We start from the raw sequence: 56,125 nt of genomic DNA on the forward strand, positions 1-56,125 counted from the left end.
TCGAGTTCAACCGCAAGGACAAGAACGACATGAAGGAAGAGGAGGAGGCGTAGCCATGGACATCGACATGAGTGCCCTGCGGGGCTTGGTGCGGGAGAAGGAGATCTCCTTCGACCTGCTGGTCGAGGCGATCGAGTCGGCCCTCCTCATCGCCTACCACCGCACCGAGGGAAGCCGCCGCCACGCGCGCGTGGAGCTCAACCGGGAGACCGGCCACGTGACCGTGTGGGCGAAGGAGGACCCCGAGGACCTGGAGGAGGGGCAGGAGGCGCGCGAGTTCGACGACACCCCGTCCGGCTTCGGCCGTATCGCCGCGACCACCGCCAAGCAGGTCATCCTGCAGCGGCTGCGCGACGCCCAGGACGACGCGACGCTCGGCGAGTACGCGGGCCGTGAGGGCGACATCGTCACCGGCGTCGTCCAGCAGGGCCGCGACCCGAAGAACGTGCTCGTCGACATCGGCAAGCTGGAGGCCATCCTGCCGGTGCAGGAGCAGGTCCCCGGTGAGACGTATCAGCACGGGATGCGCCTTCGGTCGTACGTCGTGCGGGTGGCGAAGGGGGTCCGCGGTCCGTCCGTGACCCTGTCCCGTACACATCCCAATCTGGTGAAAAAACTCTTCGCGCTGGAGGTGCCGGAGATCGCCGACGGGTCGGTCGAGATCTCCGCCATCGCCCGCGAGGCCGGTCACCGCACGAAGATCGCCGTCCGGTCCACCCGTTCGGGTCTGAACGCCAAGGGCGCCTGCATCGGCCCCATGGGCGGTCGGGTGCGCAGTGTGATGGGCGAGCTGAACGGTGAGAAGATCGACATCGTGGACTGGTCGGACGACCCGGCCGAGATGGTGGCGAACGCGCTCTCCCCGGCGCGCGTCTCCAAGGTGGAGGTCGTGGACATGGCGGCCCGGTCGGCCCGGGTGACCGTGCCGGACTACCAGCTGTCCCTGGCGATCGGCAAGGAAGGGCAGAACGCCCGCCTCGCGGCCCGCCTGACCGGCTGGCGGATCGACATCCGTCCGGACACCGAGCAGCCCGAGGAGCAGGACCGGGCCCGCGGCGGGGAATAGATCCAAGCCGCAGGTCGCTTAGATCACGACAACAACCGTTCGATTCTTGCCCCAAAGGGGTGAGGTCGGTGCGGGGAGGTAGACTTAAGAGTGTCTGGCCGGACGCGAGCCCGCGCATGCCCTGAACGCACCTGTGTGGGGTGCCGGGAGCGAGCGGCCAAGAAGGACTTGCTGCGTATCGTGGCCATCGAGGGCGAATGCGTCCCCGATGATCGCGGTACGCTGCCCGGCCGGGGTGCGTATGTGCACCCCGCCCTGGTCTGTTTCGACCTGGCGGTACGCCGTCGGGCTTTCCCACGGGCGCTGCGCGCCCCGGGACCGCTCGACACCAAGGCGTTGCGCCTGTACGTCGGGCAGGCAACACCGTAAGAAGCGTCGTGCGGAACCCCCGTGCGGCCCTGGTACCCCGCGAGTTGGAAGTAGGTCGAGATTGCGATGAGCACTCGATGAGCACGCGATGAGTACGCCCATGAAGTAGCGACGGTCCGGACACACCCCGGACCTAAAAGGAGCGAAGTGGCTAAGGTCCGGGTATACGAACTCGCCAAGGAGTTCGGGGTTGAGAGCAAGGTCGTCATGGCCAAGCTCCAAGAACTCGGTGAATTTGTCCGTTCGGCTTCCTCGACGATCGAGGCGCCCGTCGTACGCAAGCTGACTGACGCCCTCCAGCAGGGCAACGGAGGCGGCAAGCCCGCTTCCGCACGCAAGGCTGCTCCGGCCAGGCCGGCAGCCCCCTCTCCCGCGCAGGCCGCCCGTCCGGCAGCCCCGCGTCCGCCGGCTCCCAAGCCGGCCGCCGAGAAGCCCGCGGCTCCCGCCGCGCCGGCCGCTCCCGGCGCCCGTCCCACCCCGGGCCCGAAGCCCGCGCCGCGGCCCGCCCCGGCGTCTCCGGCTCCGACCACGCCCGAGTTCACGGCACCGCCGGCGGCTCCCGCCGCACCGGCTGCCTCCTCCGGCACTGGCGCTGGCGCCCCCTCCGGCACCGGCACCGGCTCCGGCCCCCGTCCGGGCGCCCCGCGTCCGGCCGGCCAGGCCCCGCGTCCGGGCTCCCGTCCGGCCGGTCCCGGCCAGGGCGGCCAGGGTCGCGGTGACCGTCCCGACCGCGGCGACCGTCCCGGCGCTCCGCGTCAGGGTGGCCAGGCCGCGCGTCCCGGAGCCCGTCCGGCCGGTCCCCGTCCGGGCAACAACCCGTTCACCTCTGGTGGTTCCACCGGCATGGCGCGCCCGCAGGCGCCCCGTCCGGGCGGTGCCCCGCGTCCCGGCGGTCCTGGTGGCCCCGGTGCCCCCGGCGGCGCTCCGCGTCCGCAGGGCCAGGGCGGTCCTCGTCCCCAGGGCGCTTCGGGCGGTCCCCGTCCGCAGTCTCCGGGCGGCGCGCGTCCCAGCCCGGGCGGCATGCCCCGTCCGCAGGGCGGCGGTCCGCGTCCCGGCGGCGGTCCCGGCGGCGCACGTCCCAACCCCGGCATGATGCCGCAGCGTCCCGCTGCCGGCCCGCGTCCCGGCGGTGGCCCCGGTGGGGGTCGCGGTCCGGGCGGCGCAGGTCGTCCCGGTGGCGGTGGCGGCGGTCGTCCCGGTGGCGGCGGCTTCGCCGGTCGTCCGGCCGGTCCCGGTGGCGGTGGCGGCGGTTTCGCCGGTCGTCCCGGTGGTCCCGGTGGCGGTGGCGGCGGTTTCGCCGGTCGTCCCGGTGGTCCCGGCGGTGGCGGCGGCGGTCGTCCCGGCTTCGGTGGTCGTCCCGGTGGTCCGGGCGGTCGTGGTGGCACGCAGGGCGCCTTCGGTCGTCCCGGCGGTCCCGCGCGTCGCGGTCGCAAGTCGAAGCGGCAGAGGCGCCAGGAGTACGAGGCCATGCAGGCCCCGTCGGTCGGCGGCGTGATGCTGCCTCGCGGCAACGGACAGTCCGTCCGCCTGTCGCGCGGTGCCTCCCTCACCGACTTCGCCGAGAAGATCGGCGCCAACCCGGCGTCGCTCGTCGGCGTGATGATGAACCTCGGCGAGATGGTCACTGCCACGCAGTCCGTCTCCGACGAGACGCTGAAGCTCCTCGCGGACGAGATGAACTTCGTCCTCGAGATCGTCAGCCCCGAGGAGGAGGACCGCGAGCTGCTCGAGTCCTTCGACATCGAGTTCGGCGAGGACGAGGGTGGCGAGGAGTTCCTCGTCGCGCGTCCGCCGGTCGTGACCGTCATGGGTCACGTCGACCACGGTAAGACCCGCCTCCTCGACACCATCCGCAAGACGAACGTCGTCGCGGGCGAGGCCGGCGGTATCACGCAGCACATCGGTGCGTACCAGGTCACGACTCAGGTCAACGACGAAGAGCGCAAGATCACCTTCATCGACACCCCGGGTCACGAGGCGTTCACCGCCATGCGTGCCCGTGGTGCCAAGTCGACCGACATCGCGATCCTCGTGGTGGCGGCCAACGACGGTGTGATGCCCCAGACGATCGAGGCGCTGAACCACGCCAAGGCGGCCGACGTGCCGATCGTGGTCGCGGTCAACAAGATCGACGTCGAGGGTGCCGATCCGACCAAGGTGCGCGGTCAGCTGACCGAGTACGGTCTGGTGGCCGAGGAGTACGGCGGCGACACCATGTTCGTCGACATCTCCGCGAAGCAGGGCCTCAACATCGAGAGCCTGCTGGAGGCCGTGGTCCTCACCGCGGACGCCTCGCTCGACCTGCGGGCCAACCCGGAGCAGGACGCGCAGGGTATTGCGATCGAGTCCCGTCTCGACCGTGGCCGCGGTGCCGTCGCGACCGTCCTGGTCCAGCGAGGCACCCTGCGGGTCGGCGACACCATGGTGGTCGGCGACGCGTACGGACGTGTCCGCGCGATGCTCGACGACAAGGGTGACCACCTGGAAGAGGCGGGTCCGTCGACCCCGGTCCTCGTCCTCGGTCTCACCAACGTCCCGGGCGCCGGCGACAACTTCCTCGTCGTCGACGAGGACCGTACGGCCCGCCAGATCGCCGAGAAGCGCGCCGCTCGTGAGCGGAACGCCAACTTCGCCCGCCGGGGTGTCCGGTTCTCCCTGGAGAACCTGGACGAGGCCCTCAAGGCCGGTCTGGTGCAGGAACTCAACCTCATCATCAAGGGCGACGCGTCCGGTTCGGTGGAGGCTCTCGAGTCCTCGCTGCTCCAGCTCGACGTCGGCGAAGAGGTCGACATCCGCGTCCTGCACCGTGGTGTCGGTGCGGTCACGGAGTCGGACATCGACCTGGCGATGGGCTCGGACGCCATCGTGATCGGCTTCAACGTGCGCGCCGCAGGGCGTGCCGCGCAGATGGCCGAACGCGAAGGCGTGGACGTCCGTTACTACTCGGTCATCTACCAGGCGATCGAGGAGATCGAGGCGGCCCTCAAGGGCATGCTCAAGCCGGAGTACGAAGAGGTCGAGCTCGGTACGGCGGAGATCCGCGAGGTCTTCAAGTCGTCCAAGCTGGGCAACATCGCCGGTGTCCTGGTCCGGTCGGGCGAGGTCAAGCGCAACACCAAGGCGCGCCTCATCCGCGACGGCAAGGTGGTCGCGGAGAGCCTCACCATCTCCGGTCTGCGCCGCTTCAAGGACGATGTCACCGAGATCCGCGAAGGCTTCGAGGGCGGTATCAACCTCGGAAACTTCAACGACATCAAGGTCGACGACGTCATCGCGACGTACGAGATGCGCGAGAAGCCGCGGGCGTAACAGCCGACGGTTCCTTCGCCGGCCGGCGGGACTTGTTTCCCGTCGGCCGGCTTCGGCCGTATCCAGGCCCCTCCGGCGTTCGAGGAGCGGGGGTTCAGGGGGCAGAGCCCTCTGGCCGGGTCGAAGGGGCAGAGCCCCTGGGGACGGGCAGGGACGGGAGGGCAGGGGCGGCGGGGGCGAAACAATCCCGTCGAGCAGCCCGCCCGTTCGTTGTACCGTTCTTGATGTCCCTGTCCACTGGATGGCGGGGCCATCGATCCCGTACCGGCGGGTGAACCGGTTACACACATGTATGTGGGGACGCTGTCCTTCGACCTCCTCCTCGGCGACGTTCGGTCGCTGAAGGAGAAGCGCTCCGTCGTCCGTCCGATCGTCGCCGAACTGCAGCGGAAGTACGCGGTGAGCGCGGCCGAGGTGGACCACATGGACCTCTACCGCAGGGCCGGTATCGGCCTCGCGCTGGTGTCCGGTGACGCGGGGCACGTGACCGACGTACTGGACCGGTGCGAGCGCCTGGTCGCCGGGCGCCCCGAGGTGGAACTGCTGTCGGTGAGACGGCGCTTCCACGGCGACGACGACTAGATTTTCTGAACGTGGAACAGGAAGAACGGGAGACGACCAGTGGCCGACAACGCGCGGGCCAAGAGGCTGGCGGACCTCATCCGAGAGGTGGTGGCCCAGAAGCTGCAGCGTGGGATCAAGGACCCGCGGCTCGGCTCGCAGGTCACCATCACGGACACCCGGGTCACGGGTGACCTGCGGGAGGCGACCGTCTTCTACACGGTGTACGGGGACGACGAGGAGCGGGCGGAAGCGGCCGCCGGACTGGAGAGCGCCAAGGGCGTGCTCCGCTCCGCGGTCGGCCAGGCCGCGGGCGTGAAGTTCACGCCGACGCTGACCTTCGTGGCCGACGCCCTGCCGGACACCGCCAAGACCATCGAGGACCTCCTCGACAAGGCGCGGCAGTCCGACGAGAAGGTGCGCGAGGTCTCGGCCGGCGCCACGTACGCCGGCGGACCGGACCCGTACCGCAAGCCGGACGAGGACGAGGACGACGCCGCCGAATGACCCAGCAGAACCGGACGCCCGACGGCCTTGTCATCGTCGACAAGCCGTCGGGCTTCACTTCGCACGACGTCGTCGCCAAGATGCGCGGCATCGCCCGGACCCGACGCGTCGGCCACGCCGGCACGCTCGACCCCATGGCGACGGGCGTCCTCGTCCTCGGCGTGGAAAAGGCGACCAAACTCCTCGGGCACCTCGCGCTCACCGAGAAGGAGTACCTGGGGACGATCCGCCTCGGCCAGACGACCCTGACCGACGACGCCGAGGGCGAGATCACGGGGTCGACAGACGCCTCGAAGGTCACCCGCGACGCCGTCGACGCCGGGATCGCCAAGCTGAGCGGCGACATCATGCAGGTGCCGTCCAAGGTCAGCGCCATCAAGATCAACGGCGTGCGGTCCTACAAACGGGCGCGGGAGGGCGAGGAGTTCGAGATCCCCGCCCGGCCCGTCACCGTCTCGTCCTTCGCGGTGTACGACGTCCGGGAAGCCGTCGCCGAGAACGGCACCCCGGTCCTGGACCTGGTCGTCTCGGTGGTCTGCTCGTCCGGCACCTACATCCGGGCTCTGGCCCGCGATCTGGGCGCCGGCCTGGGCGTCGGCGGTCACCTCACGGCGCTGCGCCGGACGCGCGTCGGACCGTACAGGCTGGACTCCGCTCGCACCCTCGACCAGCTCCAGCAGGAGCTGACGGTGATGCCGATCGCCGAGGCCGCCACGGCCGCGTTCCCGCGCTGGGACGTGGACGACAAGCGGGCCCGGCTGCTCACCAACGGCGTACGGCTCGACATGCCCGGCGAGTACGGGGACGCCGGTGCCGTGGCCGTCTTCGACCCCGAGGGCCGCTTTCTCGCCCTCGTCGAGGAGCACAAGGGCAAGGCCAAGAGCCTCGCCGTCTTCGGCTGAGGCCGACGACCCACGCACGGTGCAAAATCCGCCCGTGGAGCGGCGATCACGGGGTCGTCGCTGCCGCCGCTCCACGGTTCCCCCCTCGGTTCCCCCACCCCTAGGGTGTATCCAACCGCCCCCGTCCATTCACCCGACCGGGCAGGCGCTCGGAGTGAAGCGGGGGAGCGGAAGGGGGCGCGTTCGTCGCGCGATCTGTCCGGCTGATCACCTCGCGCCCACCGTCGAATCAGGCACGTGCGTACGGCAGACAGGCACGTGTGTACGGCGGGGAGGTTCGACCATGGCGGGACAGGGCCCGCGGCCCGGTCCTCGACGCGCGACCGGAGCCGTGATCGGTGTCCTCGGCACCGTGCTGCGGAGCGACCACCGGGACGCGGCTTTCGCGGTGCCGCTGCGACCGGCGACGAGCGGTCCCTCGCGGACCTGCTCGCCGCGAACCCGGCCACTGTCCCTGCGTACGGCGCCGACCTCAACGGGCCGGGGTGCCGGAACTCACGGCGACCTCGGTGAGGCAGGACGGGCCGGTGGGAGTGCCGGCCGGACCGGGGGGCGCGGGGGTGGGGTGCGCGGGGCGGAGTTGGGCGGGGCCGCCGGGAGTGGGCGTGCGAGGGCCGGTGGGAAGCAGGCAGGCGCGGACGAGTCCGGTGTGGGCGAGCCGGGTGCGGGTGTCTGCGGGCCGGGGATGGCGGAGCCGGTTGAACGGGCTGCCGTGACGGCGGAGTTCGCCGCGTTCATCGCGGGACCGGCCGCCGTCCTCGGGCTCGTCGGGGCGCCCGGCAGCGGCCGTACAACCGAACTCGCGGCCCTTGCCGCCTGCCGTCACCGTAGTGCGGAACAGGCGCCCACCCTGTGGCTGCGCGGTGCCGATCTGCGGGACGACGACGTCTCGGTTCGGGGAGGCGGCCCGCCGGGCACTGGCTCGGGCGGCGCGGATCGTCGGGGCGCCGACGCCGACGCCGACGCCGACGCCGACGCCGACGCCGACGCGCGGTCGCGCGGATACGTTGTCGTGCGCGGCCTGGTCCACCGCACCGGCCTTCTCCTCGTCCGCACCCGGAGGGCGCGACCCGCTTCGACTGCGGCCTCGTGGACCTCGGGCGGCACGTCTCCGGCTTCGCCTTGCTGGTGGCCGGCCGGCTGACCAACCTCAGGAATGTGCGGCCGTGGTGGGGCCGAGCGCCGCCGGATGATCGAGAACCCGGCGGGCGTACGGGTACCCGCCTGACGGGTCGTACGTGCGCCGGGTCACAGCCCCCATGCCGATGCGAGCCCCGGACCCCCGGCATGGCACCCTTAGACCTGCGTATGAGACAAGCACGGACACGGGTTCGACGAGTTTGCGACGAGGAGCAGTCACAGTGCAGCGCTGGCGTGGCTTGGAGGACATCCCCGAGGACTGGGGGCGCAGCGTCGTCACCATCGGTTCCTACGACGGGGTGCACCGCGGGCACCAGCTGATCATCCGGCACGCCGTGGACCGCGCGCGTGAGCTGGGCGTCCCCGCCGTCGTCGTCACCTTCGACCCGCACCCCAGCGAGGTCGTCCGCCCCGGCAGCCATCCGCCGCTGCTGGCCCCGCACCATCGCCGTGCCGAACTGATGGCCGAGCTGGGCGTGGACGCGGTGCTGATCCTCCCCTTCACGAAGGAGTTCTCGAAGCTCTCGCCCGCCCATTTCGTCGTCAAGGTCCTCGTCGACAAGCTGCACGCCAAGGCCGCCGTCGAGGGCCCCAACTTCCGCTTCGGCCACAAGGCCGCCGGGAACGTGGAGTTCCTCGCCGAGCAGGGCAAGGTCTACGACTTCGAGGTCGAGGTCGTCGACCTGTACGTGTCCGGCGCGGCGGGCGGAGGCGAGCCCTTCTCCTCGACGCTGACCCGGCGCCTGGTCGCCGAGGGCGACGTCGAGGGCGCCGCCGAGATCCTGGGCCGCCCGCACCGCGTGGAGGGCGTGGTCGTACGAGGCGCGCAGCGGGGGCGCGAGATGGGCTTCCCGACCGCCAACGTCGAGACGTTGCCCCACACCGCGATCCCGGCCGACGGCGTCTACGCGGGCTGGCTGCACGTGAACGGCGAGGCGATGCCGGCCGCGATCTCGGTCGGCACGAACCCGCAGTTCGACGGGACGGAACGGACGGTGGAGGCGTACGCCATCGATCGAGTGGGGCTGGATCTGTACGGCCTGCACGTCGCCGTCGACTTCCTCGCCTTCGTGCGCGGGCAGGCGAAGTTCGACTCGCTGGACGCGCTGCTGAAGGCGATCGCGGTGGACGTGCAGCGCTGCCGTGAGTTGATCGAGGGCGCCGAAGAACTCGCCTGAACGTGTGACAGAGGGCCGGCACCGTGAAGGTGCCGGCCCTCTGTCATGTTGTTGCCGAACGGTCCGTTACTGCTGCGTCCAGCCGGGCGGTACGGCGCCCTGCTGCGGATCCTGCGGAGGCGGCGCCGACTGCTGCTGCCAGCCCTGGCCCGGTGCCGGCTGCTGTTGCCAGCCCTGGCCCGGTCCCGGCTGCTGCGGGGGCTGCTGCTGCCACTCCTGGCCCTGCTGGGGGGCGCCGCCGGGCTGGGCGTAGGGCTGTTGGTGTTGCTGCGGCGGGGGTGCGTAGCCCTGCTGGGGCTGTTGCTGCGGGTACTGCTGCAGGTGCGGGTTGCCGAAGCCCTGCTGGGTACGGGCGAAGTCCTCGGCGACGATGGCGGCGAGATCGAAGTAGGCCTCGCGGGTCTTGGGCCGCATCATGTCGAGGTCCACCTCGGCGCCCGCCGCGAGGTGTTCGTCGAAGGGGATCACGACGACGGACCGGCAGCGGGTCTCGAAGTGCGCGACGATGTCCTCCACCTTGATCATCTTGCCCGTCTCGCGGACACCGGAGATCACGGTGATCGACCGCTGGACGAGATCGGCGAAGCCGTTCGACGACAGCCAGTCGAGCGTGGTCGAGGCGCTGCTCGCGCCGTCCACCGAGGGGGTCGAGATGATGATCAACTGGTCGGCGAGGTCCAGGACTCCCCGCATCGCGCTGTAGAGAAGACCGGTGCCCGAGTCCGTGAGGATGATCGGGTACTGCCTGCCCAGCACATCGAGCGCGCTGCGGTAGTCCTGGTCGTTGAAGGTGGTGGAGACCGCCGGGTCGACGTCGTTGGCGATGATCTCGAGTCCCGACGGCGCCTGCGAGGTGAAGCGGCGGATGTCCATGTAGCTGTGCAGCTGCGGGATCGCCTGGACCAGGTCGCGGATGGTGGCGCCGGTCTCGCGCCGGACCCGCCGGCCGAGGGTGCCGGCGTCCGGGTTGGCGTCGATCGCCAGGATCTTGTCCTGACGCTCGGAGGCGAGCGTGGCGCCGAGCGACATGGTCGTCGTGGTCTTGCCGACGCCGCCCTTGAGGCTGATCACCGCGATCCGGTAGCAGGACATCACCGGCGTACGGATCACACCCAGCTTCCGCTGCCGCTCCGCCTCCTCCTTCTTGGCGCCCAGCTTGAAGCGCGACGGGCCCTGGTTGTTCTTGCGGGCCTTGGGCTGATTGCGCAGCAGCCGGTCGGAGGAGAGCTCGACGGCCGCGTTGTAGCCGAGCGGGGTGCCGGGCGCGGCCTGCTGCTGAGGGGCACCGGGGCCGCCGGGCTGCGGGCCGGGCGGGGCGCTCCAGCCCTGGTCGCCGTAGCCCTGGTCGCCGTAGGCGGCGGGCGGGGCGGCGGGGTACTGCTGGGGCTGTGGCTGGGCCGGGGGCTGCTGCTGCGGGGGTTGCGCGGGCTGCTGCTGGTGCTGTGCAGGCTGCGCGGGTGCGGGCTGCTGCGGCTGGGCGTGCTGCGGGTAGCCGTAGCCCGTCTGCTGGGGCGGGTAGCCGTAACCGGGCTGTGTGGGCGGGGGCGCCTGCTGCGGGTAGCCGTAACCGGGGGCGGGCGGCTGCGGCGCGCCGTACGGCTGCTGGGGCTGGGGGTGGTGCTGTGCGGGCTGGGCTGCCTGCCTCGGGTCGGCCGATACGGGCTGCTGCGGCGGCTGGCCGGGTTGGTGGGCCGGGCCGAACGCGCCCTGCGGAGGGTCCTGGTGTGCGGGCTGTCCGGGCTGCGGCTGGGCGGGGGGCTGGGGGTAGCCGTAACCGCCGGCCTGAGCGGCGGCTGCTTGGGCGGCTGCGGCCTGGGCGGCGGCCGCGGCCTGCTGGTCCGGCTGCGGTACTCCCTGGCCGGGGTGCACGGGCGGGAAGCCCTGCGGCAGCGGGGGGAGCCCCGGGGCGGCCTGGGGCGGCATGGGCTGCCCGGTGGGCTGGGCCTGAGCCGCGGGCGGCTGCGGGGGACCGGCGGGCGCCTGCGCGGCCGGTGCCTGCGGCTCTGCTTCCGGCGTCGCCGCCGCTGTCGTCGGCTCGGCCTCGGTGTCGGTCTGTGCGGGGGAGTCCGTGTCGGCACCGGACACCGATCCGGTGGAGTCACCCGACTCCGCCTCGGCGCCCGGCTGCTCCTCCTCCGGCTCCACGTCGTCGGCACCGCCGCCGAACAGCATCGCCGCCTCGGCGTCGGCGGCGGCATGGTTGAGCTCGACCTCCGGCTGCGCGGGGGCGGGCTGTTCGGGGGCCGGGACGCCGGCCGCCGGGGTGGCGGTCTGGGACGCGCCGCCCTGGGTGTCATCGGAGACCGGGCGCAGCACGGGGAAGCCGGGCGCGGCGGCGGGCGGGGCAGCAGGCGTCGGCTGCTGGGGTGCGGCGGGCGGCTGGGCCGGAGGCTGCTGTTGGGGCGCGCCGGCACCCGCTTGCTGCGGGTAGCCGTACCCGCCGGGAGCGGGAGCGGGGGCACCCGGCGGGGGCTGCTGCTGCGGATATCCGTAGCCACCCGCGGCAGTGCCCTGAGGCGGAGTGGGCTGCGCGGGTTGCGAGGGCTGTGCCGGCTGAGCGGCCTGGGCGGGCGGCTGCGTCGGTGCGGGACGCTGCGGTGCGGGGGCAGGTGCGGGGCCAACGCCAGGCGGCCCGGTGGGCGACCCTACGGGCGTTCCGGTCGGCGGTGGCGGCGATGCCGGCGGAGTCCGCGCGGCGTCCTGCTGTCCCCCGGCGGTGGAACCACCCTGCGTGCTTTGGGCATACCAGGCGGGAGGCTCGTAGACGATTTCGAACTCACCGGTGAGATCCACCTCGTGATCGTCGCCGTCCGAGGAAGGGCTGCCGCCGTTGTACTCGGACCGATCCCTGTTCACTGCTTGCCTCCTGGTCAGCCACTTATGCTGAAGTGGTCGTCGTCGCGGCCGGCGGGCCGAGTGGCTGGTCCCACGCGACTGCGATCGTCACCGCACCACCAGAAGCCTAATCACTCACACGGCGGGACGGAAAAGCCCCCATGGGCACGGACGGAAAAGCCCCGTGGGGTCGGCTTGTTCGCCCCCCATGCCCCGCGCCTCTCTTCTCCCCGCGCCCCTCTTCTCCCCGCGCCCCTCTTCTCCGCGCTCCCCGCTCCGCGAGACGGTGACGCGTCGTCAGTCCATCCGGCGGGCAACGCCCAGCAGACCCGTCTCCGCGTCGGTGGGTGCGGTCATCACGAACTTGTGGTGCTTGCGAGTGCACCACAGTGCGACGCCGTCGTGAAGGGTCGGAAGGTGCTGGAGATGCTCGTCGGGCACGCCCAGAGTGTCACGTACGACATCGGTCTCCTGGGGCGAGATGCGCTGGATCCCGACCAGATGGGCCTGCGCCAGCCAACGCGGCGCGTGTTCGCTGACGAAGGGCAGCACCGTCACCACCGCCTGCCACGGCACTGACGTGACCCGCCCGCGCGGCGGCCGGACGCCGCAGTCCCGGATCAGCACCACCGGACTCGAGACGGACGGCCCCTGCGCGGGCACCCGTCCCACCGGATAGACCGTCACGCACTGCTGGCCGCCGCCCGCCGCTTGGGCCAACTGCTGCCAGGCCTGCGGACGGCCGGTCTCGACTCCCACGCGCGCACCCGTCGCGGCGGCGCGCAGCGCCAGCACCTGGGCGAGCCAGAGACCACCCACGAAAACGACATCGAAGGCGGTCGGCCGGGACAGTCCGAGCACGGCCGGCTGCGATTCCGGGTCGGTGCCGATGATCACGCCGTCGTCACCGATCGGCATGTCGATCGCCGCGAGCTCGTCGGCGGTGACGACATGACGGTTGCGGCGCGGCCCGCGCAGCCCGAACCCCGGGCTGAAGATGCGCCGTTGTTGCTGCTGCTCCGGTGGCTGCGGCTGCCCGATGATGGGGATCATGCCGGTGTCGGTGGGCGAGGCCACGTGGGCGGGTGTGCGTCCGGAGGCGGCGGCACGGCCCTGCTGTCCCGGAGGCATGGTCTGGGCGGGATGGGACATCAGTACGTACCTCCGAGCGGCAGAGTGGCGAGGGCGCCGGGGACCTGTTCGCGGTCGAGGCGTACCAGGCCGACCTTCGCGGCACTCGCGGCCTGCTCCAACTCGCGTCCCAGCTGGCCGAGTTCGCTGTCGCCGCGGGCGGTGACGCGGATGTGACCGGTGAGGGAGACACCCCGGTTGCCGGCCTTGCTCAGGGTCATGCTGAACGTCGTGGCGAGCACCGGCAGCGAGGTGAACCGCGTGACCAGTTCGGGCAGCGCCACGCCGCCACTTCCCAACTGCGGCCAGCGGGACACCCAGTACGTCGTGTGCCACCGGTCGTCGACCCGCCAGGTCCGCACCGCCTCGACCGTACGGCGCTGGGTGGTTCGCCCGTCCTGAGCGTGCTGCGCGTTGGCGCGCGGGTTCAGGCAGCTGGACGTCGCGAGCGCCTGCACCAGCTCGTTCTCGTCCAGGATGGTCGCCTTGAAGCCGGCTCCGGCCAGTCGGCTAGCCAGCTGGTCCGCAACTCGCAGCAGCGCGCGCTGTGTTCCGGGAACACCGTCCCCGCGCGCCTGGACCGCCTCCGGGCACAGCTCCGGGTCGAGCTTGAGGGCGACCCAGGTGAGCCGGAGCGCGGGCGAACCGGCCTGCGCCTGGAGGGGGCCGTACGACCGCGCGGCGAGCGACTGCTGGGGCAGATGCGGCGCGGGCGCCGGCTGGGTGTGCTGCACGACCTGCGCGGAGGCGAGCCGGATCCCGTCGACCTCCAGGGCGTCCTGGATCAGCCGGAGCGGGAGCTGCCGCTGGGCGGCCCCGGGACGCAGCGGCAGATCCGCCGGCTGCACGAAGAGCACGGCGGTCAGGAAGGTCCCGTCGCCGATCATGCCGATCGAACGGTTGTCGCGGGACACGAAGTTGTGCGTTCGCAGGGCGGGGTCGCACTCCAGGACGGGGGCCAGCGTCGCGTCCGACCCGGGAGGCACGGGCAGCTTGGCGTCGCGTCGGCGCTGCCGCAGGGCGCGCGTCGTGTCGTACCACTCGGGCAGCGGGCGACGGCCCCGGCGCAGGACCGCCAGGAGCAGCAGCAGCGCGGCCACGGCACCGGCCGGGGCCAGCAGCCAGGACACGTCGGTGGCCCAGGCGGTCACCATGAGGGCTGCCGCGAGTTCCACGAGGACGAGCTGCTGCAGCCGTACCGGACCCAGACCGCCGGGGCGGGGCAGCGTGCGCGGCGACGCGGCGGCGGGAGCGGGGGCGGTCGGAGCAGCTGACGTACGTCTGCGGCTCGGACCTCCCTGTTGCTGCGGTGCGCGGCGTCCGCGCCGAGTGCTCGTAGCGCTGGTCATCCCCCGGGACATCCCTTTCGCGAAGTGGTGGCCACTCACTGGGCCCACAACATGCATGTGGGCGGCTCACGGTACCCGCTGTGGAACGTGAGGCGACACAGGGGACACCGAAACCCCAGGTGGCCAGCCTGTCATGGACGGGACCCGGACGGTGGAGGGCTGTGGTGAAGCTCTGTGAAGATGCGAGGGCGGCCATACACCTGGTGAACCGTGAGCCCGGTGCGCAGGGCATAGTAGTTGCCTGCGTGGCCGAAGTGGCCCTCCGCACACGGTCGATCAGCACCAACACGGTCGAGTGGTACGGACGCGATCGTTCAGTGCGACACGGTCGAGCAGTACGAACATGATCGATCAGTGCAACATGGTCGAGCAGTAAAAAACGGGAGAAACGGGGATCATGGCCAAGCGTCAGGACGAGCTCGCCGCCTACACGTTCGCGCGCAAGCGCACCGTCGCGGCGTTCCTGGCGCCGTCGCCGGGCGGCTCCGAGGAGGGCGCTCCGCGTCCCATCCGTACGGTGATGCCCAGCCTGGCGATCGGCGTCGTGCTGGTGATCGGCTTCATCGCCTGGGGCGTGATCAAGCCGGCGGCGCCGAAGGGCTGGGACACGCCCGGTGAGTACATCATCGTCGACAGCGACTCCACGACGCGCTACGTCGTCCTCAACGACGATGCGTCGAACGGCAAGAAGGTCGCGACGCTGCACCCCGTCCTCAACTACGCCTCCGCCAAGCTCCTCCTGGACAAGGGCAAGGGCAGCGTCCTGGAGGTCCCCGGCAAGGAGATCGACAAGAGCGGCATCCCGCACGGCGCGACCCTCGGTATCCCGTACGCCCCCGACCGGCTGCCCACCAAGGACGACGCGGAGAAGACGAAGACCTGGGCGGTGTGCGAGCGCCCGGCCCCGGGATCGGAAGACGCCATCGACCGTGCCGTCTTCGTCCTGGACGCCGACGACGCGAAGTCGCTCGGCGGCGCGGGCAAGGTCGACCCCCGTGAGGCCCTGTACGTCGTCGACAGCAAGACCGGACTGCGCTACCTGATCGACGGCAAGGGCAACAAATTCCTGCTGGGCGGTACGTCGGGTCTCGACGACACCACCATGGAGCAGCTGCGCGCGGCAGTCATCGGCAACAGCACCACGGCCAAGCCGCAGCCGGTGAGCCAGGAATGGCTGAAGACCCTCAATGACGGCGGGACCATCACGTTCCCGACGGTCCCGTCCGCCGGCGAGCCGACCCAGGTCCAGGGGCTCCCCGCCCAGGCGCAGACGGTGGGGCAGGTGCTCAAGGCGCCGGATGCGCAGGGCAAGCAGCAGTACTACGTCGTCCTCCAGGACGAGGTCGCCTACATCACGCCCTTCGTCGCCAGCCTGCTCGAGGCCTCGTCCTCCGCGAACGGGACGGATGGAGTCAACGGCATGACGATCTCGCCCTCGGAGATCATCAAGGCCAACGGCGGCCCGGCGGACAGCTTCTACGCGGACAAGGGCTGGCCCGAGACCGTCCCGCGGCAGGCCAACTCCGCGGCCACGGCGACCGAGGAGGCCCGTACCACCTCGTGCAGCGTCTACGACGGCACCCTCGGCGCGGACCAGAAGCCGCGGCTCGCCGCCTGGGCCGGAACGACGTATCCCAAGAGGATCGTCGCCGATTCGCTGAGCGCCTACGTCTCGTCCGGCTCGGGACTCCTCTTCCGGGAGGTCTCCGGTGCGGCAGGGGGCGGCGGGGCGACATACCTGCTGACGGACACGGGCCTGCGGTACTCGCTGCCGGCGAACAACGACAGTGAGGCGAAGGGATCGTCCTCATCGTCATCGTCATCGTCCTCTTCCTCGTCGGAGGGTGATGCGAGCGAGACGGACAAGGCGCGCACGCGGCTGGGTTACGAGGACCTTTCGAACCCCGCGATCGTGCCGCAGACGTGGGCGACGTTCATCCCGAAGGGGCCCACTCTGGATACCGGTAGCGCATCGCAGGAACAGAGCCAGTAGAGCCATGACGGTCGGTCAACGAGCTGACCGGCAGGCGTACTTCAGGGTTCCGGCGGCGCACGGGTCACGAGATGATCGCTCAAGTGTGTGAGCCGTGTAACTGATTGGTCGTGCCTGTGGATGTGGGACAGGCTGACGATAGAGTGTTTGCAGCGCTCAACGCTGTGAAGCTTCTCCGGGCACCACTGCAGGTTTCCCGGATCAACGACAACATGGGGGAAGGCTCAACATGGCCGGACAGTTCCGGGTAACAGAGGACGAACTCACTAAGCTCTCCGGTGACATCAGTACTGTCAGCGGTCAGCTGCAGGGCGAGATCAGCCGTCTCAACGGAGTGATCGACCAGATCGCGGGCGGATGGCAGGGTCAGGCGGCCCAGTCCTACCGCCAGCTGCAGGACCGTTGGAACTCGGATGCGAAGAAGATGAACGACATCCTCAACGACATCAAGGAAGCCGTGGACTCCACGCGGAGCAACTACTCCGCGTCGGAAGAGCAGCAGAACAGCGAGATCAGCAAGATCATGTCCGACTTCGGCTGATAGGGCCGCGGACTCCGGTTAGATCTCGACGGATGTCAACGGATTCCAACGGATGTCGGCCGATCCCGGCCGATCCCGGTTGATCTCCACTGACTTCCTTCTCTGCATCCTCTCTTACGACTCTTCCTGAAAGGGAACGATGATGTCGATCCTCGTCAATTACGCAACCATCACCAACGCGTCCACGGACGTGAAGTCGACCGCGGGCCGCATCAAGCAGCAGCTCGACGACCTCGAGGCAGCGGTCAAGCGCGTCGCCAACTCCTGGGAAGGTGAAGCGCAGGAGGGTTACCAGCGCAAGCAGCGCGAGTGGGACCAGACCGCCGCTGACCTGCACCAGACCCTGCTGAAGATCTCCACCGCCCTGCAGAGCGCGGCCGAGAGCTACCAGGCCACCGAGAAGAGCAACGCCTCCACCTGGGGCTGAGCCCGTCGGCGACCCGAGGGACATGAGATGAAGAGAATCGGCCCAGCGGACGCCACGGCGACCGCTGGGCCGACCTCTGCATCGGGGTCGTACGCAACTCATGCAGGACAGCTCACAGTAAATCCCGCAAATCTTCACATTCGTCATCACGGAAGCCCTGGGGGCCTGGAAATGGGGGGCCTGAACGTGAAGGGTCTGACCGCCCGTTCGCGTAGCCGCAAGAGTGGAACCCGCGCACTGCAGCGGGTTTTTGGCGTGCTCGCGGCGACGGGGATCTGCTGCGCGTCAGTGGTGGCGTCGGCACTGCCGGCACTGGCGGACACGGCTGACCCGGCGGATACGGCGGATACGGCGGATACGGCGGTGCCCACCCGCCTCACGGACTCAGGCGGCCCGGACTTCGGCTTGGCGGCCAGCACGGAATGCGTCTTCGGCGGCGACGTCATCAAGTCCACGCCGTGGTCGCTCCAGCGGATCCTCCTGGACCAACTGTGGGCACAGGCGACGGGCAAGGGCGTCACGGTCGCGGTGATCGACACGGGCGTCGACGCCTCCAACGATCAACTGAGCAGCGCCATGGCCTCCGGAAGCAAGTCCTTCGTCGGCGGCTCCGGCACCCAGGACCTCGAAGGCCACGGCACCCGGGTCGCGGGCATCATCGCCGCGCGCCCGGTCAAGGGCACGGGCTTCGAGGGCATCGCGCCGGACGCCAAGATCCTCTCCCTCCGCTACACGGGCGGGGACGGAGAGAACGGGCAGGGCAACTCGGGGACCATGTCCGACGCGATCGGTTACGCGGTCGCCCAGGGCGCGAAGATCATCAACATCTCCTCGGACACCGCGAGCAAGAAGGACGACCCGACACTGCGAAGCGCCGTGGAGGCCGCGGTGAACCAGGGCGCCCTGATCGTGGCGGCGGCCGGCAACGACGGAGCCGACGGCAAGTCCGCGGACACATACCCGGCTTCGTATCCGGGCGTCCTGGCGGTGGCGGCCTCCGACCGCAACGACGAACGCGCCTACTTCTCACAGTCGGGCGACTTCGTCGACGTCGCGGCCCCCGGCGTCGACATGGTCTCCACCGTCCCCAAGGGCGGCCAGTGCAGCGCCGACGGCACGAGCTTCGCGGCCCCGTACGTCGCGGGCGTCGCGGCTCTCCTGAAGGAGAAGCACGAGAACTGGACCGCGGCCCAGATCGCCACCCGCATCGAGGAGACGGCCCAGCGCCCGGGGCGCGGTGCCAACCGCTACATCGGCTGGGGAGTCGTAGACCCGGTCGCCGCTCTGTCCGACGACTCGACGCCGGGCTCCTCTCCGTCGCCGGACCCGGTGGTCGCGGCCGGCGCCGGCAGGGTCATCCCGATGGCCGTGACAATGGGCGAGAGCGAGGCGGAACGGGAACGCCGGATCGCAATTTACGTGCTCGGCACGGGACTTGCTCTGGCACTCGTGGTTGCGGGGAGTGGGGTTGCTGTGCGGGACTGGCGGGGGCGGCGGGTTGGGCGCGATGGTCGGGCTGGTCGGGTTGGGCAAGCTGGTCAGTCGGGTGGCCGACTTGTGCGATGACTGGGCGAGTTGGGCAACTTGGGCACCGAGTGGGTGCTGACAACTTGAGGAACAGGGGAGAGGACAACGGGGTATGAGTAACGGTATGCGGGTTGATCTGAGCGAGCTGGATAACGTCATCCGCAAGCTCAACGGCCTTCTCTCAGACATGGACAAGGCCAATACCAAGGCCAAGTACGAGACGGACATCCCGAGCACTGCTTTCGGCAGCATGAAGTTCTTGGAGTCCAACGAGCTTCACACGGCGCACCAGGACGGGAAGGCCCGGATCGAGGCCATGATCAGGGATCTGCATAAGCTGATCAATGACTTCGGAACGAGTGCCTCGAAGGTCAGGGACAAGTACAACGACCAGGAGCAGGCGAACAAGCAGGGCGTGAGTGCTGCTCCCGACGGCGCCCCCAAGGGCGGTTCGGCCTACTAAGCGGTTCAGCGACCGGTCACTGACAGAGGGGACGTTTCGACGATGGGTTACGGCGGTTACTACAATGCTGAGTATTACGAGGCTCAGCAGCAGGCACAACAGCAGCGGATCAAGGACAAGCACGACGAAAAGCTTGAGTCGACCAAGGACGGGGGTATGGGGGGCCCGGACCGCAGCAAGCTCGACACGCCTTTCATGCAGATGGGCATCCCTGAGCTGCGGTCCATGATCCTGGACGCGGACCCTGGCCGAATCTACGAGGTCAGCCAGCACTGGAAGTCGGTCCACAACATCCTGTCTGGCGGCGATGGTGACCCCAAGGTCGGCGGCGTGGACTCGGTATCCGCGAAGGACAGCGTCGCGGGCATGATGCAGAGCGCCGTTGAAAACGTTCTCGAGCACTGGGAGGGCGACGCGGCCGAGGCATTCCGCAAGAAGGCCAACGAGATCATGCAGAACGTCAGGAACGGAGCTGCATGGGCCAACTACTACGGCGAATCTATGCACTCCGTACAGAACGACCTGCGGACGTCCATGGACAAGATGCGGGACGTCGAAGAGCCCTCCGGCTGGGACAGGGCCTGGGACAAACTTACGGACGACAACCGCAGCGATGAGCAATTGCTGGCAGACATCAACAGGGGCGTGAGTACGGACGCCGCCCGCCAGGCGAACGCCGACTCCCTTTCGGCCGGCAAGGAAAAGCAGTTGGAGGGGGTGGCGATCATGGAGCAGCTGGGGGTCAATTACAAGGCATATGCGAAGATGCAGCCACCGATTGACGACCCGGAGCCCTTTCCGGCTCCGAACCCCACAACGCCGATGCCCACTCCCATCTCCATGCCGTCTGCTGCCAGCTCGCGTCCAGGCAGCGGAAGCAGCACCATCAAGCCGTGGAGCGCCGGGTCGACGACAAGTATTAAGCCGACGCCTACGACGCCTACGACGCCCCGCGCCCCAGGCATCACGGGCGGTTCCCAGCTCCCGACAACCCGAACGAACGTGGACAGCATCTCCCCAGGCCTGACAGGGACTGGCCCCAGCACAGGCGTTGGCGGACCCAGCGTCGGTGGTGGCAACTTCGGCACCAGCGGAGCTCAGGGTTCCGGCATCGTGACTCCTGGCGGAACGTCCGGTCTCGCGGGCGGTGCTGCTGCCGCACGCGGCGGCATCGGAGCCGCAGGTAGCCGGACTGGTGGTGGCGCGGCAGCAGGTCGCGGTGCCGGAGGTCGATCGGGTATGGGCGGCATGGGTGGCGGGGGCGCCGGTGCGGCTGGTCGAGGTGGTGCCGGCGCTGGCGGTCGTGGAGCGCTCGCAAGGTCCCGCGGCGGTGTGGTCGGCGCGGCCAAGGGCGTCACGGGCAAGGGCGCCGGCGGCGGTGCAGGCCTGCACGGGAGCCGAGGCGGATCGCAACGTGGCGCCATGGCGGGCGGAGCTGGCGGTGCGAGTGGTCGCGGCCGACGGTCCGAGGAAGAGAACAGCCAGGGCGACCGTCCCGACTACTTGGTCGAGGACGAAGAGACCTGGATCTCGGAAGAGGACCGCAACCGCAACGTACCGCGGACCATCGAGTAACCACGCAAACGCGCCGGGCGGAAAGTCTTCTTCTGCCCATGTATGAAGGCTGGCACACCCAGCCACAGCTGAGTGAGGAGCAAGGAATTGGGTTTCAAGCGAGTCGGGTCCACGACAGGAGTCGTGGCGTTGACGGGAGCCTTGCTCCTCACTTCGGCCCCCATCGCCTCAGCGGACGCCGTCCGGGACGCACAGTGGCCCCTGACGGTGTACGACGCCGAAAGGGTCTGGAAGACGTCTCAAGGGGAGGGCGTCACGGTAGCCGTTGTCGATACTGGCGTGGACGCCACGCAAGTAGACCTCACAGGCCAAGTATTGCCGGGCAAGGACTTCAACGGGGACGATCCTCACAAGGACAGCGATGGGCACGGGACTGGTATGGCGAGTGTCATCGCTGGTCACGGGCATGGGGCGAATGGCTCTGAGGGAGTGATGGGCCTTGCGCCGAAGGCTAAGATCCTCCCGGTACGCGCTGACGACGGCGGGGAAATGGCAGACACTTGGCCAGACGGAGTCCGCTACGCAGTAGACCAAGGCGCCAAGGTCATCAACCTTTCATTCATTGACACCAGTGCAACCCCCGGCACAAAGGCTGCGAAGGCAATTGCCTATGCTCAGGAGCATGACGCGGTAGTCGTGGCAGGCGCGGGCAACGACAGAGGAAATGTCAACTACCCAGCTGCACTTCCAGGAGTCGTCGCTGTAACCGCAGTCGACAAGAACCTGGACTTCTGGGGTAAATCCAACGGTGGTAAAGGCGTGGTCCTTGCCGCCCCTGGTGTCGACATCCCGCGAGCCACCGGTACAGGCGATTACGCGAAAGCCTCCGGCACGTCCGATGCCACCGCCTACGTCTCAGCCATCGCCGCCCTGGTTCGCTCGAAATACCCAGACCTCACTGCAGGCCAAGTCATCAACCGCCTGATTAAGTCGGCGTCCTTCCTGCAGCACAAGGGCAAGAAGGCCCCGGACAGTGAGCTGGGCTACGGGATTGCCCGCCCCGGTTCCGCGTTGACGATGGACATCCCCAAGGGCTCCAAGGAGGGCCCCCTCGCCCAGGCGTCGCCGTCCACGTCCACCAATTCAGGCGCCGCCTCCGGTGACGACAGCACGAGCCTGGCCAAGAAAAAGAAGAAGTCCTCCTCGGGCAGCACTCTTATCATCGCCAGCATCGCAGCCGGCCTGGTCGTCATCGCCATCCTCTTCGTGGTGATCCGCAGCCGTCGCAACCGTGGAGGCGCCGGCCCCGGCCCCGGATCCGGCGGCGGGAACCCCCCGTACGGCACGGGCGGCTACCCGCCCCAGCCCCCGACGGGCTATCAGCAGTACCCCAACACAGCATCCAACCAGGGCGGTTACTCCACACCTCCAGGACAGTCCCCGCAGCAGGGGCCCAACCCCTACGCCCAACAGCCCCCTCACCAAGGGCAGTAGGAGTATTTCGCCCGTGGACAGGCTGTGAACTCAGAACTACCTGAGCTGAATTCCCAAGCTTCTGCCGATGAGATGATGACGCGTACCGCGAACCATTTCAGCGGGATTTTGCTCGGGATTGCAGTTTTCGCCCCTTGGCTACTCTTCGCCATGTCAATCATGTCTGGCAAATGGTTGTGGCTGGCAGTGCTGGACCTGATCGGTACGCACGTGGTCTCTTGGTCATGCTGCGCGGGTACCGCGATGACAATCGCGCGTTGAAGAGGTGGGGAGCAGGGTCTCACGCTATAACCCTGCTGCTTTGCCTCGTGGTACCCGCGATTATGAAGTGACCCCACGGGATCACCGCCTCTACAGGGCTCTCATCTTGGATACACGAAGCGACTCAAGGATGGTCTTCGTTCGGTCGCATCCAACTGGCCGCCGAGGCGCCCAGAAGCAACGACACCATAGAGAATCAGCCCCAGAATGAGAAGGGAATCTCCTCGATGGGCGCCATCGCCCTTATCGTCGGCGTCATCGGCATCGGAGCCGTGATTTCCGCCGTCACCGTCTTCGCCGTAACCCGTAGTCGCCGCAACTCGGGGAACGTCGGCTCCACTAGCGGAACTTCCCCGCAGAACATGGGCTACCCGTCCCGGCAAGCGACGTACCCGACCGCCCAACAGCCGTATCCGTATCCCTCCACAGCTTCCAGCCAGGGCTACGGGCACCCCGCTCCTCCGGCACAGCCTCCGCAGCCCCCCAACCCCTACGCCCAGCAACCTCCGTACCAGGGTCAGTAGCCTGGGCGTTTTCCCACACAGATCGACGCAGCATGGCCGTCCGAGAAGCCGCTGCAAGGTCTCCGCGGTAACTCTTCACAGCGATCAACACCTGGAACCGCTTTGGCGCGCCGCGCCGCGTGGGCCCCGTTCCACTGAACGCCGGGCCGGTACAAGACGCCCTACCGACGGCCTCCCGGGCGTGGGCCCATGTCACAGGCAGGCGATGATCCCGTGGCGCTCCTGTGGCGGTTCTCCGCAGAGCCACGGGGCCACAGGAACTCGGCAATGAACGTCTAAAGTCAGTGCATGTATGGTGCCAAGGAGGCCTGGGCGATCAGTTGAGTCGTCTGGGTCCAATAACGTACCGAGCCGAGCGGGGAGGAACCGGCCCATGGGGGACCACTTCAAGACGGACATCGGGCAACTCGAACAGTTCCTGACGAATCTGGAGAGATGCGTCGACGAGCTGAACGAGGCGCGGTCCGCCCTCGACCACGTGCGTGCCGACCAGATCGGCACCGCCCGGCTCGACGAGGCCTGTGACAAGTTCCAGGAGGAGTGGAAGTACGGGGCTGACAAAACCAAGGAAATGATCGACGCGATCAAAGAGGGCGTTAAATCCAACAAGAAGGGCTACCAAGAGGTCGAGGAAGCCTTGGAGAAGGCCCTCAAGCAGATCGCGGAACAGAGCACCTCGGGTGGCGTCGGGGGCGGTAAGTGATGGCCGCGAACCCGTACCCCAACATCGGCTGGAACCCCGTACCGGGCATCCCCGCCGAGGTCACGAAGCTGCAGCAGAAGGTGGCCGCTGCCGCGACGGCGCTGGAGAACACGCACCGGCAGCTGACGAAGCTCACCGGCGAGAGCAGCTACTGGGAGGGCGACGCGGCGGAGAAGTTCCGCGAGTCCCTCGAGGGCGACCTGCCGAAGTACATCAAGGACGCCGCCTCCTCCCTGCGTACCGCCGCGACCCAACTGCACAACTGGGACGGTCACTTGGCCTCCAACCGGGAGCTGGCGAAGAAGTACGACGCCGAGGCGGCCGAGAAGAAGGCCACGGCGGACAAGGCCAAGAGCGCATACGACCAGGCCGCCCAGCACCCGGACCTGAGGCTCGCCAATCAGACCTTCCCTTCGCAGGAAGAGGCCGACGCCGCGACCGCGCGGCTGCGCTCGGCCGAGCGGGAAATGAACGAGGCGAGCACGGCCCTCACCAAGGCCAATAACGAGTACGAGTCGCTCAACAGCAAGGTCAAGGAGCTCGAGGCCGAGCATACGAGCGAGGCCGAAACCGTCGCCAAGGCCCTGGAGGGCTCGGCGAAGAGGGCTCCCGACGAGCCGGGCTTCTGGGACAAGGTCGGCGACATCCTCAAGTCGGTCGGCGAGTTTCTCGTGGACCAGGCAGGAACCATCGGCGCCATCGCCGGTCTGCTCGCCCTCTTTCCGACGCCGCTTGCCCCGCTGTTCGCCGGCATCGCGATTGCCGCCAGCGCGGTGTCCATGGCCAGTAACTTCTCCGACCCGGATTTCCGGGACGCGTTCCTCCCCTGGGGCGACAAGTTCGGCTGGAACATGGACACCTTCTCCGCCTGGGCCTCCGTCGGCGGCGACGCCGTCGGCATGGTGCCCGGCGGCAGGGCGTTGAGCTCGGCGGCCCGCGGAATCCGCGGTGGGCTCACCGAGGCCGCGGAAATGGGCGTCAGCGTCACGAGCCGCGAGGTCGGCACCGAGTTCGTACGGGAAGTCGGCCACGTGTTGCGAACGGCTCCGAGAACCGCCGTGGACGAGGCGTGGCAGGCAGCCGGGGAGAGCGCCGCAGGCTCGGCCAAACTCTTGACTGACATCAGCGTGAACGGCCTCAATGTCGCCGCGAACCTCATGCCTGACGAGGGCACGGCGGGCACCGCAGCGGAGGTCACAAAGGCAGGAGCCGGAGCCTGGGCCGGGCAGGACATCGTGCGGTCCCTCCTGGCGGCGAGCTAGCCGAATCGAGAGGTGAACGAAGCATGACTACGACGGCCGCCCTCTCGGGCTCCGCCGCGAGCGGCGCTGCAAAACCCGTCTTCTGGTACGGCATTCCGCACGGCTACGCGAAGATGGACCTCGATCCCCCGCGCGAGCGCATCGAGGAACTGGTCCGGGAGCTGAACACGTTGCCCGCAGAGCAGCGGGCGCAGGCTTCGCAGGTCCTGCAGTTCTATGCGGGCATGGTCACCACACTCAATGCGCAGAACGTGCACATGTGTGCGGTCGGTTACCACCCGGACGACGACGGCACCATCGTGACGTCCACCCTCACCATCTCCACTGTCTCGACGTCCGGCCAGAATGCAAAGCTGGTGATCGCCGGCCTCGCTGGGACAGCCGCCGACGCCCCGGACTCCGGGATGCGCCCGCTTGAACTGCCGTGCGGCCTCGGCTACCTCGCGGAGGAGAAGAAGCGCACCGTCGCGCCGGGCAGGGACCCCGACAGCCCCGAAGGCCCTCTGCGCGGGGACGTGTGGCAAGGCACGGTCGCTGCCACCGGCTCGGGCACGCCCGACATCATCATGGTCCAGCTGGTGACGCCCGCTCTCCATCTCGCGGACGTGTACCGGGACATCCTTCTCGGGGTTGCCCGTACGTTGACGTTCACCGACCCGACGAAGCCGGCGCCTGCACCGGACAGCGAGCCGGGGGCAGGCTCAGTCGAGGCGGCCATGCGCAACGACTTCGGATAAGTCGGATAAGGACGGAAGCCTCTCATGAACAATCCGCCCGTGGCACCCAACGTTGCGCAGGTGGTCAAACACAACCGCACGCTGCTGTACCGGCACATCTCCACGCGCCTCGCGCTCGCCGTGGTCCTGTTCGCGGTGCCGTTCGTGGCGCACCTGCTCGGCTATGACGGGGCCCTGCCCGCGTTCTGTATCCCGGCTGCCCTGTTCGTGCTGATCTTCCTGGTGCTCCGGCTGCGCCACGGGTCGCGGCTCGGGGTGTGCGAGAAGGTGCTCCACACCTACCCCCTGGAGTACCGCACCCGGGTGTCCAAGAAGGGCTCCGAGTGGAAATACCTCGGTGATGTGCATACCGTCCGGCTGTCGGTGCGCGGGCAGCACGGCGCCCCTTCTCTGCGCGCGGTCAACGCCTCGACGGTACGCCGCTGGCCGAAGGCGGCCGAGGAGGGCGGCGCCTGGTTCGCCGGGGACCAGGCCTTCGGCGGCGTCTTGATCGTGCCGGGGAGCAACGACATGCTCTTCGTGCAGCCCGCGGACTGGAAGAAGTACGAGCAGGAGCGCGCCCAGGCCGACCCGCAGCGCAGGGCCCTAGCCGAACAGGCCGGTATCTCCAGACTGTTGGAGAAGGAGCCGCGCATCTTGGTGGGCGGGTAGTGCGCGTAGTCGACTGGGTAGGCGGCGGCATCCTCGCCCTCGTGACCTCCTTCTGGTGGGTGAACCGCGACCGCTGAACTCGCCCTGTCCGCAGGGGTCTACGGCACCCCGGGCACGTACAAGGTGTGGACCTGCATTGACACCAGCAACACCCGTAAGAACTCAGACAGGTGAGTGACGAGTGAGCATGAACCTGAATGACAAGGGCCGCTTCGGTGCCCCGGCGGCATGGGAGGGGCCCGGCACTGCCAGTGCCCCTGTCCCACTGGGCCGCAGGGCAGGTTCCTCGGCTGGGTGGCGCTGTGGTGGGGTGCGGTGTTCGTCACGGCCGGGCTGCTGCCCGTGGGGGCAGCGGTGCCCATGACGGTCGTGCTGGCCGTGCTCATGTACAACGCCCTCATGTCGCTCATCAAGCTGTGCAGATTCGGGCGGATGCGCCGGATCCTGACGGTCTACCCCTGGAGTCAGCAGCCCGGTGGCGTTCGGTACGACGCACGGGGGCGCAAGTTCTCTTTCGTCCTGCCCGATCCCGACCGGCCGGAGAAGACGGTGTCGCCGAAGATCTCCGGATTCTTCTTCCGGCCCTGGGACCGCATCGCAGGCAAGGGCTTCGACGGTGACCTGTGGTACGCGGGCGACCCCCGCTTCGCCTGCGTCATCGCCAAACCCGGCCTGGGGCGCTGACTTACGCTGCCCAGCCCACCGCGTTCAATCCCCGCACCACCCCCCGCCGCAAAGGCCTCAGCCCTGAATCCCGCCGCCGTGCCCGGGCCATCGGTGCGCGGGTCGCTGACTGACGCAGTCCGACAGTGGAGCCGCTCGGCCGTTTCGCTTTGCGCCGTTTTCCGCCGAGCCGCACTGACCATGTGGGCCTCCGCTCCGCACGATCAGCGGCTCGGCGGCGTCCAAGCGCACCGCAGGGCCGTCGTCCAGTCGCAGCACCATTACGAACCCGCCCGAGGTGGACCGCTCGCCCTGGACGCTGCTGACTTTTCGCCACGTTCCTTGCAGCTTGACCTCATCTCCGGCGTGAAGCGTTACGGCCGCGATCACTTTCTCGGTTTGAACAGCCGTGATGTTCGGGGCCTTGATCTCCGCCCAGACCGTCTTCCCGAGGCCGCCCTCGCGTTCCTGCACACCCCAGCAGTGGGTCAGCGCCTCCACCAGCAGCAGCCCGCGTCCGCCGGCCTCGTCTTCGCCGGGGCCCCGCATTTCCGGTCGGCCTTCCCCGGCGTCGCTCACCTCAAGCCGCAGCAGCCCGTCATCCTCCGAGTGCGCGATACACACGCCGACTTGACGGTCATGTGGTGCCCGCGCACGCAGGGCGTTGGTTACGAGTTCCGACAGGACCAACTCCGCCGTGTCGAGGACTTCTTGATCGATGAGCCAGTCTCGGAGCATGGCGTTGAGCAAGGCCCGCGCTCTGGGAACGCTGCTCCGACGACGGGATAGCTGGAAAGAGACTTGGTTCGGTACGGCCACTGGCAGCCCCCAAGGGAGTCGACGCTCGACCGGGATCCCGCACAGAGAAGGCCAGTTTGGCAGTGGGACACCGGTGTCCATGACGAGCAGGATGCGTGCGCATCAGACGAATCTGCAACGTTTCCGATTGAGTTGACGTCAATATTCCCTCTTTCGAGTTAGAGCTCTTTTGCCGGACCTGCATCCTCTGCTAAAGGTGTTGGCATGCTTGCCAAGAGCGCCACCCCAAACCCATCGACCGTCCTCGGACGCCAACTCGGCGACGAGTTGCGCCGGTTGCGGGAGGAGGCGGGGCTGACGACCATCCAGGCAGCCGATGCCCTCGACTGCACCAAGGGCAAGATCAGCCGTATCGAGAACGGGCGAGTGGCGGTTCGGCTTCCCGACCTGACGGCCATGCTGCAGGCGTATCAGGTCTCCGACACCGAGCTCCACGAGCGGCTGGCCTCACTGGCCCGCAAGGCCAACCGGCGTCGCAGGCACGGGTGGTGGAACCAGTACAGCTCCGTCCTCGCCGATACCTATCGCGACTACATCGCCTTGGAGACCATGGCGGAGTCCATCCGCACCTTCCAGGCGCAGCTCGTCCCCGGCCTGCTCCAGACCCCGGAGTACATCCGGGCCGTGACGGTGGCATCACGGCAATGGGAGACGGGGGACGAGATCGAGAAGTTCGTGCAGGTGCGCCTGGCTCGTCAGCAGCGTCTGACCGGCGACTCGCCTGTACGACTTTGGGCAGTTCTGTCGGAGGCCGTACTGCTCCAACAAGTCGGCGGAGCACAGGTGATGAAGGCGCAGCTACAGCATCTTCTGGACGCTTCGGAGCGGCCCAACGTGACGGTCCAGGTACTGCCGTTCTCCCGTGGTGCCCATGCGAGTATGTTCGGCCCGTACGTGGTGCTGGGCTTTCCCGAAGAGGGAGCGCTGGACGTGGTGTTGGCGGACAACCCGACCGGATCCACATGGCTGGAGCGAGAGGCAGAGGTCGCGAGATACCGGGACCTGTTCGACGCCGCACGCACATCCGCGCTCTCTCCGGTGGAGTCCCGTGCCCTCATCGAGCGCCGGGCCAAGGAGTAGGGATCATGGAAAGCGAACGCCGCAGCACGCCGGATTTGTCGGGCGCGAGGTGGCGCAGCAGCACGTACAGCGGTGGCAACAACGAGTGCGTCGAGGTCGCGGACGGCCTTCCCTGCATAGTCCCCATACGCGACAGCAAGTGCGCGACCGGCCCCGTGCTCGCCTTCAGACCACACGCTTGGAGCGCCTTCCTCGGGCACTTGCGGTGAACGGCCGTACGCGACAGCACAGGGCTCGGCGGACGAGGAAACCGGGGTGGCACCCGCGTGATCGCTGCTGCTGGCGGCAGACGGCTAGGGTTGCTGCTCATGGACATCACCGTGCTCTTGTACCTCCTCGTTGCCCTTAGCGTGCTGTGGGGATCCACCGAGACCAGAGCCCGCCGCATCGACCGGAGAGCCGCTCGGTTGGAGCGGAAGGTCGATCTCCTCCTTGCCCAGTTGGGCGTCCAGGATGTCGACCCTGCACACGGTCGGGTCGCCGCTCTCGTGCGGCAAGGGAAGAAGATCCAGGCGATCAAGCTCTACCGTGAACTCACGGACGCCGATCTGGTCGAGGCCAAGAACGCGGTCGAGCGTATGGAGGTGTGATCCACCGGGCCCACGTCGGAGGTCGGTTGATCGACGCGTAGCCGATGCAGTCGGTCGTATCGCTGCCGCGGTTACTTCCCCTCTGTGTCTCGCTGGGAGTGCGCTCTGCTACCCGAAGCCGGCCCTGACGTGGTTGAGGACGTGCCTCTTCCCTCGTCGTCTCCGCTGCCCGAGTGCGAGCTGGCCTCGGCACCGCTGGAGACCGTCAGGTGATGCGCCGACGTGGGCGGAGGGCGGCTGTGTGTGTTGATCACACATTGTGCATGGAAGCCTCACGAGGGGTGTGCGCCGCTGTGTTGGTGAACGCCGTAGGGTGTCCTGTGACTTACGGGGGAAGATGTACTCGCGATGCTGCAGTTGCGCTCTGCTGAGCCAGCACGCGTAACTCGGTTACAGGTCAGCCGATAGGCCGGACCTTTGTTGCACGTGATCAAGCCGCGCATCATGCCCCCTCACCAGTAGAAACGTGTGAGGAAACCCATGTCCTATCCGACGCCGCCTGGAGGTCCGGGCAGCGCCAACCCGTACGGGCAGCCGCCCCAGCAAGGCGGATGGCAGCAACAGCAGTGGCAGGTGCCGGTTCAAGGGGGACCCGTGCCGCCGGGGATGCAGCCCGTGGCTCCCTCTGCTCCTCCAGGTGTTCCAGGCGGCAGTGGGCGCACTGCGCGCATCGTGATTGGTTCAATTCTCTGCTTCTTCGGCGTGCTTGGTCTCGTAGGAGGCGGCGCTCTCGTCGCGAACGAGTACAGCAATGGTCAGCAGACGATTGCCAATGTCGAGTACGGAGAGGTGATCTGGAGCGATGAACCCGCCGAAAGTATCTTTCCGGACACCGTCGGGGGCGGGGATTTCGCCAATCCCAAGTACGCGAGCTGGCGTCGGCTCGGCATCTCCCCTGACACATCCTGCAGTAGGGGACTGACGGGGAAGACGCTGGCGATCGCAGAGCGAGTGGGTTGCAAGGCTGTGTTGCGTGCCACGTATGTCGACCCCACCGGAGACATGCTGGCAACGGTCGCACTCGTTGTGCTCCCCGAAGACGGGTCGAAGAGGCAGGAGCTTGCTGAGGCCTACGGGGATCTGGAAGCAGAGGGAACGGTGGCCCCTTTGCCGGTGCCGGGCACTCTGGCCGCAGGCTGGAAGGGGGACGGACGTAGCGGAGTGGCGCTGCGTACAACTGGTGGCGAGCACCTCCCCTATGCCGTCGCTGTCACCACAGGTGCGGTTGATGGACGACGGGTTGCAGGAAACCTGCCTGGCGCTTGGGGGGATGAACTAGATGTAAGCGAAGACCGGGCCTCCTGGTTCGGTGAGGCGGAAATCCTGGCCAGTTTGTTCCAATCCCACATGGATTACCTGCAGTTGGGGGGTACCCGATGAATGGCCGACGTACGAGGACGGTCATCGTCGGGGCTGCACTGAGCTGTCTCCTTTACGTGCTGCCGGTCGTCCCCGCGCACGCCGCCCCCGCTCCCATCGGGTGGGAGGGCGATGCCCTTGGTCTCTCGTCAGCGCAACAGCTCAGTCAGGGGGAAGGTGTCACCGTGGCCGTCCTGGACAGTGGAGTGGTGGCTGATCACCCTGCGGTCAAGGGCCGAGTAACCACCGGCCCTGACTATCGCGAGGACGGTATCGACCCGCAGAGCCCCGAGTGGGGGGTGCATGGCACTGCCATGGCGTCGGACGTACTCAAGGTCGCACCCAAGGCCAAGGTTCTTTCGGTGAGGGTGAGTTCTGACCAGGACAAGGACGACGACGGAAACGTCGAGTTGCAGCGCGGCGTGAGTTCGATCGCGAGCGGAATCTCCTACGCTGTGGACCATGGCGCCGACGTGATCTCGATGTCTATTGGAAGCAGCGAGGTCGATAACTCCAAGGATGAGGACGAAGCTGCAGCCATCGGCTATGCGGTGAGTCACGGGGTGACGGTTCTCGGGGGGGCTGGCAATAGTGGGGACAATCTCAATTATTCCTCATTCCCTGCTGGTTATGCAGGTGTCATCGCTGTAGCCGCGACGAAACAAGGTGGAGGGCGCGCCGAGTTCTCAACTGTGCACACGTACAACGAGGTGGCCGCCCCGGGTGTGGACATCAACAGTGCGAAGAACACGGGTGGCTTCGAGTTGATCGACGGTACGTCGCCGGCGACTGCGCTCGCGTCAGGTGTCGTGGCACTGATGCTCTCCCACAATCCCAAACTCACCCCGGCCCAGACGCGCGCTACCCTCACCAGCACTGCCCGTCACCCGCAGGGTGGGTGGAATGCCCTCCTTGGGTACGGGCAGATCAATGCCGCCGCCGCAGTGAAGGCTGCGGCCTCGCCACCTGACGACAAGACAGTTGTCGTGAAATACAAGGGCAAGGAGCACTTCGCCAGCCCCGTGGGCACGTCGAAGACCACCCATCCTCCTCTTGATCAGGTGACGTGGTTGACCGGCCTGGGCGCAGTCGGAGTGGGGCTGCTGATGTTGATCGGTGGGCTGCTTCTGGCACTGAGGGGCCGTCGCAGGACCGGTGCAGGCGTGGCGGTCTCGGCACCACCGTCAGGTCCTTTCCGAACCTGATGCCGGTGGTGGGCTGTTGGGTAGCCCAAGAGCGTTGGTGAAGCTCCCCATGGACGGTGGTCGGTTCAAATCGAGCCATTGGAGAAGGGAGCTTCGCCTGCCGAGCCGGCCCCTGGCCTGCAAGCAGAGGCTGATCTAAGTGATCATGACGTTCGGGGGCCGACACTGGGCGCGGATCTGAATGCAGCCTGTGGACTGGGACACGGCCGCGCAGAACCGCAAGCCGGAGGCCCACGACCGCGCCACCCGGGCCCAGGCCGCCGGCCTCACGCGAAGGGTCCCCGCCGTGCTGGGCGACTTCCAGGACCCCGTACGCACAGGCCGCCCGGACATCTGCGCGACGTCGTACGCCGTCCCGCAGGAGTGGCGTTTCTGGTACCGACAACCCGACCCTTCATAGGCGGACTTCATGGGACTCTTCGACAAGTTGACTGGAACCAAGCATCCCGACGGCGGTGTCGTGCCACGCTCAGCCGAGGACGTGCGCACAGCCCTGCTCGGCGTCAACCGGCCCGATGCTCCGTACGTCATCCGTGACGGTGCCGCCGAGGACTCCGACCTGGTGGCGGAGTGGCGGATCGCGGAGCCCGTTTGGCAGGCCGTCTTCGTTGATTCGCAGCTGACTCGCGCCGTCCGCATCCGGATGCGCCTGGTCCCAGAGGACCGTGAGGTGCGCGTCCTTGAGGAAGGGTGGGAGGTCACCCGGGTCGGGAATCCGCCGCAGCTCAAGATCTCAAAGGCGTACTCGCGTGGGCCTGACAGGACCGTCTCCCGTCGCTACACGGTCAAACGCGGGGACAGCGGTGACCTTGAAGCGACGGAGACTTTCCGCTTCGACAGCTCGGAGCTGCGCAACCCTCTGCAGAACGCCGTCCTCAAGTCGGGCTGGACCTGGCGCAGCGTGGTCTTCGGCAAGCTGTGAGGCGGCCGGGCCACACCCGCCTGCCTGCGTGAGTCTCATTCGCCGAGGGTGGAGAATCCGGAGCTTCGAGGCATGGGGTTGCTTCTATTGAATCGGTCAAAGCACGCAGCCTTGTTCGGCATGCCCCATCCGTTCTCCTGTAATTGAAGATTGTTTGCGGGTGGGGCGAGGATTTCATGGAAGAGCGTCACCTGCTCAGTTCGGGCGAAAGCGCAGCTGCCCCGGCCGAGTCCAGGGAGCCCCTCCGGCAACGTGCCGGGGCAGTTATGCCCAGTATGCTTTCGGAATCTTCTTTCCTTGATCACCCAGAAAGGGTCTCCTCCCACATGGCCAAAATCTATTTTTCCGCAACGACGTGGAGCCTCTCGGTCGTAGCTGTGGGCGTGTTGCTCACCGGCTGCTCTGCCTCGGTCCACGTTGGAAAAACCGAGCCGAAGGTATCTGCGCCGAAGGTGTCCGCGGACAAGCTGGCCACCACGGTTGCCGAGAGGCTCGCCGCCTCAACGGGGCAGCCGAAGCCGGACACCACCTGCCCCGAGGACCTCGTCGGGAAGGTCGGTACCACCACCCGTTGCACGCTCACGGGGGACGACGGCAGCACCTTGGGTGTGACGGTCACCGTTACCTCTGTTGACGGAGAGCAGGTCAACTTCGACATCGAGGCCGACGAAACGGCCTCTCCGGCTGCGAGCTGATAACTGGTCGTTTGGTCCAGGCCCTTGGGTGGCGGCGTGCCGCGATGCCATGTCGGCAGCACGTCATCCTGGCGCACAGCACCGCGAGTTGAGGGCCGGCTGCGGTTATGCCGAGCGACTTCGGCGAATTCATGCACAGGAGTCGTGAAGGCGGAGGACGGCGCGACTCCAAGTGTGATCTTGGTGATAGCGTACGTCGGATGTGGTCAACGCGTCTGCGTGCAGGCGGAGTTAAAGGGGGGACCTTGCGGTGACTGATCTCGAAGTAGATCCCGGGATCCTCAAGCAGGGCGCTTCGGGCATCCTGGAATGCCTTACGCCGGTCGAAAAGGTGGACCTGGAGCCGTCGGCCGAGCAGGTTTCCTCGATTGGGGTCGAGTCGGCAGGCGCGGCGTTGGTGACATTCTGCGCGACGTGGCAGTCCGGTGCCGAGTTCCTCGCCAGTTGCGCTGCGACCCTGGCGGAGGGGCTGAACTCGGCGAGCAAAAACTACGCTGCGACGGATGAGGCCATCCGTGACGCGGTGAATTCGGTCAAGTCGGACTTGGGTTAGGAAACGGGGAGCCCGTATTCATGGCAGCCGCACTCGGGGAGACGACTGACCCGAAGGAGCTTGTCGAGGGGGATGTGGGGAAGCTCGGCGAGCTCGCTGCCACGTTCACCGGCTGGTCGAACAAGTTCAACGGAATCGGCGACGGGTTGCGTGATGTGCGCATCCCGGGTTGGACCGGTCAGGCGAGTGACGCCTTCTGGCCGACTCTGGCCAGGGAGAAGACGAACTGGTACCTCGCCGCCGACGCGATGTCGGGGGCAGCAGCGGCGGTCGTCTCCTATTCCTCCATGCTCAGCTGGGGGCAGCAGCAGGCCGCGACGGCGATAGGCCTTTGGGCGGTCGGGCAGCACGACGACGCAGAAGAGGTACTGACGACGGCGCGTCAGCAGCTCAAGCAGGAGGCCGACGCATTGGCCAAGAAGCTGAGCGACCTTGCGGGGGGCGCCTCCGACAGTCCCCGCTGGCTCACGGAGGCCAGGGACTGGGTGGATACCAAGCAGTGGATGGACGAGCACTCGGCCGGCAAGACCAGTCAGAACCTTTGGGGCCGGGAAGGCGAGAAGTGGCGGGGCGGGGAGCGCCAGACCAAGGAGTGGGGCAGGGACGAGAACGGCAACTGGTATGTCCGGGACAAGCCTCAGCAGGCTGAGGGCGGGAACCCGGCCGATCCGGCAGCCGGCAAGAAGGTCAACGTCAACGTCAATCTTGCCGAGTGGAAGGGCAGCGCCGATGTCTGGTCGGCGAACACTCCCACCGGAGAGGGCACGTGGCATGGCGCCAAGCTGAAGGGCACGGCGGGGATCTCGCTGCTCGGAGTGGAGGGATCCGCCTCCGGCGGCTACGCGGACGGGCGCGCGCAGGCCGGTGTCTCGGGCAGCGCCTACCTGGCGCGGGCTTCCGCGAGCGGCAGTGCGGAATACGGCCTCGCCGCGGTCCAGGCCGAGGCGAAAGGACTCGTGGGCGCCGAAGCTTCTACGACCACTTCCGTCGGCAAGGATGGACTGCATACCGGGTTGGATGCGTTCGCCGGAGGCAAGGTCACAGGAGCACTCTCCGGCGACGTGGGCGGCATCGGCGCCGGTGTCACCGGTGAGGCCTGGGCGGGGGCGGGGATCTCCGCCGGTGCCGACGTGGGCCTGAAGGACGGCAAGATCACCATCGGCGGGGAGTACGGAATCGGTCTGGGCCTCGGTGCCAAGGCCTCGATGGATATCACCATCGATCCCGCCAAGGTGGTCGACTCGGCCGGCGACGCGGCTGACGCAGTGGGTGACGCCTGGGACAACACGGTCGGCAGCTGGCTCTAGCCCGTGCTGACGCTCATCAAGGAAGTGAAGTCACGATGACCACCACGTTGCCGGTCAAGATCTCGTTTTCGCTGCCGGACGGCTGGCAGCCGGCGCCGCCGGACGAGGTGGGGGCACCCGGCGCGGCTTTCGTCGCGCTCCACCTCGCTTCCATGGACGGGTTCACGGCGAACATCACCATCGCGGGACGTGTGCGCAACGACAGTGCCTCTCTGTGGCAGATCGCCGAGGAGTCGGTACGGAGGCTCCAGCAGGCAGCCTCTGTTGAGGTCGTCAAGAAGACCGAAGCGGGCACTCCGGACGCCCCGGGGCTGACGGACGCCCCTGGCGTGGTCCAGAACCTTCGACTCTCCGGCACTCTGCGGGGGGAACCCATCGAACTGCTCCAGAGCCAGGTCTACTTGGGCATGGAGGACGTCAAGGACCCGGGGAAGCGCGCCGTCATCGAGCTCGTCCTCACCGCGAAGCCCGGCCAATTGCGGGAAGTTATCGAGGACTTCAAGCAGTTCGTCAGGACCGTGCGCCTGGCCGACGATGAAACTTCGGTCTAGGCGAAACCTCATTCCAGACCAACAGGACGCCCTTGCGCGCCCGGTGCATCTGCTACCCCGGCGGCAAGGGGCGTCGTGTCGGCTCAGGCGGCGGTCCAGGCTCGTTCTGGGATCAGGTCGAGCACATCGCACAGATAGTTCAGGTTGTCGTCGACAGCCTGCCGCGACAGGGTGCCTGTGTACCAAGTGCCGAGCCCGTTCTCGTGGAACAGAAGCCGGGACTTCTTGGCTCGAGGGTCCGTGAGGAGGAAAGGGATGACGTTGCCACTCAAGGCCGTCCGGGGGAAGGCCTCATCCTTGGTGAAGATCAGGAACTCCTCGTCGAATTCCGGGACACCGACCGGTATCGTCAGCTTCTTGTTCAACAGCGCGTCCAGCCTGGTTCTGCGACGGATCTCCATATGCGCCCCTGAGCCGGGCGTGGTGATGATGAAGACTGCCTGAACGACGAGAGGCCTGGGCTCGTCGACGTCGTCTGTGTCGCCGTTCACCCTCGACTTCTTGTAGCGGTAGTCGAAGTACATGAAGGAGCGGCCGCGGAACCGTCCGGTCGTGTAGTTCCATGCGGGCTGATCGGCACCCTTGTAGATGATCGGGCCCGCACCGGCAAACTGGTCAATCCGCCCTTCTGTGAAGGGTTCGTACGTCCAGCCGCGTTCCGCAGCGAATTGGGGAAGTTGTTCCAGTTCGCGCTTTATCCGCTTTCGATTCCTGCGATCGCGCATGGGCAAGGAGATCACCAGGGCGGCAAGGCCCGCGAGGAAGCCGAAAAACGCCACCTTGAACAGAATCCATAGCAGTTGGTCCATGGTCCAGGATTATCGTGGATGTTCGACTGCAAACGGAAATGCTGTCATTCGTGAACGAAGGAGAAGCTCCCCACGGCTGGTGGCCGACTGGGCGAACCGTTGCCGTGGGGAGCTTCGTCAGATCAGCTGGTCCGTGAGGTGTTCCGAGGTCTCGTCACGCGAGGAACAGCACGAACATGCTGATCAGGAAGCCGAGCAGGCCCACCGCGAACATGACGATCAGCGCATTCTCGAAACCTGGGCCGCCCGACCGGGACGCTCGGTTCATGTCTGCCGCGCCGCCGAAGGAGAAGCCGGTCCTCGCGCAGAACAGGCCCAGGGCCAGGGGGATCAGCGCACCGAACCACCACACGAAGCCGGTGGCGATGGCCCCGACCCAGCCATGGTCCTCCTTGTAGCTGGTGTCACCCGTCTTGATGGTCTCGATGACGTAGCCGCGCGTGTGCAGGGCGTCGCTCTTCAGCTCGGCGTTGAGGTCCTTGGTCTTGCCGTCGTTGGCGGTGAAGGTGCCGTAGCAGTATCTGGTCTTGGTCTTCTTGCGTGAGCCGCTCGACGTGCTGGAGCGGTACTTGTAGTCGACGGTGCAGGTCTCGACGGTGAGCTTGCCCGGGGTGGCCGTGGCGTAGGTGTAGGGGCCGAGGAAGGCGCCGAGGGCCAGGAGGACCAGGCCTACGAGGATCAGACCCGCGCCGATGAGGCGGCCGAGGTTCGTCCGCTCTCCCGGTGAGGCGTCGTTCGGTGCGGCGTTCCCTTGTACTTGGGTCATTGAGGGTTCCTCAGAACTCGGAAGTCAGAACTCAGAAGTCAGAAGACGGATACGGGAGTTACAGGACCAGCGCGCAGATGAGTGCTGCCAGGGCGCCCACGACGAAAAGGCCGCCCAGAACGGGGCCGGTGACAGTACGGGCCGGCAGGTTCTGCCAAGAAGCTGCGAAACCGGGGCCGTTGCGGGTGCCGAAGCCGGTGAGGAGGCAGTAGGCGCCGAATGCCGCCAAGGAGAGGCAGAACGCGAGAATCCCGGCGTCTTTTCCGGGGTCCCGGTCCTGCGGCGTCTCGAAGGTGTCGTCCACTTGCACGACGGGGATTTTCGCTCCCGTTTCGAAACGCGATGTCGTGGCCACTACTACGTCCTTGTAGGTGGTCCCACTGTCTTGCGCGGCCCAGCTTCCGGTGCAGCTGAACTTGAGCTCCGTGGAACGCTTGCGCGTGCCGTAGTGGGTCTTCGTGTGCGTCTCGCATGAAGATACGGTGAGGGTTCCGTCGGTGCCCTCGCCGGCGAGTTCGCTGCGCAGTTCCGGAATGGTCACCACGGCGACGACCGCGGCCACGAGGAGCAGACCCAGTCCGACCAGCCTTCCCACCCACAGGCGTCCTGTACTGCTGTAACTAGGCTGTGTTGTCACCACTGTTGGCCGTCCCCCTGAGTGATTTGACGATCTCTTGACTGGCGGGCTCGCCGGGTCGTGCGCGAGGAGTCTAAGCTATCGACCTGTCGTGCAAATCGTGCAATATGAACGGCAGCCAAAGGGAGTTCGGGGGAGAACAATGGCGTACGACATCTTTGACGTGGAGACGGCTGTACTCCGGCAGCAGGGGCAGAGCTTCGCCGATCTCGGGGGTGATTTCTCGAACGCCTCCAAGCGCCTTCAGAGCACCCTTGAAGGATTGGGTGAGCCCTGGGCGGACGCGGACTTCGGGGAGATCTTCGGTCAGGTCTACACACCGATTCGCGACGGAATCTTCACGTCGATGGACAGTCTCGCGGAACGGCTTCAGCAGATCGGGCACAACCTGCAGGACATGGCAGGTAACTACGACGATTCGGACGCGTCGAACAGCGGTCTGATGAATGGGCTCACCGGTCAACTTTAATCAAATACGGGGCTATTGGCATGTCGCTCACACTGCCTAGTGAACTTGTCTGGGTGCTCGACCTCCTCGGCTACACCTGGCCCGAGGTAGACGAAGAAGCACTGCACGAAGTCGCCGAGACCTGGCGGAGTTTCGGCGCGGAACTCGAACAGATCCAGGCGCAGGGCGAAGGACTCGCCCGCACCGTCGTCTCGTTCAACAGCGGCTCGGCCGTCGACGGCTTCAGCAAGGCCTGGGGCGCCTACACCGGCGCGAACGGCGAGGACAGTTACATCCCGGACGCGAAGACGGCGTGCGAAGTGATCGCCTTCGCCTTCGACGCCGCCGCGATCGCGGTCCTTACGGCAAAGCTGTCCGTGATCGCCCAACTCGTCGCCCTGGCCGTGGAGATCATCGCCGCGCAGGCGGCGGCCCCCTTCACCTTCGGACTGTCCGAGGTCGGCGCGCTCGGCGCGACACAGGCCACGCGGCTGATCGTCCGGGAGCTGCTGGACCGGCTCAAGAAGGAGGTCGTGGAGGCGGTCACCAAGGGCATGGAGCACGCCACCATGGACGCCCTCAAGAAGATCGCCAAGGAGCAGCTCGAGAAGGTCACCAAGGAGAAGGTCAAGCAGTACGCCAAGGAGAAGATCAAGGACGAGGCCAAGCAGTTCGTCCAGGAGAAGGTGGTCGACGCCGCCAAGGAGAAGGCCACCGAGGCCGCCGTGGGCATGGCCCAGAACATCGGCCAGCAGAGCATCGAGACCTACTTCGACGCGCGCTCCGGCATCGACCTCGGCGAGACGGCCGATGTCGCCAAGACGGCGGCCGGCGAGTACGTGGACGGCCTCAAGAACGAGGTCACCGGGGGCGAGGGATCAACCCTCGCCGGATACACGGACGTGCAGGGGCACGTGGACAACGCCGTGGGCGCCGCGACGGACAAGGTCACCGGGGCGGCCGGGGACCGCGTGCAGCAAGGTGTCGACGCGGTGTCCGGACAAGGCTCCCATGCCGCGGAGACGTCCGACGGGACTGCGGATACCACCGCCTCGACGACGGGCTCCGGCGGCTCCTCGGGCACCGCGTCGGCCTCCAACAGGGCCACGGCAACCGCCTCCGCCTCCGCGAGCTCCGGCTCCTCGGGCACCACGGGTGGCGCGCAGGAGTGGGCTCGAAGCGAGTTCGGATGACATCGCCGACGCCCCTCATCGACCTCGCTGACCTAACTGGCTTCGCCTACTTCACTCGCTTCGCCGATCTCACTGGCTTCGCCGACCTCACCACCACCCTCACCGCAGACAGGAAGGACGTACCGCACCCATGACCGCGGACCGGGAGATCCAGGACGAGGAACTCATGGGGATCGCCCAGGACCCCGAGCAAGCCCTGCGGCTGCACCGCTCCCTGCGCACCATCGCCAACGCGGCCTCGCTCGATCCGGCCCTGCGCGACATGGCGCGCTCGGTGCTGAGCGGGCACGTCGACGTCAAGGACGCCTTCCAGGACCCGCGTTACACCGAGGCCGTCTTCCAGCGGATGCACGAGATCCGCCGGGCGGCCGACGATCAGACGTACGCGGAACGCCAGCAGTCCAAGGCCCAGTTCACGGAATGGGACGCGAAGCAGCAGGCGGAGCTGGACCGCGAGCGTGCCGAGCGGGACGCGCCGACGCACGGCTCCGGGCATGGCTCAGGCCGAGGAGAGCGGCCGACTCAGCGCTGAGGCTCGTCGCTGAGGGTCAGTGCTAAGGCTCATCGCTGGGGCTCGGGGCCTCCCCGGCTGCGACCCGCGTAATGCCCGTCCTGCCCGGCCTGCCCTTCAACTTCAGTGCAGGGCCAGGCAGTTCACCGAAGTGTGGCAGCCCGCTCCCGCACCAGCGTCAGCCCCGAGCAGTCCTGCCCACCGGCGGGATCCGGTTCGTACACCCAGTAGAGGGCCGCGACCTGCGCCAGCAGCAGTAGGGGTACGACGCACACGGTTGCCATGGCCACGCGCCCCTGCCACACCGCCCCCGGCCGCTGCCCCCGTCGGCGCGCCCCGCGGCGCAGGGCCAGCAGGAGCAGCAGGGCCGTGAGGGCGCACGCCGGGGCGGCCCAGACGGTGACGTACATCCGCGTGGACGGGCCCAGGTAACGGCAGTTCTGGAAGGTGTCGCCGTCGAAGGAGAAGTGGGCCGCCAACAGCCCTCCCGAGGCGAGGACCAAGGCCGCCGCCAGCAGGGACCAGCGGCGCCAGGAGGGTGCGGGGACGGTGGTGGCCGTCGCGGGATACATGTGTGTGTTCATCAGTACCAGGACAACGCAGCCAGGCCCCAACTCCCACCCCCCCGCAGTCCATCCACGGAAAACGGGGCTTGCCCCTGGCAGGGACGCGTCAGTTACTCTGTGTGCCTCGAACTCATGAGTGAGCAGGAGCAACGGGGGTTGTCTTATGTCCACTTGCGTGGACTCGTCACGCCTTGAAGGGCACGAAGTGCGCTCGGGCCGGTCGAGCAGGAGCCGCCGATATGGCTTCTGACTTCTCCCGGCTGATGAAGCAGGACTTCTCCGATCTGGAAGCCGCGGCCAAGGCCTGGCGTGAAATGTCGACGACCATGGACTCCCTGACGGGTCGTCACCGTCGGCAGGTGACCGGACCGCTGCACGCATCCTGGAAGGGCGACGACGCCGACGCGGCCCTCTTCTACCTGGAGGACGTCGAGTCGCGGATCGGCGTGGTCGAGACGGAGACCATGGCCATGGCCGAGGTCATGGACACCACGAAGTTCTGGATGGAGGCGGCCCAGACGGACCTCCGCAACGCGGTGCGGCGTGCGGAGGAGGACGGCCTGGAGGTGGACGGCGACGGCGAGATCAGCGATCCGGTGCTCGCGGACCTTCCCCGCAGCAACCAGGTGGTCGCCGAGGAGCGCGGCACCCTGCGCGCGGAGCACCGCGCGGCCATCGACGCGGCCCTGGCCGACGCGCACAAGGCCAGCAATGACGGCGCGAAGGCCCTGGCGGAGCTGAACGGCGACATCCTCACCGACCCGTTCAACAGTGACGCGGCGGCGGAATCCGCCCAGGACGTCAAGAATGCGATGAAGGCTGTGGGCGTCCGGTCCCCGCAGATCCCCGAGGACGACCCGAAGGCCGCTGCCGAGTGGTGGAAGGCCCTCAGTCCCGAGGAGCGCCAGGCCTACACCACGCTCTATCCCAAGGAGATCGGCGCGACCGACGGTCTGCCGACGGACGTACGCGACGACGCCAATCGCACGGCCCTCGCCCAGGAGCTCAATCTGCTCCAGGAGGGCGACTACGACGAAGGGTTCCCGGGCGAGAGCGACGAGACGGTCAACAGGCGTCTGAACAATGCCGAGTTGCTCAATGACCGGCTCGAAGCCCAGGACGGCGCGCCCAAGGGCAAGGAGCTGTACCTCCTCGGATACGACTCCAAGGACGACGGGCGGGCCATCATTGCGATGGGCAACCCGGACACGGCCGCTCACACCGGAATACTGGTGCCGGGCACCAATACGGACATGACTGGCGTGCCCGGCCAGCTCGAGCGTATCGACAAGCTGCAGAACGCCGCCGACAAACAGGCCGACGGCGAGAGCGTGGCGATGGTCACCTGGCTCGGCTACGACGCTCCCGAGGCTTCCACGACCGATTTCAACAGCGTCGGCGGGACCGGGCGGGCCGAGGACGCCGCTCCGGACCTGCGTCAGTTCGTGGCGGGCACCCATGCCTCGCACGACGGGTCGCCGAGCCACACCACCGTCCTCGGGCACAGCTACGGCTCCACGGTGGTCGGCGCCGCCGCGTCGGGCGGCAGCGGTCTGGGCGCGGACGACGTTGTGGCGGTCGGCAGTCCGGGCATGACGGTGGACCATGCCTCCGATCTGCAGATGGATCCGGAGCACGTGTGGATCGGAACCGCAGACGACGACAGCGTCGCCAACAACACCGCCGGCTACACCCTCGGTCGTAACCCTGCGATCGAAATGTTCGGTGGCAACAACATCGAGGTCGACACGCATGGACACAGCGGCTACTGGGACCAGGGCAGTGAATCGCTTGCCAACCAAGGGGCGGTCATCGCGGGGAAGGAGCCCTCGGAGGCCCCCAAGCGAGACTTCGACATGCCGCCGCAGGCTGACGCTCCGCCCGGCACGTAACGGCCTGATCCCCGCGGTACTCGCAGTATCAGTCGCCCTACTCCTGACCGGAGGATGCATGTCTCAACGCGATGATCCGAACGCCCCACTGCCCCGGATGGCGAAGGACGCCGCCTTGCAGTGGGCCAAGGACTACACCGCCCACATGGCCGAGCTCACCGACGTCGAACTGCTCCCCGACACGGCCAAGGTGAACTTCGAAGCGTGCATCGGGGAGAACGACGAGGTGGCTGAGGACGGTCGGTACAGCCTCTTCTACTACATCTACTCCCCGGCCCCCGCCACGGAGCACACCCGCATCGTGCGCAAGCTCCGCAGCGAACTCCCCGAGCAGGGCTACGAGGTGACCTCGTACCGGGAGTTCAAGAGCGCCTACGCGTCGTCGGTGTTCCGGGCCCGCAACAAGAAGAATGAGTACAGCGTCGAGGCTGAGACGGTCGGTTCCGGCAAGACGAAGCCCCAGCGCTTCTCCTTCGCCGTACGCACCCCCTGCATGCTCCCGCCCGGCGCCAAGCAGCAGCAGTTCTGAGAGCCTGAACCCCTGAGAGGACCAGGACGTGTCCCAGCGCACCGACGTAGACCCGGCTGAGCTTCGCGCCTCCGCCGCGGCCTGCGACGACATCGCCCGCACGATGAAGGGCCCCGCCGACAAGGCCGTAAAGGAAGCCGGCACCGCGGGCGGCTCGCTCACCGGCTGGTCGATGGGACCCGCCCTGACGGAGATCGCCACCAGCTGGAAGCCCGCGCTCGACGGTCTGCACGCCCGCATCCAGGCCGGCGGGGACAACCTCAGGTCGTCCGCGGACGGCCATGAGTGGAACGACGAGCGGGTCTCCCAGGACTTCGAGAAGACCGGTGTGGATACGGCGACGCAGGCCACCCCCGGTGGGATGCCCGCGGTGCTGCGCCCGAGCGGGGGCGAGCGCCACCCCGTCGGGCATCCGGACTTCGACCCCGGCGGCCAGTCGGCCGGCGATGGCGCACCGGACCCGCGCACGTCGTACGGCACCAACATGCCGACGTACGACGAGAGTGTCAGCACCCGTCCCACGCCGGGCACGAACGACTTCGGGTGATCCAGTAGGAATACGGAGAATCGGGCCGTACGGCGGCCCCTCGCCCCGAGGCGAGCGATCAAGTTCGCAAAGCGAACGGCTTCTGGAAGGACAACGACCGGCAGCCACCGTGGAGTTGGTGCAACCTACGAGGTTTCTGCGACGGCCGTGTGGTGCGGTGTGTTGAAGTGTTCGCAGATGCGTTGGTAGGTTCTCGCCGGTCGCGACCCGCCGACTCTCCCTCCCGATGAGGTACCCCTTGGACAGCGCACCCGACAGTTCCGGCCAGCGCGTGGACGACTCCGAGTTCCTGGAGATGACCCAGCAGGACCCCGCCCAGGCCAAGATCCTGCGGCAGTCCCTGGAGCATCTCGCCTCGGGGCTGGGCGGCGATGCGCTCAAGGAGATGGCCCAGGAGGTCCTCTCCGGGCGCATGGGGCTGCGGGAGGCGGCCAATGTGTCGGCGTACGCCGAGCAGGCTGTGGAGCAGGCGGCTCCGCTCGCCGAGAAGTGGGCCTCCATGTCCGACAGCGCGCGTGAGGCGCTCGCGGCAGAGGGGGAGCAGCGGCTCGCGGAGGAGCGGCGGCAGTTCGACGACGAACGGCGTGCGGAGTCCGAGAAACGGTCGGGTGCGAAAGGGCGTCACGATGGGCGCGGCTGGTCCTTGTACTGAGCGACGGTACCTGGCTGCCGTACCACCGACGGGTCTGCTGACGCGGGTAATGGGGGAGACGTGAACTTTCGGGTAGAGCCCGGTGCGATCGACGGCTTCGCGAAGCTGGTGGGGCGTGCCGCGGACGGTGGCGCGCAGGCCGTCTCGTACGCGAGCGCTCATACGCAGATCGAGAAGTCCGCGGGCGGGGAGGCCTGGGATCTCGTCGCAGGTGACCACGACCAGTATGTGAGCGAGGCCAAGAAGGCTCTGGAGAAGGTCAAGAGCGTTCTGGAGTCGTCCCAGAAGGAACTCGCGGGGACGGCCAAGTACTACAGGGAGACGGACCGGGACACGGCGGCGAAACTCGACGCCACCTATCCGGGCTCCAAGGTGTCGGGCGGTGATTCCGGGGGCGACTCGCAGGACTTCTCCGACGCCGGTGACGCGATGGACGCGCTGAAGCCGCCGGCGGGGGACAGCAGCAATCCCCTCGTCAAGTACGGGTCGGGCCATGTGGACGAGTACAAGATGAGTCCGGTGCAGAAGACGCTCGGCAGTGTCCTCGACCTGGGCAGCCCCTCCGCGATGGCGGTGGAGGCGTCCAAGCTGCTCTTCGACTTCGACCCCTTCGGCGTCGTGACGAACTGGGTGTTCGGGGACTGGAACTCGTACAACGACTGCTCCGACGCCTGGGGCAGCCTCGCGTCGTTCTGCGACGCGGTGGCCGCCAATGTGCGCAAGGGCAACCAGAACGTCTCGCTCAGCTGGGACGGCAACGCCGCGAACGCCGCCACCGTGTACTTCGACGAGTTCACCAAGAAGCTCGACGAGATCAAGGAGACCTTCAAGTCTCTGCAGCAGTGCTACGCGCAGGCGGCGCAGATGGCGTTCCAGTTCGCCGAGTTCCTCAAGTCGTTCCTGGTGATGTTCTGCGACCTGCTCGTCATCTGGCTGGTCAACCTGCTCGCGGCGCAGGCCGTCAACGCGATCCCCATCGGCGGGCAGGCCGCGTCGGTGGCCATGTTCGCGCTGGCCGCGGCAGAGGCCATCCGGCTCATGGAGATGTGGGCCGAGGCGTCCAGGGCGTTCGACACGTTCGCGTCGGCGCTGAGCGCGCTAGGCCTGGTGATGTCCACGGCGGTCAACGGGTTCTCCGCGGCGGACGGGTTTCCTCAGGTGGGTACGGGTGGTTACGACCATGCCGCGGTATGAGCGGTAGAAGGCGGTTCGGCTCATGAGTTTCTTCAGCGGGGTCAGCGGCCTCGACCTCTTCCTCTCGCGTGCCCGCGTCATGACCGTCGGGTCGGTGCCGGCCTGCTTGGCCCTCATGGTCTTCTTCATCAAGGAAGAGGGCTGGCACTACAGCTTTCTCCTGTGCTGCGTCCTGCCGCTGATCGCCGCCTACCTGGGAGTGCGGGGCGCGCGGGAGATCCGCGCGGGGCTGGCGGCGACGGGGCTGGCCCTCGCGGCTGCGACATTGCCGTTGACGTTCGTGCTGGCGTCTCTTGAGGGGGCGTAGCGCGATCGGATTGTGGCGGGGGCCGGCTCCCCCGCGATCAGGCCGCGCTGCGGAGTGCCAGCAGCGCCGCCATGCTCCCCAGAGCACACGCCAGGGCGAGCGCCAAAAGCTTGCCGCTGCGGCTGCGGTGGACGCGTACGGCCGCCCATACTCCGACGGCGCCGACGACTGCCAGAGCTCCGCTCGCCACGCGCATGGCGACACCGACGCCCGGGATGGTCGCCGCCGCGGCACTGCCCAGCGCCACCATCGCGCTGAGGGTGCCGACGAGCATGGCCGCGTTCCACCAGATGCGAGATGCCAGTCGCTCCCGGCTGTTGTCACCCATGTCATTCATCAGCACGCGCAGCAGACTACGCGATCAACGAGATGAACTCCGGTCAGTCGCCGGGCTGTCGACCGGCGGGCTGTCGACAGCCGAGCGGCCCGTCGACCGGGCCTCCGGCAGCGGCCCGGACCGGCACCTGACGAAGATCACGCCTGGCTGCGCTTCTTTCCTACGGCGTAGGCGAGAGCCCATCCGGCGAGTGCGGCCACCAAGAGGCCCAGCAGGGAGATCAATCTGGTGTCGTACTGGGTGCCCCACCAGGTTTTGGCGGGAAGGAAGGGGACCTCCTCCATCATGTCTCCGATGGCAGGCGTTCCTTGGCTGTCGCCGATGATGAGCGGGATGGAGTTGGTGTAGCCGAAGAACGCGCCGAGCGGGGCGATGACGGCGGCGCAGAACCAGGCGCCGGGGCTACGCCGGCCCACCAGGCCGACCAGAACGCCGACGGCCACTCCGTTGAGGAGGGCGTGGGCCACGTAGAGGATGTGGGCCGCGGTTTCCGACTGGTCCTTGTACGTGACCATGTTGAGAACGCTGTAGAGCAGCGAGACGACGACCGAGGCGAAGAACCCGAGGAAGACCGCACCGACGGGCTGCCCGCCCCCGCCCTGCGTGTTCAGCTGCTGTCCGAACGGGGGCGCCTGGAACGGCGGTGCGGGCTGCATCGGGTACATCGGCTGCCCCGGCGCCTGCCCGGGTGCCTGCCCCGGGACAGGCGCCTGTCCGGGGTACATCGGGGTCTGGCCGGGAACCGGCGCCGACGCGGGCTGCTGCGGGGGCTGTCCAGGGGCGGGCGGCGGTCCGAAGCCCGGCTGTTGCTGCTGTTGCTGCTGCGGTGGGGCGGGCTGGGCGTACGGGTTGTAGGGGTTCTGCGCCTGCTGCTGAGGCGGCTGGGGTGGCTGTGCCGGCGGCGGCGGCGGTTGGAACGGCGGCTGGCTCATTGATTCCCCACGGAGTGAATGACAGAAGCAGCAAGTTATCAGTGAGATCAGGAGGGGGGCGTCGGGCCCGGAGCGGGCCGCGTGAAGGGCGCTGAGGGGAAGCTGCCACGGTTTTCGCATTGAGCCACAGTGAGTCAGAGGCGGTCCAGGTTTCCGTCGAGAGCTCCCTGCCAATTGAACGATGTTGTGGCTTCGGGATCGATCTCTCGCGCCCAGGCTTTTACGCTGCGGCGAGCGTCCCACTCTTCGTCGCTCCGGAAGGCAAAGTCGCTCAGGCGCAGCAGGCGGTACAGACCGATGAGGGTCATGAACAGGGACAGGCTGCTGCCAAGGAGTTCGGTTCCGGTGACGGAGGCGAGAAGGACGCGGCCGGTGCGGCCCTCCAGGAAGATGGGTTCCGTGAGCCAGTGTCCCAGGAGGTAAGAGCAGTTGGGGGAGTCCGGGCCTTCGATGGGTTCGAGACCGGTCTGGTCGATTGCGACCGTGGTCAGGAATGCTGGTGCAGTCCCGTCGAGGGCGGGGAAGCCCGTTTCGGAGAGGAGCGCGCGGGCCCGTGGCTCGGACAGGTCAGGGGGGAGGTCGGCTACGCGAATGCGGCGCAGTGCATGGTCGCCGAAGGCCGTTGTGAACCATGTGTTGAGTGCCTTGCCTTGCTCGGCGACGGGGGCGGGCATGGGCCACAGAGCCGTGGAACGGAACGACGGCACGAGGGACCGCTGCCAGAACCCAGGCCCTGCCGTCAGCGACTCAGGATGCAGGACATCGAAGGCGTAGAGACCTCTTGAGCCGTAGGCCACCCAGCGCCCCGCTTCTGCCGCTTCCGCTCCGCTGCGTGCAATCAGGAGCCCTGGCCATTCAGGACGGTCGGCGGTGGACGAGCTGACGTGTCGGCGGGTGTCGAGGGCGCTTCCGACTGTCCGTTCCACATCTCCGTCGTCGCTGATGAACTGATGGACCACCCTGGGTTCGATCAACTCCTCGCCGTCGGACAACCGCCAAACTCGTTCCCGAACTTGATCGTCGCCCCAATCGTCCAGGCTGTCGGCCAAGGCTCCATCGAGTTCCTGCCGGCTGAAGACGCCGCTGTGTCCGCTGGCCACGACTTGGATGCCTGCGTACGTGCCGACGTCCACACCGCGCGTGGGTCCGGGCAGGTCGGGTCGGGCGCCCAGCACGCCGTAAGGGCGCCACTTCGACCACGCGGTGCGCCAGGCCAGCGGAACTGGGCTGGCGCTCTCGAGCCGGTCGGCCCAGTCCCGGCGACCGCGGCTCACGGCTGCCCAGTGCAGCCAGGCCAGCCACTCGCTCTGTGAGTCTGGGGTGACACCGTCTCCGTCCAGGTAGTGGGCGTCTGCGGCGACGCCCCCGACCGGAGGGCCTTCAGGCCAAGCGAGCTTGATCGCTTGCTGTAGCGAGACGCGATCGGCAATGGCTGCCAGTACCGGCTGTTCGTCGATGAGTCGGGGCAGCGCGCCGGAGAGCGCGGCATGGACGGCGAGCGCGCGGCCGGCGTATGCGGCGATTTGCACGTCGGCTGTGCCTGCGGCCGTCCTCGACAGGTTGGAGAGAAGGGCGTTGGTGATGGCCAGTTGCTCTGCGTCGGTGAGGGGCTCGGCCTTGCGGAGCAGGCACTTGAGTGCGTCCGACGCCAGCCGCACGATCGAGGTGCCACTGCCGTCCACTTCCAGGTGGAGTGCGTTTGGCAGCTGCCGCACGATATGGCGCAGGGTGTCCTCGGTGTGCGGTCCGCCCAATGCTGTGTCCATGAACTCCCAGATCCGCAGCGGTACTTCACGAAGTTCAGTCGCGGCCAGGGCACGGAGGGCGGGGTGCTCGTCGAGAAGTGCCGTAGGAGTTGGGCCTCCGGTGTGTCCTTCCAGCAGGATCTCGTGGGGCCGTTGGGCCTGGGCTTGGTTGCTCGGCTCGTCGAACTCCAGGACAGGAAGCACATGGCCACGGCCCTGGCTGCTGAACTCCCCGGCCACGCGGTCGATGAGGTCTGGCTCAGTCGACGACTGGAGGGTGCCCGCCCACTGCACGTTGGCAAGAAACACGATCCCACCCCTGCGCAGACCTGCCAGGGCGTCCTTCAGCGGGTTGCCCAGGGCGCGATGCCTGACTTGCAGGCCGAAGTGGGAGAGGAGTCGCTCGAGCACCTGGTCCGCGGTCAAACCACGACAGTCCAGGTAGAACGAGCCGGGCAACTCCGCGTGCAGTTCGGCCAGGAGAGCCGTCTTGCCAACTCCCGGCGAGCCGCGCAATACGAGCTTCGGCGCGTGTTTCGGCGGGTCGGTCAGCCAGCCGACGATCTCCTGATCTGCTTCTTCGGCAATCACTGTGCATCACTCCGCTCAGACCCGACCGATCAGGGTACGTCAGCACTCGCGGCGAGCTTCATCCAGACTCTCGCGAATTCCCTGCGGAAGCGGTGCATATCGGCGTTCCGGGCGTCCACGGCCTGCTGCCGCATCCTCTCGATCTCGGCATTCCCCTGCCGATGTCGAGGTCGACTGAACTCGGACGTCGTGAGAGTTTTGACTGTTCTGCCACTCGCTTAACTCGGCCAGGCCTGTTCAGCTGTTGCTGGCGAAGGGTAGGGAATCGCGGAACCCATGGCTGACGCCGCTGGCTCTCAAACGCGTTGTAGCTGCTGTCATTTCGCGCGTACGACTGCCCGCAGTCGTGGGGTGGTGTGAAGGTTTTCGGTTTTGGGCTGCGCGGGCCGGTTCACGGTGTGGACATTAGAGGGGCAAAGCCCCCTTCAAGCGGGAGTTGGGTACGTCGGGGTGGGTGGTGGCGAGCCAGCCGTGGCCGTGGGTACCGGACGCGGGCATGGGGCCGGGTTCGACGGAGAGGCTGTCGGCTGCCGTGAGAGTGTAGGGAACGCCCTCGGCGTATTCGTCAGCCTCGTCCTCGTCCGCGTCTTCCCTGTACTCCACCTCGAAGGACAGTGGTTCTCCCCGGAACTGCGGCTGGTCGTGAGTGCCGAAGCTTCGCACCCTGTGGCCTTCGCGGGCGACGTACCAGCATTCGGCCGAATTGTAGGGGTCGATGACGTAGAAGTGAGCTTCACCGTATCGTTCGCTGAGTTTGTCGGCCAGTGCGAAGCCGTCGAGCTGGTCGATGAACGAATTTCCCAACAGCAAGCGCCAGTTCTGGATCTGTACATCCGAGCGCCAGGTCATGAACTCCGGTGTGATGAACAACCGGTAGGCGGTCGGTGTTCCCTGTGAATCCTGGAACTGGAGGGAGTCGGTGGCTTGAGTGGTGGCGGCCACACCCATGACCGTGGTGGCCGGCCAAAGGTCGTGCACGCCGAGAGCGGTTACGGTTCGTCTCGCGGCTGTTCAGACTCTGGATCTGCCGGTGCCTGTTCGGGCAGTCGCTCGTATCGATGCCGCCGCTTATGCCACACCGTGCTGGCAACGCGTCTTCGAGGGAGGGCTCCCCGCTGTCGACGTGCCAGACGCTGCTGTTGTCTTGACTGTCCGTGGCCATGGCCAAGAAGTCCGAATCAGTTTGAACGAGCTGCAGCCGGCGTACGGTTGGCCGCCTGATGACTCGTTCTGTGGTGGCGATGCCAGGACCGGTGCCATGTGCCCACAGGGTGTGCCATGGCCAGGCAGAGGAGTCGGCAGCGGCGAGGAGTTGATCGGCCAAGGCCTCACCTGAAGGGCCTCGGTTGAGGAGGGAGTGGTGCAGGAGAGCCAGCCATTCCGCATGTGTGGAGGACCAGACACCACGTTCGGCGAGATAGTGGAGGTTGGCGGCGAGGCTTGACGGGGGGACAGGGCGGTCGTGGTAGGCGGCTTCGAACGCCTCGAACAGGCTGTGATGACCGACCTTGGCCAGGGTGGGTGCGTCTTCGAGCAGGGATTCGAAGACTCCGGCCGCGGCTGCGTGGCCGGCTACCGCGTGATTTACGTACCAGTGGACCGCGGGCGTGGGTTCCGCGGACCGCAACGCGGAGAGCACCTGCAGATGGAAGCTCTCCGCCTCTTCGGGGGGCACCGTCGCACGCCACTCCTGCGCGGTGGACTCACGGCGGAAGGCGGCGTTCGGCCAGGCGAATTCGCTGCTTGTCCGTGCCAGTATGCCCGGCGCGTGCGACGAGGTCAGCTGCTCCAATTGCTCTACGGAGATGTCTTGTCCGAATGCCGAGCACAGAATTGACCACACAATCAGCGGGACTGTGCGGGATTCGGCCAGCGCGAGGGCGCGGAAGGCCGTGGTCTCGACTGGGTTCGTGGAAACGATTGTGTGGGCATCGTGCTCATCGGGGCCGCGCAGCGTCAGTTCACGGCCACGCAGAGATGCCACCATGTCTGCTGTGTGCTCTACCTCGATCAGGAGCCGCATTCGCAGGCTGCGCCTGTGGTTTTTGATGAGGGTCCGCACCACCTGATGTATGACTCGTTCGGGCTCGCGTGTGGTGTGGAGGCTGCCTGCCGATTGTGTATTAGCCAGGACCACCACCGGCCCTGTAGTGATTTTGGTTACTGCCTCCGCAAAGTTGCGACCATAGGTGTCGAATGCGGCCACGCCGAAGGAATCAGCCAGTTTACGCGCGATCTCTTCGGAGTGCATTCCTGCGCAATCCAGGAAAAGCGAATCAGGCTGCCGCCTGGCGATCTCCCGAAGGACACGGGTCTTGCCGACCCCCTCCTTGCCGCCGAACCACAACCAGGCGCTGCTGTCACGTGGCCTGTCGATCCACCGCATTGCACTGGCCAGGGCGAGATCGGGTGAGACTTCGGCCGGTCCCGGGATGGATGTACTCATACCTCAGGTCGTTTCTAGGAAGCCGATGTGGGAGTCGGAAGAGCATATGCTTTGAGGACGTCTGCAACCCTGTTCAGGTGATGCTGGAAATCTGCGTCCATTGCCTGGCGCGGAGTGTTCACTCCCTCTCGTTCCTTGGGGTCACTGAACGGGACGGCCTGCTCGCCCTTCCGGTATCCGGTTCCATAACTTACCGGCATGTGCTCCGGCATGTACTGGAGGATGTATCCCGAGCAGTCCGCGTGGCCTGGAGACTCGGAAGGGTGCCCGCACGGCTCGCGCTCTGTGTACATGTGCACCACGTCAAAGGGCTTCCTCCCCTCGGCTGCACGATCCTCGTTGAGGCGCTCTATCCAGCCGCCTATGTGCGGTTCTGAATGTGCCGGACGCGGTCCGGCATGGCTGAACGAGCTATCGGCCACATAGTGCGCTTCTCCAGTATGAGGGTCGTGCACCTCGATCACCGCGAAGTTCCGACCAGAGAAGTCGGGCTTCATGCCGCCGGTTGCGGCCACCACCTGGTCGGCGACGGTTTCACCGTACGTCTCATCGAGATAATGCCGCGTGCGTTGGGCCGGCGAGCTGCTCTTGTTGTCCGACCCATCCACGTTTGAGAAATCCGATTTTGTGCGAACTCCCGCAGCGCGAGACGAGTCATGGTTATCAACTCCGTCGTAGTTTGTCTGGCGGAGAACGTCGCGTTGGCGAAGAAGAGCTGCGCGTTGGGGAAGGTGTTGAGGAGTTCGGCGGTGTAACCGCCGGGGAGCAGGCTGGGGCGCAGGTCGGTGTGGACGGCGAGGACTTTGCCGACGGGTACGTTCATCCGCTGCAACGGACGGTGACGGTTTTGCAGGTCTGCTTCGGCACCACGATCTTGGCTCCGCCGGGCGGGGCGGGCTGGGGGCGGCCGGCGGCGTCGGTGCGGGGCGGGTAGACCGCGTATACGAGGTAGCCGATGTCGAATTCGTGGACCTGGAGTTCGGCGGGCATGCCGTCGGGGAGTTTGGGCTGGGCGTAGCGGGAGCGGACGATTTCGAGGGCCTGGTCCGGGGTGGTCGGTGGGCCTTGCGGTGCGGGGGCGGGGGTGTCCGGAGCCATGTGCTGCCCTCTCTGTTGCTCGGGATGTCTGGCGGGGACTACGTGGGGAATTCGTTGATCCACGCGCCGGTGATGAGGTGCTTGGGGAGGTATTCGGACTCGACGGTGATGGTGAAACCGGCCTGAACGGCAAGACAGGTGACGGCCAGCGGGCCCAGGGCGACAAGGCCTTGGGTTTCCAGTTCGCGGTCCTCGTTGCGGGTCCAGTAGTCCTTGTGCCACTCCACGGCCTTGGCCAGTTCGGCGTTGTACTTGTCCTGGTCGCCGCGTGCCAATTGGGTCAGGAGGTTCATCGGTGGATACATGATCTGGAGGACGCCGTCGCGCGGCGCGTGCCGCAGGACGGCGGGATCTGTGCCGTCCACCGCAGCCACCAGTTTGTCGCCGAATTCTGGGCGCTTGAGCCAGTAGGCCTGTAGTGCTTCCACCCAGTCGTAGATGTACTCGTCGAAGACTCCGTCGGCTTGCCGAATCCGTGAGACCGGAAAATGGCACAGCTCGGTCATGCGCTTCTTCTCCCGGCAGACGCAGGCGAGCCAGAAGGTGTTGAGCCAGTTTCCGGCATGGGCGCGGGGGAGGGCGTCGGCGCGGATGGTCCGCATCTTGTGATCGATGAGGTACTCGATGCTGTCGGTCGTGGCCTGGGCAGACGCGAAGAGGGCGGAGCCGACCTGCATGGCGGTGACGCAGGATTCCCAGGTCTCGAGCTTGTCGGCCTCCGGGTCCACGGCGCAACGCAGGCCGAAGGTTTGGATGGCGGAAGCCAGAGTGTTCGAGAACCACGAGGGTTCTCTCTGGAGGGCTTCAATGTTCCGCCAGAAACGTTTGGCATCGGATTCCAGGACCGACGCAACATTTCGCGTCGGAAATTCATGTCGTGGAATCTGCATCGCTGTCCTTCTCCGCTTGTGTTCTGATATCGAACTGTTTCATCTCGTAGCCCTGGTGCTGCTCCCCGGGAGAGTTTCCCTTGACGAGTATGTACTTGACCCGTGACGGGTTCGCCTTCAGGGCCTCGTCGAGGGCGTCTGCCAATGAGCCTTTTCCAACCTCAGTTGAGGCGTGGTGAAGGACCACGACGGCCTTCACGATGTCGGTGATCCGGTTGGTGCTGCAGCGGAGCTTCCGCAGAAGGCGCCAGCCCTTCAGGGTGGCCATGGCCTGTTCGCCGAGACAGCGGATCTTGGCGTGGGTGCTGTTGTGTCGCCGCTGCCAGCGTTTGAGCTGACGGCCCCTGAACGGCACCCGGACGGGCCGCCCGGCGCCCTGGTAAGCCTTGTCCGCCCAGCACTTGGCGTCGGCCTCAGTGAGCGCATCGATGATGCCGTGGCGACGCGCGGCAGTCAGGTCATGGGTCGATCCGGGCAATGCCGGTGAGGCCCACAGCAGTCGGCCGAACGGGTCGGTGAGGACCTGGACGTTCATGCCGTGGCGTTTGTGTTTTCCGGAGTAGTACGGGGTGTCGGCGGCGATCCGGTCGATCGGCAGCAGGGTGCCGTCCAGGATCACGAAGGCTTTCGCCCGCACGGTCTTCATCGCCTCGGTCAGGGTCGGCGCGGCGGCGGCCAGGACGTCGATCACCTCACGTATGTACCGGTACACGGTCGCGACGCCGATGCCGAACCCGGCGGCGAGCCGCGCGTATGTGTCCCCGCACCGCAGGTGGGCTAGGACGAGCAGGACCTGTCGGCCGACGGGCAGCCGTCGCCACCGGGTCCCGATCTCTCGCTGCCGGGCACGGAGCCGCGTGGTCAGGTAGCGCAGGGTGCGGCCGGACAGATCGATCGACGAGGGGTAGGCAAGCACGCGAGGCTCCTGGCGGACACGGGTGATCTTGGTCGAGAACCCGTCTATCAGGAGCTTCGTCGTTCCGTACAGCTGGCAACCTCCAACACCTGGCCGCCGCAGTCAGGTTGGAAAAGGCTGAGTACAGCGCTTCGTGAGGCGGGGCGGAGCAATTTCCGTCCTTCTCGGGGGATCCTGGTGGCGAACTCCGGGCGCTTGAGGAAGTACGCCTGCAGCGCTTCCACCCAGTCGTAGATGGTGTACGCAGCTTGCCTGAGATCAGGCATTCCACCGTGGGTTCCGATGAGGTGGCGGTCCGGAACAGGGCGGAGCCGATCTGCATGGCAGCGGCCCATGCCTCCCAGGTCTCGATGCGTGCGGCGTGCGGATCGAGGGCGCAATGGTTCTTGGCGTTCGCCAGTGCCCTGTTCAAACCGGTGTTGAACGTGCTGGGCATGGTTTCGAGCTTCCGGACCCGCGTTTCAGTGTCGGCAACGAGTGCTTGCACCTCGAGAACACGGTCGGCAGGGCACCTCGTGACGTGTCACTCGTGTAGTCACTCTGTGCCGAGGCCGAGCCCGTGTATGGCGGCGGCGTACTCGGGCAGGCCGTCCTCGACGAACGCGGTTTCCAGGAGGGCGGCGCGCAGGGCGGCGGGTGCCTGGGTGCGGGTCATGAGGGGGGCCGTGCGCAGGTAGGTTCGGGCGGGTGCGCCGAGTTCCTCGGGTGGGACGGCCTCGATGGCGGCGCGCAGCGGTACGGGATCGGCGTGTACGAACAGCCCGGGGTCCGTGAGGAGTTGGGGCAGCAGGCCCGCTTCCAGGGTGTGGCCTGCGATGTGGTCGCGTACGTACGGGGCGGCCTTGCTCCAGTCCTGCTCCGGTACGGCCTCCAGCAGCGCCATGGCGATTTGGGTCTGGGCGGCGCGGACGCTGGGCAGGCCGGCGCGGA

58 protein-coding genes and 2 pseudogenes (2 of these 60 only partly in view) are annotated in these 56,125 nt (G+C 67.3%); 43 read left to right on the forward strand and 17 right to left on the reverse strand.

What is annotated here, in order from left to right; genetic code table 11:
• The 9 genes and pseudogenes from rimP to ACFYO2_RS21195 form a co-directional block, all read left to right on the forward strand.
• A protein-coding gene (gene rimP, locus ACFYO2_RS21155) for a ribosome maturation factor RimP (RefSeq protein ID WP_388351046.1) crosses the window boundary here: on the forward strand, positions 1-53 show its 3' portion. 457 nt of this gene lie to the left of the window's left edge; only the last 53 of its 510 coding nucleotides appear in the window; its start codon lies beyond the left edge, outside the window; the stop codon is at positions 51-53.
• Between the two features lie 2 nt (positions 54-55).
• The gene (nusA, locus tag ACFYO2_RS21160) at positions 56-1,066 is read left to right on the forward strand and encodes a transcription termination factor NusA (protein WP_388351048.1); all 1,011 of its coding nucleotides are present in this window, start codon (positions 56-58) and stop codon (positions 1,064-1,066) included.
• A gap of 90 nt (positions 1,067-1,156) precedes the next feature.
• Entirely contained in the window at positions 1,157-1,435 is a 279-nt protein-coding gene (locus ACFYO2_RS21165) for a YlxR family protein (RefSeq protein WP_388351051.1), read from the forward strand.
• A gap of 147 nt (positions 1,436-1,582) precedes the next feature.
• Entirely contained in the window at positions 1,583-4,744 is a 3,162-nt protein-coding gene (infB, locus tag ACFYO2_RS21170; RefSeq protein ID WP_388351054.1) for a translation initiation factor IF-2, read from the forward strand.
• Between the two features lie 288 nt (positions 4,745-5,032).
• A complete protein-coding gene (locus tag ACFYO2_RS21175; protein WP_388351056.1) occupies positions 5,033-5,326 on the forward strand; it encodes a DUF503 domain-containing protein in 294 nt (97 codons plus the stop codon).
• A 39-nt stretch (positions 5,327-5,365) separates the two neighbouring features.
• Positions 5,366-5,812, forward strand: a complete 447-nt coding sequence (rbfA, locus tag ACFYO2_RS21180) for a 30S ribosome-binding factor RbfA (RefSeq protein WP_388351059.1) — start codon at positions 5,366-5,368, stop codon at positions 5,810-5,812.
• Positions 5,809-6,714 carry a tRNA pseudouridine(55) synthase TruB gene (truB, locus tag ACFYO2_RS21185; RefSeq protein WP_388351061.1) on the forward strand — a complete coding sequence of 302 codons (906 nt, stop codon included), beginning with the start codon at positions 5,809-5,811 and terminating at the stop codon, positions 6,712-6,714. Before rbfA ends, truB begins: the two co-directional genes overlap by 4 nt.
• 685 nt (positions 6,715-7,399) lie before the next feature.
• A pseudogene (locus tag ACFYO2_RS21190) lies at positions 7,400-7,661 on the forward strand (hypothetical protein); the annotation flags it as partial.
• Positions 7,662-8,075: 414 nt separating this feature from the next.
• Complete coding sequence (locus ACFYO2_RS21195) at positions 8,076-9,032, forward strand: bifunctional riboflavin kinase/FAD synthetase (RefSeq protein WP_388351064.1); 957 nt, start codon at positions 8,076-8,078, stop codon at positions 9,030-9,032.
• A 66-nt stretch (positions 9,033-9,098) separates the two neighbouring features.
• Here ACFYO2_RS21195 and ACFYO2_RS21200 read toward each other — a convergent pair whose 3' ends face one another.
• The 3 genes from ACFYO2_RS21200 to eccE form a co-directional block, all read right to left on the reverse strand.
• Positions 9,099-11,888, reverse strand: a complete 2,790-nt coding sequence (locus tag ACFYO2_RS21200) for an SCO5717 family growth-regulating ATPase (protein WP_388351067.1) — start codon at positions 11,886-11,888, stop codon at positions 9,099-9,101.
• 276 nt (positions 11,889-12,164) lie between these two features.
• Positions 12,165-13,019 (reverse strand): hypothetical protein, encoded by an 855-nt coding sequence (locus ACFYO2_RS21205; RefSeq protein ID WP_388351070.1) that lies wholly within the window; start codon positions 13,017-13,019, stop codon positions 12,165-12,167.
• Positions 13,019-14,347 (reverse strand): type VII secretion protein EccE, encoded by a 1,329-nt coding sequence (eccE, locus tag ACFYO2_RS21210; protein ID WP_388351073.1) that lies wholly within the window; start codon positions 14,345-14,347, stop codon positions 13,019-13,021. Before eccE ends, ACFYO2_RS21205 begins: the two co-directional genes overlap by 1 nt.
• 397 nt (positions 14,348-14,744) lie before the next feature.
• On the opposite strand from eccE, the gene eccB reads away from it, so the two are divergent.
• The 12 genes from eccB (at position 14,745) to ACFYO2_RS21270 (ending at position 27,129) form a co-directional block, all read left to right on the forward strand.
• On the forward strand, positions 14,745-16,340 hold the full coding sequence (gene eccB / locus ACFYO2_RS21215) for a type VII secretion protein EccB (RefSeq protein ID WP_388351076.1): 1,596 nt from the start codon (positions 14,745-14,747) through the stop codon (positions 16,338-16,340).
• A gap of 229 nt (positions 16,341-16,569) precedes the next feature.
• Positions 16,570-16,881, forward strand: coding sequence for a WXG100 family type VII secretion target (locus ACFYO2_RS21220; RefSeq protein WP_388351079.1), 312 nt, complete (start codon positions 16,570-16,572; stop codon positions 16,879-16,881).
• Positions 16,882-17,023: 142 nt separating this feature from the next.
• Positions 17,024-17,308 (forward strand): WXG100 family type VII secretion target, encoded by a 285-nt coding sequence (locus ACFYO2_RS21225; protein WP_388351294.1) that lies wholly within the window; start codon positions 17,024-17,026, stop codon positions 17,306-17,308.
• Positions 17,309-17,671: 363 nt separating this feature from the next.
• On the forward strand, positions 17,672-18,874 hold the full coding sequence (gene mycP / locus ACFYO2_RS21230) for a type VII secretion-associated serine protease mycosin (RefSeq protein WP_388351082.1): 1,203 nt from the start codon (positions 17,672-17,674) through the stop codon (positions 18,872-18,874).
• Between the two features lie 73 nt (positions 18,875-18,947).
• On the forward strand, positions 18,948-19,298 hold the full coding sequence (locus ACFYO2_RS21235) for a hypothetical protein (protein WP_388351085.1): 351 nt from the start codon (positions 18,948-18,950) through the stop codon (positions 19,296-19,298).
• A gap of 42 nt (positions 19,299-19,340) precedes the next feature.
• A complete protein-coding gene (locus ACFYO2_RS21240; protein WP_388351088.1) occupies positions 19,341-20,873 on the forward strand; it encodes a WXG100 family type VII secretion target in 1,533 nt (510 codons plus the stop codon).
• Between the two features lie 207 nt (positions 20,874-21,080).
• The gene (locus ACFYO2_RS21245; protein WP_388351091.1) at positions 21,081-22,307 is read left to right on the forward strand and encodes a S8 family serine peptidase; all 1,227 of its coding nucleotides are present in this window, start codon (positions 21,081-21,083) and stop codon (positions 22,305-22,307) included.
• 1,158 nt (positions 22,308-23,465) lie between these two features.
• Positions 23,466-23,795 (forward strand): hypothetical protein, encoded by a 330-nt coding sequence (locus tag ACFYO2_RS21250; RefSeq protein ID WP_388351094.1) that lies wholly within the window; start codon positions 23,466-23,468, stop codon positions 23,793-23,795.
• On the forward strand, positions 23,795-25,057 hold the full coding sequence (locus ACFYO2_RS21255; RefSeq protein WP_388351096.1) for a hypothetical protein: 1,263 nt from the start codon (positions 23,795-23,797) through the stop codon (positions 25,055-25,057). Before ACFYO2_RS21250 ends, ACFYO2_RS21255 begins: the two co-directional genes overlap by 1 nt.
• Positions 25,058-25,080: 23 nt before the next feature.
• Positions 25,081-25,794: a hypothetical protein gene (locus ACFYO2_RS21260; protein WP_388351099.1), complete on the forward strand. Its 714-nt coding sequence runs from the start codon at positions 25,081-25,083 to the stop codon at positions 25,792-25,794.
• 39 nt (positions 25,795-25,833) lie between these two features.
• Positions 25,834-26,445, forward strand: coding sequence for a hypothetical protein (locus ACFYO2_RS21265; RefSeq protein ID WP_388351102.1), 612 nt, complete (start codon positions 25,834-25,836; stop codon positions 26,443-26,445).
• A 228-nt stretch (positions 26,446-26,673) separates the two neighbouring features.
• Positions 26,674-27,129: a hypothetical protein gene (locus tag ACFYO2_RS21270; RefSeq protein WP_388351104.1), complete on the forward strand. Its 456-nt coding sequence runs from the start codon at positions 26,674-26,676 to the stop codon at positions 27,127-27,129.
• Positions 27,130-27,186: 57 nt separating this feature from the next.
• On the opposite strand, the gene ACFYO2_RS21275 is transcribed toward ACFYO2_RS21270, so the two are convergent.
• Positions 27,187-28,008 carry an ATP-binding protein gene (locus ACFYO2_RS21275; RefSeq protein WP_388351107.1) on the reverse strand — a complete coding sequence of 274 codons (822 nt, stop codon included), beginning with the start codon at positions 28,006-28,008 and terminating at the stop codon, positions 27,187-27,189.
• 123 nt (positions 28,009-28,131) lie between these two features.
• On the opposite strand from ACFYO2_RS21275, the gene ACFYO2_RS21280 reads away from it, so the two are divergent.
• The 11 genes from ACFYO2_RS21280 (at position 28,132) to ACFYO2_RS21330 (ending at position 36,189) form a co-directional block, all read left to right on the forward strand.
• Positions 28,132-29,007 (forward strand): helix-turn-helix domain-containing protein, encoded by an 876-nt coding sequence (locus tag ACFYO2_RS21280; protein ID WP_388351110.1) that lies wholly within the window; start codon positions 28,132-28,134, stop codon positions 29,005-29,007.
• A 5-nt stretch (positions 29,008-29,012) separates the two neighbouring features.
• Complete coding sequence (locus ACFYO2_RS21285; RefSeq protein ID WP_388351113.1) at positions 29,013-29,216, forward strand: DUF397 domain-containing protein; 204 nt, start codon at positions 29,013-29,015, stop codon at positions 29,214-29,216.
• Between the two features lie 99 nt (positions 29,217-29,315).
• Complete coding sequence (locus ACFYO2_RS21290) at positions 29,316-29,597, forward strand: hypothetical protein (RefSeq protein ID WP_388351116.1); 282 nt, start codon at positions 29,316-29,318, stop codon at positions 29,595-29,597.
• 672 nt (positions 29,598-30,269) lie between these two features.
• The gene (locus ACFYO2_RS21295; protein WP_388351119.1) at positions 30,270-30,977 is read left to right on the forward strand and encodes a hypothetical protein; all 708 of its coding nucleotides are present in this window, start codon (positions 30,270-30,272) and stop codon (positions 30,975-30,977) included.
• A complete protein-coding gene (locus ACFYO2_RS21300; RefSeq protein WP_388351122.1) occupies positions 30,974-32,161 on the forward strand; it encodes a S8 family serine peptidase in 1,188 nt (395 codons plus the stop codon). The genes ACFYO2_RS21295 and ACFYO2_RS21300 overlap by 4 nt, the downstream gene beginning before the upstream one ends.
• Positions 32,162-32,342: 181 nt before the next feature.
• On the forward strand, positions 32,343-32,561 hold the full coding sequence (locus ACFYO2_RS21305) for a hypothetical protein (RefSeq protein WP_388351125.1): 219 nt from the start codon (positions 32,343-32,345) through the stop codon (positions 32,559-32,561).
• Positions 32,562-32,570: 9 nt separating this feature from the next.
• Complete coding sequence (locus ACFYO2_RS21310) at positions 32,571-33,083, forward strand: hypothetical protein (protein WP_388351128.1); 513 nt, start codon at positions 32,571-32,573, stop codon at positions 33,081-33,083.
• 326 nt (positions 33,084-33,409) lie between these two features.
• A complete protein-coding gene (locus ACFYO2_RS21315) occupies positions 33,410-33,778 on the forward strand; it encodes a DUF4333 domain-containing protein (RefSeq protein ID WP_388351131.1) in 369 nt (122 codons plus the stop codon).
• A 250-nt stretch (positions 33,779-34,028) separates the two neighbouring features.
• On the forward strand, positions 34,029-34,331 hold the full coding sequence (locus ACFYO2_RS21320; RefSeq protein ID WP_388351133.1) for a hypothetical protein: 303 nt from the start codon (positions 34,029-34,031) through the stop codon (positions 34,329-34,331).
• A 20-nt stretch (positions 34,332-34,351) separates the two neighbouring features.
• Positions 34,352-35,638, forward strand: a complete 1,287-nt coding sequence (locus ACFYO2_RS21325) for a putative T7SS-secreted protein (RefSeq protein ID WP_388351136.1) — start codon at positions 34,352-34,354, stop codon at positions 35,636-35,638.
• A 35-nt stretch (positions 35,639-35,673) separates the two neighbouring features.
• The gene (locus ACFYO2_RS21330; RefSeq protein ID WP_388351139.1) at positions 35,674-36,189 is read left to right on the forward strand and encodes a hypothetical protein; all 516 of its coding nucleotides are present in this window, start codon (positions 35,674-35,676) and stop codon (positions 36,187-36,189) included.
• A gap of 83 nt (positions 36,190-36,272) precedes the next feature.
• On the opposite strand, the gene ACFYO2_RS21335 is transcribed toward ACFYO2_RS21330, so the two are convergent.
• The 3 genes from ACFYO2_RS21335 to ACFYO2_RS21345 all read right to left on the reverse strand — a co-directional run bounded on the left by ACFYO2_RS21335 (position 36,273) and on the right by ACFYO2_RS21345 (position 38,359).
• Entirely contained in the window at positions 36,273-36,998 is a 726-nt protein-coding gene (locus ACFYO2_RS21335) for a hypothetical protein (protein ID WP_388351141.1), read from the reverse strand.
• Positions 36,999-37,152: 154 nt separating this feature from the next.
• On the reverse strand, positions 37,153-37,764 hold the full coding sequence (locus ACFYO2_RS21340) for a hypothetical protein (protein ID WP_388351144.1): 612 nt from the start codon (positions 37,762-37,764) through the stop codon (positions 37,153-37,155).
• A 58-nt stretch (positions 37,765-37,822) separates the two neighbouring features.
• On the reverse strand, positions 37,823-38,359 hold the full coding sequence (locus tag ACFYO2_RS21345; protein WP_388351147.1) for a hypothetical protein: 537 nt from the start codon (positions 38,357-38,359) through the stop codon (positions 37,823-37,825).
• A 184-nt stretch (positions 38,360-38,543) separates the two neighbouring features.
• On the opposite strand from ACFYO2_RS21345, the gene ACFYO2_RS21350 reads away from it, so the two are divergent.
• From ACFYO2_RS21350 to ACFYO2_RS21365, 4 genes are read left to right on the forward strand one after another with little or no spacing between them, the layout of a single operon-like run.
• Positions 38,544-38,870: a WXG100 family type VII secretion target gene (locus ACFYO2_RS21350; protein ID WP_388351150.1), complete on the forward strand. Its 327-nt coding sequence runs from the start codon at positions 38,544-38,546 to the stop codon at positions 38,868-38,870.
• A 20-nt stretch (positions 38,871-38,890) separates the two neighbouring features.
• Positions 38,891-40,042 (forward strand): PE-PGRS family protein, encoded by a 1,152-nt coding sequence (locus tag ACFYO2_RS21355; protein WP_388351153.1) that lies wholly within the window; start codon positions 38,891-38,893, stop codon positions 40,040-40,042.
• Positions 40,039-40,176: a hypothetical protein gene (locus tag ACFYO2_RS21360; RefSeq protein WP_388351156.1), complete on the forward strand. Its 138-nt coding sequence runs from the start codon at positions 40,039-40,041 to the stop codon at positions 40,174-40,176. The genes ACFYO2_RS21355 and ACFYO2_RS21360 overlap by 4 nt, the downstream gene beginning before the upstream one ends.
• Entirely contained in the window at positions 40,173-40,574 is a 402-nt protein-coding gene (locus tag ACFYO2_RS21365) for a hypothetical protein (protein ID WP_388351159.1), read from the forward strand. The genes ACFYO2_RS21360 and ACFYO2_RS21365 overlap by 4 nt, the downstream gene beginning before the upstream one ends.
• 122 nt (positions 40,575-40,696) lie before the next feature.
• On the opposite strand, the gene ACFYO2_RS21370 is transcribed toward ACFYO2_RS21365, so the two are convergent.
• Entirely contained in the window at positions 40,697-41,137 is a 441-nt protein-coding gene (locus tag ACFYO2_RS21370) for a hypothetical protein (protein ID WP_388351162.1), read from the reverse strand.
• A gap of 221 nt (positions 41,138-41,358) precedes the next feature.
• On the opposite strand from ACFYO2_RS21370, the gene ACFYO2_RS21375 reads away from it, so the two are divergent.
• The 6 genes from ACFYO2_RS21375 (at position 41,359) to ACFYO2_RS21400 (ending at position 46,240) form a co-directional block, all read left to right on the forward strand.
• The gene (locus ACFYO2_RS21375) at positions 41,359-43,011 is read left to right on the forward strand and encodes an alpha/beta hydrolase (protein WP_388351165.1); all 1,653 of its coding nucleotides are present in this window, start codon (positions 41,359-41,361) and stop codon (positions 43,009-43,011) included.
• A gap of 58 nt (positions 43,012-43,069) precedes the next feature.
• On the forward strand, positions 43,070-43,540 hold the full coding sequence (locus tag ACFYO2_RS21380; protein ID WP_388351167.1) for a hypothetical protein: 471 nt from the start codon (positions 43,070-43,072) through the stop codon (positions 43,538-43,540).
• Between the two features lie 28 nt (positions 43,541-43,568).
• Positions 43,569-44,087, forward strand: a complete 519-nt coding sequence (locus ACFYO2_RS21385) for a hypothetical protein (RefSeq protein ID WP_388351170.1) — start codon at positions 43,569-43,571, stop codon at positions 44,085-44,087.
• 238 nt (positions 44,088-44,325) lie between these two features.
• Positions 44,326-44,739 (forward strand): hypothetical protein, encoded by a 414-nt coding sequence (locus ACFYO2_RS21390; RefSeq protein WP_388351173.1) that lies wholly within the window; start codon positions 44,326-44,328, stop codon positions 44,737-44,739.
• A 60-nt stretch (positions 44,740-44,799) separates the two neighbouring features.
• Complete coding sequence (locus ACFYO2_RS21395) at positions 44,800-45,933, forward strand: hypothetical protein (protein WP_388351175.1); 1,134 nt, start codon at positions 44,800-44,802, stop codon at positions 45,931-45,933.
• A 22-nt stretch (positions 45,934-45,955) separates the two neighbouring features.
• Complete coding sequence (locus ACFYO2_RS21400) at positions 45,956-46,240, forward strand: hypothetical protein (RefSeq protein ID WP_388351178.1); 285 nt, start codon at positions 45,956-45,958, stop codon at positions 46,238-46,240.
• A 37-nt stretch (positions 46,241-46,277) separates the two neighbouring features.
• Here ACFYO2_RS21400 and ACFYO2_RS21405 read toward each other — a convergent pair whose 3' ends face one another.
• The 4 genes from ACFYO2_RS21405 to ACFYO2_RS21420 all read right to left on the reverse strand — a co-directional run bounded on the left by ACFYO2_RS21405 (position 46,278) and on the right by ACFYO2_RS21420 (position 50,787).
• Positions 46,278-46,583, reverse strand: a complete 306-nt coding sequence (locus tag ACFYO2_RS21405) for a hypothetical protein (protein WP_388351181.1) — start codon at positions 46,581-46,583, stop codon at positions 46,278-46,280.
• Positions 46,584-46,714: 131 nt separating this feature from the next.
• Positions 46,715-47,509: a hypothetical protein gene (locus tag ACFYO2_RS21410; protein ID WP_388351184.1), complete on the reverse strand. Its 795-nt coding sequence runs from the start codon at positions 47,507-47,509 to the stop codon at positions 46,715-46,717.
• Positions 47,510-47,643: 134 nt separating this feature from the next.
• The gene (locus tag ACFYO2_RS21415) at positions 47,644-49,845 is read right to left on the reverse strand and encodes an SUKH-4 family immunity protein (protein WP_388351187.1); all 2,202 of its coding nucleotides are present in this window, start codon (positions 49,843-49,845) and stop codon (positions 47,644-47,646) included.
• A 405-nt stretch (positions 49,846-50,250) separates the two neighbouring features.
• The gene (locus tag ACFYO2_RS21420; RefSeq protein ID WP_388351190.1) at positions 50,251-50,787 is read right to left on the reverse strand and encodes a hypothetical protein; all 537 of its coding nucleotides are present in this window, start codon (positions 50,785-50,787) and stop codon (positions 50,251-50,253) included.
• A gap of 982 nt (positions 50,788-51,769) precedes the next feature.
• Between ACFYO2_RS21420 and ACFYO2_RS21425 the strand changes: the two genes are divergently transcribed.
• Complete coding sequence (locus ACFYO2_RS21425) at positions 51,770-52,258, forward strand: hypothetical protein (protein ID WP_388351193.1); 489 nt, start codon at positions 51,770-51,772, stop codon at positions 52,256-52,258.
• Between the two features lie 526 nt (positions 52,259-52,784).
• On the opposite strand, the gene ACFYO2_RS21430 is transcribed toward ACFYO2_RS21425, so the two are convergent.
• The 5 genes and pseudogenes from ACFYO2_RS21430 to ACFYO2_RS21450 all read right to left on the reverse strand — a co-directional run.
• A complete protein-coding gene (locus ACFYO2_RS21430; protein ID WP_388351196.1) occupies positions 52,785-53,114 on the reverse strand; it encodes a hypothetical protein in 330 nt (109 codons plus the stop codon).
• Complete coding sequence (locus ACFYO2_RS21435) at positions 53,111-53,389, reverse strand: hypothetical protein (RefSeq protein WP_388351199.1); 279 nt, start codon at positions 53,387-53,389, stop codon at positions 53,111-53,113. The genes ACFYO2_RS21430 and ACFYO2_RS21435 overlap by 4 nt, the downstream gene beginning before the upstream one ends.
• Before the next feature lie 38 nt (positions 53,390-53,427).
• The gene (locus ACFYO2_RS21440) at positions 53,428-54,279 is read right to left on the reverse strand and encodes an immunity 49 family protein (RefSeq protein ID WP_388351202.1); all 852 of its coding nucleotides are present in this window, start codon (positions 54,277-54,279) and stop codon (positions 53,428-53,430) included.
• Between the two features lie 163 nt (positions 54,280-54,442).
• Positions 54,443-55,195 (reverse strand): annotated as a pseudogene (locus ACFYO2_RS21445) (transposase family protein); the annotation flags it as partial.
• A gap of 535 nt (positions 55,196-55,730) precedes the next feature.
• On the reverse strand, positions 55,731-56,125 hold the final stretch of the coding sequence (locus tag ACFYO2_RS21450) for an ATP-binding protein (protein WP_388351206.1). The gene runs 1,084 nt beyond the window's last position; only the last 395 of its 1,479 coding nucleotides appear in the window; its start codon lies off the right edge, out of view — the gene reads right to left on this strand; its stop codon occupies positions 55,731-55,733.

Source organism: Streptomyces sp. NPDC006602 (genome assembly GCF_042870385.1).
In the GTDB taxonomy this organism is placed as follows: domain Bacteria; phylum Actinomycetota; class Actinomycetes; order Streptomycetales; family Streptomycetaceae; genus Streptomyces.

Coding starts and splice junctions, on each gene's coding strand:
- nusA (WP_388351048.1), top strand. CDS start 56: ATGGACATCGACATGAGTGCCCTGCGGGGCTTGGTGCGGGAGAAGGAG.
- ACFYO2_RS21175 (WP_388351056.1), top strand. CDS start 5,033: ATGTATGTGGGGACGCTGTCCTTCGACCTCCTCCTCGGCGACGTTCGG.
- truB (WP_388351061.1), top strand. CDS start 5,809: ATGACCCAGCAGAACCGGACGCCCGACGGCCTTGTCATCGTCGACAAG.
- ACFYO2_RS21205 (WP_388351070.1), bottom strand. CDS start 13,019: ATGTCCCATCCCGCCCAGACCATGCCTCCGGGACAGCAGGGCCGTGCC.
- eccE (WP_388351073.1), bottom strand. CDS start 14,347: ATGACCAGCGCTACGAGCACTCGGCGCGGACGCCGCGCACCGCAGCAA.
- eccB (WP_388351076.1), top strand. CDS start 14,745: ATGGCCAAGCGTCAGGACGAGCTCGCCGCCTACACGTTCGCGCGCAAG.
- ACFYO2_RS21220 (WP_388351079.1), top strand. CDS start 16,570: ATGGCCGGACAGTTCCGGGTAACAGAGGACGAACTCACTAAGCTCTCC.
- ACFYO2_RS21225 (WP_388351294.1), top strand. CDS start 17,024: ATGTCGATCCTCGTCAATTACGCAACCATCACCAACGCGTCCACGGAC.
- ACFYO2_RS21235 (WP_388351085.1), top strand. CDS start 18,948: ATGAGTAACGGTATGCGGGTTGATCTGAGCGAGCTGGATAACGTCATC.
- ACFYO2_RS21240 (WP_388351088.1), top strand. CDS start 19,341: ATGGGTTACGGCGGTTACTACAATGCTGAGTATTACGAGGCTCAGCAG.
- ACFYO2_RS21250 (WP_388351094.1), top strand. CDS start 23,466: ATGGGGGACCACTTCAAGACGGACATCGGGCAACTCGAACAGTTCCTG.
- ACFYO2_RS21255 (WP_388351096.1), top strand. CDS start 23,795: ATGGCCGCGAACCCGTACCCCAACATCGGCTGGAACCCCGTACCGGGC.
- ACFYO2_RS21260 (WP_388351099.1), top strand. CDS start 25,081: ATGACTACGACGGCCGCCCTCTCGGGCTCCGCCGCGAGCGGCGCTGCA.
- ACFYO2_RS21270 (WP_388351104.1), top strand. CDS start 26,674: ATGGGAGGGGCCCGGCACTGCCAGTGCCCCTGTCCCACTGGGCCGCAG.
- ACFYO2_RS21275 (WP_388351107.1), bottom strand. CDS start 28,008: ATGGACACCGGTGTCCCACTGCCAAACTGGCCTTCTCTGTGCGGGATC.
- ACFYO2_RS21280 (WP_388351110.1), top strand. CDS start 28,132: ATGCTTGCCAAGAGCGCCACCCCAAACCCATCGACCGTCCTCGGACGC.
- ACFYO2_RS21285 (WP_388351113.1), top strand. CDS start 29,013: ATGGAAAGCGAACGCCGCAGCACGCCGGATTTGTCGGGCGCGAGGTGG.
- ACFYO2_RS21290 (WP_388351116.1), top strand. CDS start 29,316: ATGGACATCACCGTGCTCTTGTACCTCCTCGTTGCCCTTAGCGTGCTG.
- ACFYO2_RS21300 (WP_388351122.1), top strand. CDS start 30,974: ATGAATGGCCGACGTACGAGGACGGTCATCGTCGGGGCTGCACTGAGC.
- ACFYO2_RS21305 (WP_388351125.1), top strand. CDS start 32,343: ATGCAGCCTGTGGACTGGGACACGGCCGCGCAGAACCGCAAGCCGGAG.
- ACFYO2_RS21310 (WP_388351128.1), top strand. CDS start 32,571: ATGGGACTCTTCGACAAGTTGACTGGAACCAAGCATCCCGACGGCGGT.
- ACFYO2_RS21315 (WP_388351131.1), top strand. CDS start 33,410: ATGGCCAAAATCTATTTTTCCGCAACGACGTGGAGCCTCTCGGTCGTA.
- ACFYO2_RS21325 (WP_388351136.1), top strand. CDS start 34,352: ATGGCAGCCGCACTCGGGGAGACGACTGACCCGAAGGAGCTTGTCGAG.
- ACFYO2_RS21330 (WP_388351139.1), top strand. CDS start 35,674: ATGACCACCACGTTGCCGGTCAAGATCTCGTTTTCGCTGCCGGACGGC.
- ACFYO2_RS21335 (WP_388351141.1), bottom strand. CDS start 36,998: ATGGACCAACTGCTATGGATTCTGTTCAAGGTGGCGTTTTTCGGCTTC.
- ACFYO2_RS21340 (WP_388351144.1), bottom strand. CDS start 37,764: ATGACCCAAGTACAAGGGAACGCCGCACCGAACGACGCCTCACCGGGA.
- ACFYO2_RS21350 (WP_388351150.1), top strand. CDS start 38,544: ATGGCGTACGACATCTTTGACGTGGAGACGGCTGTACTCCGGCAGCAG.
- ACFYO2_RS21355 (WP_388351153.1), top strand. CDS start 38,891: ATGTCGCTCACACTGCCTAGTGAACTTGTCTGGGTGCTCGACCTCCTC.
- ACFYO2_RS21360 (WP_388351156.1), top strand. CDS start 40,039: ATGACATCGCCGACGCCCCTCATCGACCTCGCTGACCTAACTGGCTTC.
- ACFYO2_RS21365 (WP_388351159.1), top strand. CDS start 40,173: ATGACCGCGGACCGGGAGATCCAGGACGAGGAACTCATGGGGATCGCC.
- ACFYO2_RS21370 (WP_388351162.1), bottom strand. CDS start 41,137: ATGAACACACACATGTATCCCGCGACGGCCACCACCGTCCCCGCACCC.
- ACFYO2_RS21375 (WP_388351165.1), top strand. CDS start 41,359: ATGGCTTCTGACTTCTCCCGGCTGATGAAGCAGGACTTCTCCGATCTG.
- ACFYO2_RS21380 (WP_388351167.1), top strand. CDS start 43,070: ATGTCTCAACGCGATGATCCGAACGCCCCACTGCCCCGGATGGCGAAG.
- ACFYO2_RS21400 (WP_388351178.1), top strand. CDS start 45,956: ATGAGTTTCTTCAGCGGGGTCAGCGGCCTCGACCTCTTCCTCTCGCGT.
- ACFYO2_RS21410 (WP_388351184.1), bottom strand. CDS start 47,509: ATGAGCCAGCCGCCGTTCCAACCGCCGCCGCCGCCGGCACAGCCACCC.
- ACFYO2_RS21430 (WP_388351196.1), bottom strand. CDS start 53,114: ATGAACGTACCCGTCGGCAAAGTCCTCGCCGTCCACACCGACCTGCGC.
- ACFYO2_RS21435 (WP_388351199.1), bottom strand. CDS start 53,389: ATGGCTCCGGACACCCCCGCCCCCGCACCGCAAGGCCCACCGACCACC.
- ACFYO2_RS21440 (WP_388351202.1), bottom strand. CDS start 54,279: ATGCAGATTCCACGACATGAATTTCCGACGCGAAATGTTGCGTCGGTC.